Source organism: Actinokineospora lacus (assembly GCF_053813445.1).
In genome coordinates this window covers 57,672-115,342 of record NZ_JBQERA010000004.1, presented here as the reverse complement: position 1 = coordinate 115,342, position 57,671 = coordinate 57,672, and the positions used below count along the sequence as shown (strand labels likewise).

The window sequence follows — 57,671 nt, the reverse complement described above, 5'->3', positions numbered from 1 at the left end:
GGTCCAGCAGCATCCGCAGCCGCGGGTCGCTGAGGCGCGAGCCCACGCCGCGCAGCGTGCGCCACGGCGCCATGGCCATCAGGTCGCGCGGGTTGGCGGCGTGCCGCAGCAGGTCCCGCACCCCGCCGAGCGGGTGGTGCAGCACCGGTTCCCCGATCAGCGCCCAGAGCCTTTCCGCCTCGGCCATCAGCCGCCCCCACTGGGTCCCGGCCTCGGGTCCGAGCGCGGCGGTGAGGGCGTGCGGGATCTCGTCGTGGGCGTGCGGGACGTCCAGTTCGGTGCCGTCGGCGAAGCGGTAGTGGCAGGTGGGGTCGACGGGCACGATCTCGACGTCGGCGTCGAGGTCGCCGCCGGTCTCGGCGAACAGGTCGCGGTAGAGGTGCGGCAGGGTCAGCAGCGACGGCCCGGTATCGAAGGTGAACTCCCCGAGCCGGGCGACGCCGAGCTTGCCGCCGTACGTCGGCGCCGACTCGAACACCGTCACGCCGTGCCCGGCGTGGGCCAGCCGCGCGGCGGCGGCCAGCCCGCCCATGCCCGCGCCGATGACGGCGACCGCGGCCATCAGCGGCTGCCGTGCAGGGCACGGCCCTTCCACACCAGCGCGCCTTGATGGCGAGCGCGCCAGGAACTCGCCAGCAGGTGCGTCAGCGCGGCCACCGAGACCGGGTGCGCCACCGGGTCGGGCCAGGCCCGGCCGCCGGTGGCCCGTGCGGTGACCACCCGCCCCAGCACGCCCGCGGCGTAGCCGAGGAGGCCGGCGCGGGACCCGGCGAGCGCGGCCAGCGGGGGCAGCAGGAACATCCAGCCCAGCAGGACGGCCAGCCCGGCGGCGGCCGCCGGGCTGCCGGTGGCCGACCACAGCGACTTCACGTAGCCCGCGCGCACCTGCGCCCACCCCTGGTACATGCGGCAGGCGGCCACCGTGCTGCCGTCGGCGACGACGCCCCGCCCGCCCGCGGCCTTGACCGCCCGCATCAGCGCGATGTCGTCGAGCACCGCGTCGGCGACGGCGGTGAACCCGCCGCAGCGGGCCAGCATGGCCGCGTCGATGGCCAGGAACTGGCCGTTGGCGGCGGTCAGCGACGGCCGGGGCGAGCGCTCGGCCGCGCGCAGCGGCAGGAACACCAGCCACGACCACTGCAACAGGGGCTGCACCAGGCGGGTCGCGGCGTCCTCGGCGAGCTGGCGCGGGAACGGCGAGACCGCGTCCAGGTGGTGGGCGCGCATCAGCTCCACGGCGGCGGCCACCGCGTGCGGCGCCAACTCGACGTCGGCGTCGACGAACACCAGGACCCGGCCGCGGGCCTGCCGGGCGAGCAGGTCGCACGCGTGCGGCTTGCCGGGCAGGCCGGTCGGCGGGGCGCCCGCGGTGATCACCCTGACCCGGGGGTCGCCATCGGCCGTCTGGGCCACCACCTCGGCGGTGCCGTCGGTGGAGCCGTCGTCGCACACCACGATCTCCAGGTCGGGGACGCCGCGCTGGGCCAGCAGCGACCGCAGGCACGCCGCCACCTGGTGCGCCTCGTCGCGCACCGGCAGCAGCAGCGACACCGGCTCGGCGCAGTCGGCGGGGGTGGGGGAGGGGCGGCGCATCAGCCGGGCGTTGACCACCGCGTGCGCGGTCGAGGCCACCGCGGCGGCAGCGGCGGCGCGGACGAGCACGCCGCTCACCGCTGGGCCTTCCACAGCGCCCACGCGAACGGCCACGCCACCAGCCCCATGAGCAGCCCGCCGACCAGCGACACCCACGGCCGGTCGAAGAAGGCCGCGTGCGCCCAGACGGAGGAGACGTAGGTCCACAGGTACAGCACCGGCGCCGGGCCGTGCCGCAGCCGCAGGTCCCCGCGCGACCCGGTGGACGCCAGCAGCGCCCCGGTGATCAGGGTCGCCACCACCAGCCAGCCCGCGAAGTTCGTCAGCGGGATGCCGTCGACGCCGGGCAGCGCCGGGGTGGGGTCGGCCCAGGTCCAGTGCCCCGCGTCGACCATCTGCGGGTCGAGGAACACGTCCCAGGACGCCAGTGCCCAGCCCGCGACCGGCACCGCGGCCCACCCGCGGCCCAGCGCCCGGCCGACCAGCACCGCGGGCCACGCCATCATGATCCAGGCCAGGGGCACCAGGAGCGGCACCCCGAGCAGCGCGGGCCCGAGCGAATCGGCGTAGGCGTAGGAGCCGAACGGGAAGCCCGTGCGCACGCCCACCGCCTCGGCCACCAGCCCGCCGCCCCCGGCGACCGCCACCAGCGCCACCGCCGCCCGCGCCCCGCACCGGGCCGCCGCGTCGAGCACCGACGCGGCGGCGAAGGCCACCACCGACAGCGCCGTCGTCGTCAGCCGGTCCCCGGGCTCGGTCATCGAGTAGACGATCTGCGCCAGCACCACCACCGCGCCCAACACCCAGGCCGCCACCGCGACCCCCTGGACACCGGACGCGGTCCGCGCGGTGGTGAGGCGATTGGACATGGCCGAAACCCTAAGGGCCTTGGCGTGACCCGGCTCGATGACGGCCCCTCCTTTCCTCTATGGACATTCTGCTTGGTGGAGGCTGATTTCACCGGTGCGCGAGTAGCGTTGCACTCGCGTTGCGGTGATCGATTCGGGCGACGCGTCCCCGCGGCGGTTATCGGGAAACGCCGCGAGCGCGCCGCAGCGCCGCCCACCGGCCGTGGTTGGGCACCGACCACAGGTCGTGCCCGCGCAGCCCCCACCGCGCGAGCAGGGCGTTCGCGGCGAGGAAACCACTGGTCGCCGCCCGTTCCATCAACGCGACCGGCAGGTCGACCCGGACCAGGTCGCCCGCGAGGGCCATGGTCGGGTCCGGGGTGGTGACCCCTGGCCGGGTGGCGAAGGCGCCGGGGGCGAACAGCGGGCAGTCGGCCTCCAGCACGTCCTCCTGGTGCAGGACGCGCGCGCCGCGCAACTCCGGGTAGACCGAGTGCAGCTCCTCGATGAGGGTGGCCACGCAGGACTCGCGGTCGGCGTCGGCGGGCAGCGCGTAGCCGTGCAGCTCGACCACCGAGCCGCCGGTCCGCGCCCGCCACTGCCGGGCCTCGTCCTCGAACAGGTCGACCACGCTGATGTTGTCGAGCAGGCGGTAGCCGCTGGTGCCCAGGAAGGCGGGGCGGTCGCGGCGCGCGGGCCGGTCCAGCCACAGCCTGCTGACCAGGAACGGCGCGGCGGTGCGCAGGTCCGCGACCTGCCGCCGCCACCGCGGCGTGCCCAGCTCCGGGGACGCGGCCACCACCGCGCGCAGGCCGCGCACGTCGGCGGCCAGCACGATCCCGTCGACGGCGTGGTCCTCCCCGGCGCGCACGGTGTAGCCCGCGCCTCGGCGGCCGACGTGCTCGACCTCGCGGCCGGTGACGACCTCCGCGCCCAGGGACAGCAGGTAGGTGTGCAAGGGATTCCACAGCGTCCGCGGGTAGGGGTCGCGGGGCACATCGAACAGCAGGCCCTCGCTCGACCCGAGAAAGTAGATGTGGAACATGGTCACCAGCTCCGCGGCCGAGAGCGCGCTCGGGTGGGCGAAGAAGCTGCGGGAGAACACCTCGAAGGCCAGGTGCCGGGCGGTCGCGGGAAACCGCAGCTCGCGCAGGAACGTCTCGGCGTCCATGGAGTCCAGCTCCTGGTAGACGCGCGGGACGCTGACGTCGAACAGCGCGGCGGCGGCGCGGGTGTTCATGTTCGCCAGGTCGCGCAGGGAGAACGTCGAGCTGCGCAGCATGAACCCCGCCGCGTTCCACGGTGGCGTGCGCGGCAGCCCGAGGAAGCTGTCCCGCGCGCCGTCGACGTGGACCAGCGGGTAGTCCTCGATCGGGGCCAGCATGGACAGGTCCGGGTCGACCCGGTGCAACAGGGCGCGCAGGTTGTAGTACTGGCGGAAGAACGCGTGGAACCCGCGCGTCATCGTGGCGCCGTGGTCGGTGGTCCAGCCCCGCAGCCGCCCACCCAGCTCGTCGCGGCGCTCGTGCAGCCGCACCCGCACCCCGCGCTCGGCCAGCGCGACGGCCGCGGCCACGCCCGCGATACCGCCGCCGATCACCGCCACCCGCGGCGCGTCGTCGCCCGCGTCCGGCCGCCCCGCCTGCGCGGGCGTCCGGACGGCGCGCCGATCGCGCCGGGTTGTCGGCGGTGGGTTTCCGTCCAGCAGCCAGGGCATCGCGACTCGGGCCATGCCTGATGCTGACACCCGCGGCACCGTCCGGCGATTCGGCGCTCCGGGAAGCGGCCGTCACTCGACCGGTTGACGGCCAGTGCAACGGTGTCGCATCGGTCGCTGAGGAGCCCGCTCAGGCGATCGTCACTGTCCACCCGCCCGCGAGCGGGCAGTGGCCCACGGCCTGGTCGACCAGGCCGCGGCGGGCTTCGGCGCCGGCGACCTCGGGGATCTCGACGACCAGGTGCGCGTCCAGTTCGTACGCCTCGGCGCCGGACGCGCCCAGCGACACCTCGGCCCGCACCGTGCTGCCGGTGGTGTCGTGCCCGCCGGTGGAGGCGACGAGCACGAGGCTCTGGTGCAGGCACGTGGCCAGGGCCGCGGCGTAGAGCCGTTCGGGGTCCCAGCCGCCGCCGCTGCCGCCGAGTTCGACGGGCTCGGCGATCACCAGCGACCCCGGGTCGGCGCCGTCGACCTCGACGCGGTTGGTGTCCGCCCGCGACACCGCCGCGGTGCTGTAGAGCTTCGTCGCGTTCACCCTGGCTCCTTGCTCTCGTCAACGGTCCCGAGGTGGTACCCGCGAGGGGGCTCGGCCATGCCGGGACAGCGCCTGAGACGGCTGCAACGGTTTCGCATCGCTCCACTCGGCAAACCCGGCTATCGTGGACGACAGCAGGGGCGAGGGCCTGTTCGACGCCGCACCATCACCCGTTCAGGTGGGAAGCGTTGCGCGAGCGGGCTTTCGCCGACCCCGACGAGCGGGCAGGTGGCGGCGATCGGTGACCGAGACGAATGTGTCAACACCGCGACATCGGGGTAAACCGGCCAGGACCAGCGCGGCGGCGGAGGGTGAGTGATGGCGTTTCCGAGCGCGACCAAGCCCGCACCCGCGAGTGCCCGCGCCGCGAATTCGGCGGCGCGGTGGGCCGATGACCGCTACCGGCTCGCCGGTGGGATGCGCCGCCAGTTCAACAAGGTGTTCCCGACCCACTGGTCGTTCCTGCTCGGCGAGATCGCCCTGTACACCTTCATCATCCTGCTGCTCAGCGGCACCTACCTCGCCCTGTTCTTCGACCCGTCGATGCAGGAGGTCGTCTACGACGGCTCCTACGTCAACCTGCGCGGCGTGGAGATGTCGCGGGCGTACGAGAGCACCCTGGAGATCACCTTCGACGTGCGCGGCGGCCTGATCGCCCGCCAGATCCACCACTGGGCCGCGCTGCTGTTCGTCGCCGCGATGATCGTCCACATGATTCGCGTCTTCTTCACCGGCGCGTTCCGCCGTCCCCGCGAGCTGAACTGGGTGCTCGGGGTGCTGCTGCTGGTGCTGGGGATGTTCGAGGGGTTCTTCGGCTACTCCCTGCCCGACGACCTGCTCTCCGGCACCGGGATCAGGGCCACCCTCTCCGGCATCGTGCTCAGCCTCCCGGTCATCGGGACCTGGACGCACTGGCTGCTGTTCGGCTCGGAGTTCCCCGGCGTCGAGATCATCCCGAGGCTCTACACCCTGCACATCCTCGTCATCCCGGGCATCATGCTCGCCCTCATCGGCGTGCACCTGGCGCTGGTCTGGTACCAGAAGCACACCCAGTTCCCCGGCGTCCGGCGCGCCGAGACCAACGTCGTCGGGGTGCGGATCGTGCCGATCTTCGCGCTCAAGGCGGGCGCGTTCTTCGCCGTGGTCGGCGGGGTCACGGTGGTGATGTCGGGGCTGTTCCAGATCAACCCCATCTGGCACCTCGGCCCGTACAACCCCAGCCAGGTCTCGGCCGGGTCGGCGCCGGACTTCTACATGATGTGGGCCGACGGCCTGCTGCGCATCTGGCCGCCGTGGGAGGTCTACCTCGGCGACTACACCATCGGCGCGGTGTTCTTCGCGGGCGTCGGGGGTCTGGGCATCCTGATCGGCCTGCTGCTGTTCTACCCCTGGATCGAGCGCAAGCTCTCCGGCGACCGGGCCCACCACAACCTGCTGCAACGCCCCCGCGACGTCCCCGTGCGCACCGCGCTGGGCGCGATGGCCCTGTCCACCTACATGATCCTGACGCTGTCCAGCGTCAACGACGTCATCGCCTTGTTCTTCAACGTCTCCCTCAACGCCACGGTGTGGGCCGGGCGCATCGGGCTGCTGGTCGTGCCACCCCTGGCCTACTACATCGCCTACCGCGTCTGCCTGGGCCTGCAGCGCTCCGACCGGGAGGTCCTCGAACACGGCGTCGAGACCGGCATCATCCGCCGCCTCCCGTCCGGCTCCTACATCGAGGTCCACCAGCCCCTCGCAGGCGACCACAACGGCGACACCCCGGTCCTGACCTACCAGGGCGCTCCCGTGCCGAAGAAGATGAACAAGCTCGGCGCCGCTGGCCACCCGGTCCCCGGCAGCCTGCTCACCCCGGACCCGCCGGAGGAGAGCATCGCCCAGGAACGGGCCAGGCACCACGGCAGCACCGGACACTCCATCGACCCGTCACGCACCATCGGCGGCTGACATCCGTTCTCCCAAGGAGGGTCCGACGCCGTGAGCAGTGCGGTCGACGTCCAGACATCCCCATCGGCAGCCGCGTGGCGGCACCGGACCCGGGACGCCGTCGCGGCGCAGCTGCGGGCCTTCGTCCGCGACCGCTGCGCCGAGGAGCTGGCATCCCACCCGGACACCGCGGTGCTGGCGGAGGTGCTCACCGACTTCCTCGCGGGCGGCAAGTACATCCGCTCGGCGTTCCTCATGGCCGGGTGGAGCTGCGGGGCGGCCGAGTCGCCCGCGGCACTGCGGGCAGCGGCGAGCGTGGAACTGCTCCACGGCTTCGCCCTGCTGCAGGACGACGTCATGGACGAGTCCGAGACCAGGCGGGGCGCGCCGTCGGCGCACGTGCGGTTCGCCCGCTGGCACCACGCCGCGGGCCTGTCCGGCTCGGCGCGGCGGTTCGGGGAGTCCGCGGCCGTGCTCGCCGGTGACCTGTGCCTGGTGTGGGCCGACCGGCTGCTGCGCGAGAGCGGACTGGGCGAGGACCTGGTGGCCCGGGTGCGGCCCCGGTACGACGCGCTGCGCGCCGAGCTGGCCGTGGGCCAGTTCCGCGACCTGGTCAACGACGCCCGGCGCCAGCCCCGCCTCGACGACGTGCTCGCCGTCGCCCGCGCCAAGTCCGGCGACTACACCGTGCGCAGGCCCCTGGAACTGGGCGCCGAGCTGGCGGGCTGCCCACGGGCGACGGTGGCCGCCCTCGGCCGCTACGGCTCGGCGGTCGGCGAGGCGTTCCAGCTCTGCGACGACCTGCTCGGGCTGTTCGGGTCACCGCGGGCGACCGGCAAACCGGTGGGCGACGACCTGCGCGCGGGCAAGGCCACGAGCGTCGTGGTGATCGCCGAGGAGCGCGCCGACGCCGCCCAGCGCCGCGAACTGCGCACCCTGGCTCGCCAGCCCGTCCTCACCGACGACCACATCGCCCGCTACCTCGGCCTGATCACCGAGACGGGAGCCCCCGAACACGTGCGCCACCTCATCGACCGCCGCCTGGACGAGGCGACGGCCGCGATCACCGGACTGCCCCCGACCACCCGCACCCGCCTGGCCTGGCTGGCCCGCTCCTGCGTCGACCGGGACCGCTGACATGCGCACCGTCCGGGGGCGTACCGACCGCGTCGTCGTCGTGGGCGCCGGCCTGTCCGGGCTTGCCGCCGCCCTGCACCTGGCGGGCCGCGGCCGCGAGGTGACCGTGCTCGAACGGGCGGACGTGCCCGGCGGCCGGGCGGGCAGGCTGGACATCCAGGGGTACCGCATGGACACCGGGCCCACGGTGCTGACCATGCCCGACATCATCGACGCGACCTTCGCCGCCGTCGGCGACAGCCTCTCCGCCCGGCTGGACCTGGTCCCCCTCGCCCCGGCCTACCACGCGCGCTTCGCCGACGGCAGCAGCCTGCCCGTGCACACCGACGCCGAGATGATGACCGAGCAGGTGCGGGCGTTCGCCGGAGCGGCCGACGCCGCGGGCTACACGCGCCTGCGCGCCTGGCTGACCAAGCTCTACCACGCCGAGTACGACCGCTTCATCGCCGCGAACATCGACTCCCCGCTGTCCCTGCTCGGCGGCGACCTCGCGCGGCTGGTCGCCCTGCGCGGTTTCGGGCGCCTCGACAAGGGCATCGGCCGGTTCCTGCGCGACGAGCGCCTGCGCCGCGTGTTCAGCTTCCAGTCCCTCTACGCGGGCGAAGCCCCGCACCGGGCGCTCGCCCTCTACGCGGTGATCGCCTACATGGACACCGTCGCCGGGGTCTACTTCCCCCGCGGCGGCATCCGCGCCCTGCCCGACGCGCTCGCCGCCGCCGCGTCCGACGCGGGCGTCAAGATCCGCTACGGCGCCACCGTCAGCGGCCTGGACCGCCAAGGCGGGCGCGTCACCGCGGTCCGCACCGCGGAGGGCGCGGCCTACCCCTGTGACGCGGTCGTGCTCACCACCGAGCCGCACACCTCCTACCGCCTGCTCGGCGCCGCGCCCCGCCGCCCGCTGCCCCTGCGCGCCGCGCCGTCGGCGGTCGTGCTGCACGTCGGCGCCACCCGCGCCTGGGAGGACGTCCCGCACCACACCATCAGCTTCGGCGCCGCCTGGCGATCGACCTTCGACGAGATCATCGACGAGGGCGTCACCATGCGCGACCCCTCGCTGCTCATCACCCGCCCCACCGCCACCGACCCGACCCTGGCCCCGCCGGGCCGCGACGCGCTCTACATCCTCGCCCCCGTGCCCAACCTGCGCCACGGCATCGACTGGGCGGCCCGGGGCGAGGAGTACGCCGCGGAGGTCCTGGCCACCGTCGAGCGGCGGGTGCTGCCGGGGCTGGTCGGGTCCGTCCACACCATGCGGGTGATCACCCCGGCCGACTGGGCGGAGATGGGGCTGGTCGAGGGAACACCGTTCAGCTACGCCCACTCGCTCACCCAGACCGGCCCGTTCCGCCCGGGCAACTTCCCCCGCCACACCGACAACGTGGTGCTGGCCGGGTCCGGCACCGTCCCCGGCGTCGGCGTCCCCACCGCCCTGATCTCCGGGCGGCTGGCCGCCGACCGCGTCACCGGCACCCCCAGGAGTCCACAATGACCGAGCACGAACTCGACGCCGCGGGAATCCGCGACCTCCGCCTCCGCCGCGCCTATGCCCGCTGCCGGACCCTCAACGCCCGCCACGGCCGCACCTACTTTCTCGCCACCCGGCTGCTCACCCCCGCCCAGCGCCCCGCCGTGCACGCCCTCTACGGTTTCGCCCGCTACGTCGACGATCTCGTCGACGAGCCCGGCCGCGACACCACCGACGAGGTGGAAGCCCACCTCGACGCCACCGAGTACGCCCTGCGCGTCGGACTGGCCGAGGGCACCAGCTCACACCCCGTCATCGCCGCGGTGGTCGACACCATCGCCCGCTACGACATCGACCCCGGCCTGTTCGCCGCGTTCCTGCGCTCCATGCGCATGGACCTCGTCCTGCGCGACTACCCCGACCGCGCCGCCCTGAACTCCTACATGTACGGCTCCGCCGAGGTCATCGGCCTGCAGATGCTGCCCGTGCTCGGCACCGTCACCACCCGGGACGAAGCGGCCCCGGCCGCCGCCGCCCTCGGCGCCGCCTTCCAGCTGACCAACTTCCTCCGCGACGTCGCCGAAGACCTCGACCGCGGGCGCGTCTACCTGCCCGCCGATGAACTCGCCGCCTTCAACGTCGACCGCGACCGCCTCCACTGGTGCCACCGCCGCGGCCACGCCGACCCCCCGACCCGCCGCGCCATCGCCGACCAGGTCACCCGCACCCGCGCCGTCTACGCCCGGGCCAAGCCCGGCATCGCCATGCTCCACCCCACCTCCCGCCCCTGCATCGACACCGCTCTGACCCTCTACGCCGAAATCCTCGACCGCCTCACCACCCAGAACCACGACGTCTTCACCCGCCGAGCCACCGTCCCCCCAACCCGCCGAGCCCGAGTAGCCGCAGGCGCGCTGGTCCGCATCGCCCGCCTCCGCCTCGTTCCCGCCCTCGGCGGGTGAGCCCACAGCCCGTCAGCCGGTCAACGGGTCCCGGTCCGGGGTCGGCGTCTCCGTTGACGTCACATCGGGGTCGGCAGGGCGGTGGGGCTCGGAGTCTTCGGGCTCGGCGTTGGCCTCCCTGGGGTGCAGCTGATCGGCGATGTCGGGCCTGCCGTGCTTCCGCACCAGCTCGGCCAGCTGGTCCTGGAACAGCTCGCGCTGGCCGGACTCCGCTTCCGGGAACATCTCCTCGATCAACGCGAGACCGGGCGGAACCTGAGGTTCGGGGGCGGGTGCGGGATCGGGGACCGACCACAGGCCGGGGTGCCCGGGTTCTTCCCGGATGTCGATCGGAGGCTGCTCCAACACCCACTTCCGCAGCGGGCTGGGGACGCTGTCGTCATTCGCCGCCGCCGTCAACCGGGTCATGGTGTCGATCAGGTCGACGGTCTCGACGATCTTGCGGTGGTCCTGTGCGAGCCGCCAGACCACGGCGCTGCCGGTCGACTTGAGCACGTCCTTGCCGAGGTATTCCCGCTTGTTGATCTCGAAGCGCCGCTCGTGCTCCCACACGAGTACCTCCTTGCGCAGCGCGGCCAGCTTCGCCAGGCGCTCGCTGTCTTCGCTGGACAGGGTGAGGGTGATGCCTTCCGCCCAACCGAGCAGCGCGCCACCGGTGTCCAGCCTGCGCACGCTCAGGTCGGCGGCGAGCTCTTGCTGGAGCAGGACCGGGTTCCCCGGGGCGTGGGTGGCCGTGATCGCACAGATCCGATCGAGCACCATGCGCTTGACCAGGGCCGCGGGATCGCCTACCGGGTGCCTGCCGTTCTGGGTGTGGGCCCAGCGCACTTTGGCGGAGACGAGGAACTGGTAGTCGGGTTCCGAGCTCGGGACGGGGATTCCGGTAAGGGTGTCCTCCAACCGGGCTTCCTCCGGGGCCGGCTGGGGTGCGGGCATGGGCTGCCGCGCCTGGAAAGCCTCTGCCCTGCGGGCGCGTAGTTCGTCTTGCTGGGAACGCAGTGCGGTCATGAGCTTGGCCCCCGCTCCCAGCAGTCCGACCGCGGCCAGGATCATGACCAAGACCAGGACCCAGGTGGCGGGCTCGACCAGCAGGACCACCAGGAGCGGCGTCAGCACCGAGGCCCCGGCGAGCAGTCCGACGCGGATCATGTCGTTGTCGTTCATCGTTGGGTGGCCTCCGGCCGGGCTTCGGTTTCGAGGAAGTGGAGTTCCAGGGAGCGGTCCATCGCCGCCCTGAGTTCACCGATCACGAGCTTGCGCGCGTCCCGTTCGGACGGCGTCCACGCCGCTGCTGCCCACCGACGGCCGATGCCGTAGAGGGCGCCCAGCAACCTGGGGTCCCGGGCGCCCGCGTTGACGAGGATTGCGCGCAGACGCGGGTCCCCGGTGTCCAGCCACTGCCCCACCAGCTCCGGCGTCGAGTCGAGCGGGTCGGTCAGGAGCGGGTTCCACATGGATGTGAGCTGCTCGCGGATTTGTGCGCTGCCGACGAGCGTCCACGTCCGGAGCATCAGGTCCGGAGCGGCCAGTCCGGAGAAAATCGCACGGTCGGCTTCTGGTGGTTGTTCGCTGTTCCTGTTGGTGCAGAGCCGGTACAGGACTCTGCGCCAGAATCGGGGATTCGCCGAGAGCCGCAGCAGTGCGTCCATCGCCGCCGATCGCACGGACGCGTCGTTGTGCCGGGTGAGGTGGTGCAGGCGCACCAGGGCTTGGTCGGCGTGCGTCGGGGCGAGGATGTCCTTGGCCAGCGAGATCACCAAGTGGGCGAGTGGGGCGGCAGTGGAGGAGCTGGTCGCCCACTCGTAGAACTGGCGGCGAAAGAGCGGCCCGCACTGCTCGTGCGCCAAGCCAAGCTGGAGCAACGTGTCCGCGAGGGTGTTGTGGTAGGAGTTGACCGGCAGGTTCTCCCTGGTCCACTGCTGGACCAGCTCGATCAGATCGTTCACCCCGCCGACGGCGAGCGCCTGCTCGGCGAACCTTTCGACGACGTTGCGCTTGTGCAGGCCAGTCAACGCCCGGGAGTTCACGACCCGCTTCACCCACTCACGGAAGGCGGGCCGCAGGCCGGGCATCGCCCTCCAGAAGTACGTTCTCAGAGCGGCGTCGAGGCCGAGTTCGGTGAACCCCACGCATCGGTCGTCGCCCACCATGACGTCCGCGGCGGCGAGCCGCTGCGCGAAGTCCTTACCGTCGAGCGAGTGCACATCGGACTTCGGGTATCTGACCTCCGCCAGCAGGTGCTGCTCACTCTCGAAAACCTCGTCCACCAACGCGCCGTGCAGCATGGCCACCGTGAACAGCAGGGCCTTGCCCGCACCGTCGCCCGCCTTCTCCACGTGCTGCCTGGCGCTCTTGTTCTGGCCTGCCAGCGCCTTTATCGCCGCGGCCAGCCACTTCCACGGATCACCCCGGCGGTCTTCCCAGTCCCGCGCCGCGCGCACCTGTTGCGCCAGTTCGGCGAGGTCGCCCATGTGACCCGTCCGCAGGTAGTCCGCCAGCTCGGGCATCGACCACGCCTCGTTCGGCAGCTCGATCCCGTCGGCTTCGAGGTGCCGCCGAAGGGCGGACCTGCGGTTGGGGAACCCGAGTTCAAGCACCCGACCGAATTCGGCCTTCCAGAACCGTCCGTGGGCAGTGGGAAGCACGACCACGAGGTAGGCCCGTCGCTCGACCTCGGCGCGGAACGTCCCCACGACCTTCTCCGCGGCTTCGAACTCAGCGGGTCTGGCACCCGAGAGGTCCAGCAGGAGACGTTCACCCTCTTGGACTGTGCGCGCCTCGGGTTCGAGCGTCCCGTCATCGGCCAGCGCCAGTTCCTGGAAGGAGCTCGCACCGCTGCCTGAGTGGTGGAGGAGCATCAGCCCCGCCGTGTGCCGTCCGCTTCCCACTTCCCCCGAGATGGCCACGGCACCAGGCTGTGTGAGCCGCGCCCGTGCGTACTCGTAGTCCGGCCCGGTTGGGGGTTCGAACCGCCTGGCGAGCTGATTCAGCCGGTCCTCGCTCACCGGCCTCCGCCGGGGCACCTGATCAGCGAAGCGGTCGGTCATGTCCGGGCTCAGGTAGATCTGGTCACCAAAATGCACGGGCCCTTGCGGGTCCGTCACCGTGGCGTTGCCGTCACCACTGATGTTGCCCGTGCCGCCGCGCCGTTGAGACAGGTGCGGGTGTGCCGAGGTGGTGCTTGTCGGTTCTGCGGTCATCGCGAACTCCTCGGCCGCCGCTGTGTGCGGCTCCCGCCCGAGTACCGGTCGCCGATGTGCACGGACCCGGTGGCGTCGGTGAGGGTGGTGTTGTTGTTGCCGCTGATGTCCCCGGTGCCACCCTGCCTGTTGTCGGTGTAGGTGCCCGTCTGGACGACGTTGCCGTTCACATCGCGCGTGGTGTTGTGCTGCTCGGCCACCGGAGCGTCCCCTGGGGCCGCGATCGCGTCGTCCTCGGGGGTGGTGGTGCGGAAGCCTTCGGCGAGCAGACCTCCCGACGGGGCAGGCACGCGCAGGTAGGCGGTTCCCTCGTAGCTCTTCACCTCGACCGGTGCGCGGATGTACAGCTCCGGGTCCTCACCGGTGAAGCCGGGCTGGACCGCGTCGGCGAAGACCCGCGCGGAGACGATCGCGGCCACACAGGTCGCCGCGCTTGAGCGGGTCAGGAGGTCGCGTACCGGCTGGGCGTCGATGAGCCGGTACGCCTCGACGCGTGCGGCCCCGCTGCCCTCGCTGAGGGGGTTCGCGCTCGAACTCGTCATCGGGCCCACGTGCACGGTGACCCGCATCCGCAGTGGCTGGCCCTGGTCTGTCTCCGCCGCCACCTTGTTGCGGTAGAACAGTTCCTCTTGGAGCGCGGGCAGGAACGGGTTGAGCAGGAACGGCAGGACGGCGGGGCGGAACCCGACCACGTACCCGTCGCCAGTGCCGAACTCGAACTTGTTGTCGTCCCAGTGCTCCGACATACCCGCGCGGCGGAACGCCTGCCGGAGGACGCTGGGGATGGACTCGGTGACCCGGGCGTGGTCACGGCCCGGCCTGCCGCTGAAATCCATCACGTCCACGACCAGGATCGCCGTGTACGGCGGCAGTTCGACGGCCTCGCGCAGGCACAGGCCATTCTCGGATGACAAGGCGTTCTCCTTCATCTCATCGGCTTTCCGGCAGGCGAGACCTTGACCGGCACGACAAGCCTCGCCGGGGAACAGCTCGCGGTCTGTCCGGCATCGGACACTCAGAGGGTGACGCGGGCCACTCTCACGGGCGCAGACCCGCGTGCGCGGTCAACTCGGTCAGATCGGCGACGACCAGCCGAGGACCGGGGCCCAGCGCTCCGCTGTCCCGCAGCACCGCCACCTGCTCGCTGACCGTGCTGCGCACGACCCCCAGCGCCTCGGCGATCTTCTCCTGCGAGAACGGAATCCTCAGCCGGTGCGGGTCAGCGGGGTCGGTGAGCGAGACCAGTTCGAGCAGCAGGCGAGCGATGCGCCTGCGCGCGCTGAGGTGGACGAGCTGGACCTGGTAAGGCACGGTCTCGGAGAGTTTCGTGACCAGGTAGTCCCGCAAGCTCCCCTCGTGGCCGCCTGCCTCGAGGAACCTGTGGAAGTCGGGCGCGGACACCTGGACGGCGACACACTCGTCGATCGCCACCACGGTGGCCGTCCGTCCAGTTCCCGGTCGTGCCAACTCGCCCACGAGGTCCCCTGGCCCCCGGAGCGCGGTCAGCAGACCGACTCCGTCGGCGTTGCCCGCGACCACCTTCACCCGTCCCCGTGCCAGCGCGAACACGTGCGTGTCCGGGTCGCCCTGCCGAAGCAACGCCGTGTCACGGGAGAAGGCCCGCCGCACGCCGGTGCCAAGCAGGGCCTGCCACGGTCCCGCCCCCAAGAGCGCGTGGAAGCCACGCGGGGGCGGCGAAGGCACGATGATCACGAACTACCCATACCGGTACCCGTCCGCGGATCGCCGAAAATCGCAGTTGATTAACCTGAATGGCCTACTTCAACTGTCGGTGACGGGTTGGGAAGAGAAGGCGTGCGGCGGTCAGGGGATGAGGACGAGTTTGCCGAGGGCGCCCGGGGCGAGGACGCGGCGGTGGGCTTCCTGGGTGGCGGTCAGGGGGAGTTCGGTGCCGACGACGGGGTGGAGGGTGCCTGAGCGGAGTTTGGCGGCCACGGCGTGGAGGGCGGCGGCTGTCTCGGTGGGGGTGGCGTTCCACAGGGCGGTGCCGAGGATGGTGGCCTCCTTGCGCATCGCCAAGCGGGGGGTGAAGTCGAGGGCGCCCCGGCTGCCCACCACGACGATCCGGCCGCCCATGCCGACGATCTCCAGGTCGTGGGCCAGGTTGACGTCGGCGAGCATTTCGATGATCACCGTGGGGGCCAAGGCGGCCAGGGTGTCCAGGTAGTCGCCGGAGGTGTGGTCCAGGACGTGGTGGGCGCCCGCTGCCCGGACCAGCTCGGCGCCCGCGGGGGTTCCCGCCGTGCCGATCACGGTGGCGCCCGCGTCGCGGGCCAGTTGGGTGGCGGGGATGCCGACGCCGCCGCTGGCGCCGTGGATGAGCACGGTCTCGCCCGGTTGGAGCGCGGCCTTCTGGAACAGCGCGCGCCAGGCGGTGGCGCAGGGGACGCCGACGGCCGCGCCTTGGGCGTAGGACAGGGAATCCGGCAGCGGCTGCACGTCCTCCGCGGCGGCGATGGCGTACTCGGCGTAGGTGCCGGTGGCGCCCGGACGGCCCAGGGAGCTCACGAAGACGCGGTCGCCGGGGCTGGTCGAGGTGACCCCGGCGCCGACGGCGTCCACCACGCCCGCGCCGTCGAACCCGGGCGTGTAGGGCAGCGCCGGGGTGTGGAAGGCGTACTGGCCGGTGCGGATGTAGGTGTCGGCGGGGTTGACGCCAGCGGCGCGCACGCGGACGCGCACCTGCCCGGCGGCGGGGTCGGGGACGGGGAGGTCGGTGTGGTCGAGGACCTCCTCGCCGCCGAACCGGGTGACCTGGATGGCGCGCATGTCAGCTCTCGGCCTGCTCGCGGGCATGGTTGAGCAGCGAGGTGCGCGGCGGGTTGAACACGTCGATCTGGCGGCAGGTGGTGTCCTTGGTGTGCGCGCCGTGCGGCACCCACGGCGGGATCACCGCGACGTCGCCCGGGCGCATGGTGCGCGTCTCACCGTCCAGGGTGAACTCGAACTCGCCCTCGATGACGATGGTGATCTGCTCTTCCTCGTGGACGTGCAGGGGAGCGGTGGTGTTCGGCTCGAACGACACGAAGTTGGCCATCGTTTTCTGGCCGAGCACGGGCCGGAACTCCAGGCCCGCGACGAACTCGACGGGGTCGATGTCGCCGACGGTGACGTAGCGGCCGGGCGCGGTCGGGGTCCCGCCCGCCTCGGTGCTGAAGTGCTCGGTCATGGTTCCTCCGGGAGGCTGGTCAGGACGCGGTCGGCGAAGTTGTCCGGGGTGAAGGCGTAGAGCACGAGCGCGGTTTCGGTGTGGCGGATGCCGGGCAGGGCGAGCAGCCGCTCGAAGTAGACCTCGTTGAGGTGGGCCTGGTCGCGCACCCGCAGCCGGACCTGCAGGTCGAGCCCGCCGGTCACCAGGTCGACGCCCTCGACCTCGGGGATCTCCACGATCTGCTGGGCCAGCTCGCGCTGGCCGTTGCTGCGCTCGGAGGTGATGCCCACGATGACGGTCAGCGTGCGGCCGAGCAGGGCGTAGTTGAGCCGCGCCCGGTAGCCCTCGATCACCCCGAGCGCCTCCAGCCGGGCGATGCGGTCGGCGACCGCGGGCGGCGACATGCCGACCGCGCGGGCGATCGCGCGCTGGGAGAGCCGGGCGTCCTCGGCCAGGTACTTGAGGATCGCCACGTCCGTCCCGTCCAGGCGAGGCGGCTCGGGCACGAAAACTCCTTGTCAGTTGGCATGCGAATCGGCACTATATGGCTGGCAAACGTAAGCCGCAAGGCGGGTGTGAGCAGGCGATTGCAAGGAGGGGTTGTGCGCTACGCAGCTCGGATGGCCCGCGTCGGGCCCTCGGCGATCCGCGACCTGCTCCGGCACGGGGCCGACCCGGGGATCATCTCCTTCGGCGGCGGCTACCCGGACCCGGCGCTGTTCCCCATGGCCGACCTGCGCGCGGTCTACGACGAGCTGCTCGCCGGGGACCCGGCGAACCTGCAGTACTGCCCCTCCAACGGCCTGCCCTCGCTGCGCGCCCACGTCGCCGACCGCCTCGGCCGCGACGGCATCGGCTGCGACGCCGACGACGTGCTGGTCATCCAGGGCGCCCAGCAGGGCCTCGACCTCGCCGGGAAGCTCGTGCTCGACCCCGGCGACACCGTCGTCACCGAGACCCCGACGTTCCTCGGGGCGCTCATCGCGTTCAACCCGTTCGAGCCGACCTACGCCCCCGTGCGCACCGATGAGGACGGCATGGACCCGGCGGACCTGGAGCGGGTCCTGCGCGGGTCGCCGCGCGCCAAGCTCCTCTACACCGTCCCGGACTTCCAGAACCCGACCGGCGTCACGATGAGCCTGGAGCGCAGGCACCAGGTGATCGACCTGGCCAACCGGTTCGACCTGCTGGTCGTCGAGGACACCCCGTACCGCGCGCTGCGCTACGACGGCGACCAGCTGCCCACGCTGAAGAGCCTCGACACCGAGGGCCGCGTGCTGCACCTGGGCACCTTCTCCAAGATCCTCGCGCCCGGCGTGCGGCTGGGCTGGGCCGTCGCCCCCCAGGAGATGTTGGACAAGCTGACCCTGCTCAAGCTCGCCGCCGACACCCAGTGCGGCACCCTCAGCATGGCGGCCGTCTCGCTCTACCTGGACCGCTTCGACATCGACGCCCACATCGCCGCCGTGCGCGACGCGTACCGCGACAAGCGCGACCTCATGCTGACGACCCTCCGGAACACGTTCCCCGCCAGCACCGCGTTCACGGTCCCGTCCGGGGGCCTGTTCACCTGGCTGAGCTTCCCCGGGGACTTCGACACCACCGCGTTCCTGCGCGACGTGGCCCTGCCGCGAGCCCGGGTCGCCTACGTCCCCGGCGCGTCCTTCTTCCCGCTCGCCCCCGAGCACAACCACGCCCGGCTCAACTTCTCCGGCGTCCCCGACGGCAAGATCGTCGACGGGCTCACCCGGCTCGGCGCCCTCCTGCGCTGACGGCACTCAACGGGGTCAGACAGGTCAGACGGGCGTTTGCGGCGCCTGGTCCGGGTCGCCGTGCTGGCGGCGCGTCTCGCGTATCCGCATGCGGTCCAGCAGGCGGATGGATGGGGTGGCGGTGATGCCGTGGATGACGATGGAGAAGATCACCACCAGGGCGACCACGCGCCAGATCGTGTCCTGGTCGGCGAACTGCCCGTTCTGGAGCGCGTAGGCGACGTAGAACAGCGATCCGATGCCCCGCACGCCGAAGAACGAGATGACGGCTCGCTCGCGGGGTCCGGTCCCGCCCCTCATCAGGCCGATGAGGCCGGTCACGGGCCGGACCACGAGCAGGACGACCAGCGCCACCACGACTTCCCGCCAGCCGGTGCCCGCCAGCAGCCCGGTCACGGCCGCGCCACCGAGCAGGAAGATGATCAGCACGGTGAGCAGCCGCTCGGCCTGCTCGACGTACTGGTGCAGGACGCGGTGGTAGCCGTGGGACCGCTCGCCCGCCCTGATCGTGCAGGCGCAGACGAAGACGGCGATGAACCCGTAGCCCTCGGCCAGTTCGGTGAGGCCGTAGGCCAGGAAGGTCGCCGCGAGCGCGACGAAGCCCTCGGCGTGCTCCGCCAGCCGGAACTTCTCCGACGGCGCCGAGAAGAACAGCGTGCGCAGCGCCCACCCGGTGAGCAGGCCGACCAGCAGGCCGCAGGCCAGCCGCCACAGCACGTCCACCGCGAGCCAGTGCGGCAGCCAGTCCTGCGGCGCCGCGCCGACGACGCTGATGGCGATGGCGGCGTAGGTGAAGGGGAAGGCCAGCCCGTCGTTGAGCCCGGCCTCGGACGTCAGCGCGAACCGCGCCTCGTCCTCGGTGGAGCCGGGGTCGTCCGGGTCCTCCGCGGGCTCGGCGACCTGGACCTCGCTGGCGAGCACGGGGTCGGTGGGGGCCACCACCGCCGCGAGCAGCACCGAGGAGGCCAGGCCCCAGCCGAGCACGCCCCACCCCAGCGCGCCCACGGCGAGCACGGACAGGGGCATCGTGATGGCCAGCAGCCGCCACGTCGTCGCCCAGCGCCGCAGGCCGACCGGCCGGTTCAGGGCCAGGCCCGCGCCCATCAGGGAGATGATCACGCACAGCTCGGCGAGGTGCAGAGTGAAGGTGTTGTACCGGATCGGGTCCGGATCGGGCAGCCTGTCGATGAGCGTGAACGCGAGCGCGCCCGCGCCCAGGAACACCATGGGCATCGAGATCGGCGCCTTGCCCAGGACGCGCGGCAGCAGCGCGGCCATCAGGGTCGCGATGCCGATGCAGGCGTAGACCACCGCGCCCGGACCCACCACCCGGCTCCTCTCGGCTCGTCGGCGGGTCGGACGAGGTTCAGCCGCCGGTACGAGCCAGGTACCCCGCGTTGGCCTGCGCTAATCCACGGCCTTGAGCCCACCGAGTCGACCGTCGTGATGGGACCGGACCGCAGGACGTGCGCCACCTGGTGCCGCGGTGCGCCAGCCGGAGGGCCCAGTGAGCAGTCGGGAGTGGGCCTTTCGGGTGCCAGGCGTTCGAGTGATGATTGCTCGCGTAGACCCGCTCTCCGTAGAAGGGCTGCGACGAACGTGGGACAACCTGCCGGATAGACGTCGCCATTCCGGTGACGTGTGCAACGCCGGAGGCCCGCGCCGCGAACTACTTCCCGGTGTGACGAGTGCTCTTCGTCTTTTGGGAGTGGTTCAGGTGGCCGGATTCGCTGTCGATCGCCCAGTGATGGTCCGCGCACTGGCGGGGTTTGCCGTGTTGTCGCTGGCCTTCTCCGGCCTTTCCGTCACCCCCCCGGAGCCCGCCGCGGTCTTGGCGTCCACGACCCCGGTGACCGCCGCGGTCGGCGACCAGTGCTCCGAGGGTGGCACTGGAGCTGTCCAGGTCTTCAACCGCGACGCGCGCGCCGGGGCCGGGCTGCCCGCCCACCAGGTGGTGGTGCGGCCAGGCGAGGCGGGCGTGCGAACCATCGCCCACGAGGGGGCCCAGCTGCGGATCGGCCCGGAGGCCGTGCGGCTGCCCATCGGCGTGGGCATCACCCCGCTGGGGAAAGGGCACGTGCCCGAGCTGGACACCGGTATGACGAACGTGACCGGCCGCCACAAGGGCTACCGGTTCACCCCGACGCCGCACACGTTCTCCGCCGAGATCACGGTCACCATGCCGTACGACCCGGCGCTGCTCAGCGCGGACTTCACCGCCAACGACATCTTCACCTTCTTCTACGACGAGCTGGGCGCCTGCTGGAAGCCCCTGCGCCGCGTCGCCGTCGACGAGGCCAACCACCAGATCGTCTCGGCCACCGAGCACTTCACCAACATGGTCAACGCCACGGTGACCGTCCCCGAGCACGCCGAGGGCGCCTCGTTCGACCCCAACCAGCTCAAGGACATCCAGGCCGCCGACCCCGCGCAGGGCGTCGCGCTGATCGCCCCGCCAGGCCCGAACAGCCAGGGCGACAACCGGCTCAGTCATCCCATCGAGGTGCCGCCGGGCCGCGAGGGCCTGCAGCCCAAGCTGGACGTCCGCTACACCTCCGCGGGCGGCAACGGCTGGATGGGAACCGGCTGGGACCTGGCCACGCCCGCCATCGTCACCGAGACCCGCTGGGGCGTCCCGCGCTACGACGACGCCCAGGAGACCGAGACCTACCTGCTCAACGGCGAGCAGCTGACCCCGGTCGCGCACCGCGGCCCGCTCCAGGCCCGCACCGCCGACAAGGTCTTCCACGCCCGCGTCGAGGGTGGCTTCGACCGGATCGTCCGCCGCGGCGACTCCCCGTCGAGCTACCGCTGGGAGGTCACCGACAAGTCCGGCACGACCTACTTCTACGGCGCGGTCAAGGGCGCGGCGGCCCCGGAGGCGGATGCCACCCTGGCCGACGCCGAGGGCAACGTGCACCTGTGGGCTCTGCGCGAGATCCGCGACGCCAACGGCAACCTGCTGCGCTACCACCACGCCAAGGTCGAGGACGCGGGCGTGGACGGTGGCGCCGAGCCGGGCCGCAACCTCTACCCGAAGCGGATCACCTACACCGGCCACGGCGAGGCTGAGGGCCGCTACTCGGTCACCTTCGTCCGCGACCGCGAGCTGGGCGAGCCGCTGCGCGCGGACAAGACCATCGACGCCCGCGGCGGGTTCAAGCGGGTCACCGGCGACCTGCTGCGCCGGGTCGAGGTCCACTTGGACGACCAGCCGATTCGCAGCTACTCCTTCGACTACACCACCGGCGCGTTCTCCAAGACCCTGTTGAAGAAGATCAACCAGCACGACTCGGCAGGGGCGCAGTTCACCTCCCACGAGTTCGACTACTTCGACGACATCCGCGACGCCGACGGCAACTACCAGGCGTTCGACCAGCTCGCCTGGACCAGCCCCGGCGACGACCTCGGCAGCGACGCGCTCAACCTGACCCCCGACCAGGCGGGCGAGGCCAGCGCCCTCAACGCCAACACCAGCGTCGGCGGCGGCGGGCACCTCTACGTCGGCGTGGGCACCTCGCCGACCAAGTCCGGCTCCGTCGGCGTCAAGGTCGGCTTCAACCACGCCGAGGACAGCGGCCTGCTCGCGCTCATCGACGTCGACGGCGACTCATTGCCGGACAAAGTGTTCCGCGACGGCGGCCAGGTCAAGTACCGGCGCAACCTGGCGGGCCCGGCAGGTACGCCGCGGTTCTCCGACGAGACGCGCCCGCTGGCCCTGCCCGGCATCCAGAACGAGAGCAGCGACACCGTCACCCTGGGCGTCGAGGGTTACGCGGGAGCGGTCGCCGCGCAGCTGAACTACGTCAACACCTTCTCCCGCACCACGCAGTACTTCGCCGACGCCAATGGCGACGGCATCACCGACCTGGTGAACGGCACCACCGTCCTGTTCGGACGCGTCGGCGCCGGTGGCGCCCCGGTGTACGGGGTCAGCGGCGACACCCCGGTGCCGATCGGCTCCGGCCAGGTCGACACCGACGGGCTGCTCGGCGACTACGCCGCCGACCAGGAGCGGATGATCGACTCCTTCCCGCTGCTGGACAGCGTCCGCCGCTGGGTCGCCCCGTACGACGGCCAGGTGCGCCTGTCCGGGGGCGTCAGGCTGGCCCCGGAGACCGCCGCCGAGCGGGACTCCTCCACCAGCGCCGACGGCGTCCGGGTCGCGATCCAGCACGAGGGCGCCGAGCTGTGGGCGCAGCGCATCGAGGCCGAGGACGACGCCGAGTACACGCCCACCGGCGTCGACTCGATCACCGTCACCCGCGGCCAGCGGCTCTACTTCCGCGTCCAGTCGGCCTTCGACGGCGGCTTGGACGAGGTCGTCTGGAACCCGGTCGTCAGCTACGTCGGCGCCGCGGCGAGCACCGACGTCAACGGCTTGGCGCACCACACGTTCGACGCCGCGCGCGACTTCACCCTCGCGGGCCGCGCCGGCGAGGTGACCGTGCCGCTGACCGGCACCATGCGGCTCTCCGGCGACCTGCTGAAGAAGGCCGCCACCACCGACGACGTCACCGTGGTGATCACCCGCGACGGCACGGCGGTGTTCGAGCAGGGTTTGGCCGCGCACACCACGGGCACGGTCCCGGTCACCGGCGACATCGCGGTGCAGAAGGGCCAGAAGCTCAAGTGGCGCGTCCGCGTCGACTCCCCGATCGATGTCGACCAGGTCGAGTGGACCCCACGGGCGCACTACACCGCCGCGCAAGGCCTCGACCGGCTCACGGCCCCCGACGGCAGCCCCCTCGTCGTCGTGCACCCGCCGTACGACTTGGACATCTACCCCGTCGACGGGCTCACCGCGCCGCAGGCGGCCCACGTCGTCGCTGCCGACGGGCAGCTTGAGGTCGTCCCCGGGCTGACCTTCGACTTCGGCGGCGAGACCCCGACCGCCCGGGTGGCGTTCACCGTCAAGCGGCGCGGCGGGTTGGCCGCCAAGGGTTTCTTCGACATCGTCGCGGGTCAGGTCACCACGCCCGCCCCGGTCGCGGTCAACGGCGTGGCGGGCGAGGAGCTGTTCTTCGACTTCAGCACCACCAGCCCGACCCTGCGCGCCATGCTCACCGGCAGCTCGGTCACCGTCGACGGCGTGGACGCCCCGCACGCCTTCCACAGCGCGGCCGAGGAGGGCGCGTTCTCGCAGCCGTACCGCGGGTGGGCGACCATCGGCTACAACGGCAACCGCGACCGCGCGGGCCAGCCGATCGCCCAGGACGACCTGGTCATCGACGACAGCTTCGCCGACCAGCTGCCCGACTCGGTGGACCCGCAGGCGCAGAAGGACGCCTTCGCCGCCGACCCGCGCGTCACCCCGCCGAAGGTGGCCGCCTTCTCCCCGTCGCCGCTGACCAAGCGGTGGGGCGCGGGCGAGCACAACTGGATCGCCCGCGACCGGACCAGCAGCTCCCGGCTGGGAGTGGCGTCGATCAGCCTGCCCAAGCCGGAGGACTTCGCCGGTGCCACGGCGGTGCCGCGGCTGTCGCGCTCGGAGCAGGTCTCGCTGACCGGCAGCGTTGGCGGCGGGGTCGGCTCGGTCGGCGGCAGCGTCGCCACCGGCGACAGCACCGGCGAGGTGGACTACGTCGACCTCAACGGCGACCAGTTCCCCGATGTCGTGGGCGCGGGCGGCATCCAGTACACCGACATGGTCGGCGGCCTGGGCGCGACCAAGGGCGGCACGCCGGACGGCGCGGTGCGCCGCACTGAGACCGTCTCCGGCAACGCCAGTGCGGGCAGCGCGGCGCGCACCATCGGCACCGGGCGCGGCCACGCGTCCCCGCCGGGGCACGCCGCGGCCAACGGCGCCCAGTCCGGCAACGACATGCCACCGCTGGGCGTGGGCGGCAGCATCGGCGGCAGTGACGCCGACGCCGCCTTCGACCTGGTCGACATCAACGGCGACGACCTGCCCGACCGGGTCTACGAGGACGGCCGGGTGGCCCTCAACCTCGGCTACCGGTTCGGCGCGCCGGAGACCTGGCGCAACCCGGCGGCGCTCAACGACGGCGGCGGCGACAACTTCGGCGTCAACGTCGGGTTCAACACCGACTTCTACGGCTTCGCGGGCGGCGCGTCCTACTCCGAGGGCAGCAGCTCGGCGTCGGCGACGATGATGGACCTCAACGGCGACGGCCTGATGGACCGGGTGTTCGACGGCTCGCCGATCAAGGTCGCGCTCAACACCGGCAACGGTTTCGAGTCGCCCGTGCCGTTCCACGGCAGCCTCTCCGGGCTCAACGGCGACCAGAACGCCAAGCTCGGCGGCGGGGTGTACTTCACCTTCGGCATCTGCTTCACCGCCATCTGCGTGGTGATCAACCCCGGTGCGGACTTCTCGGCCGGGGCGGCCCGCACCGAGAAGTCCATCCGCGACATCGACGGCGACGGCTTCGCCGACCACCTCGCGTCCACCCAGGACGACGAACTGACGGTGGCGCGCAACAAGACCGGCCGCACCAACCTGCTGCGCTCGGTCAAGCGCCCGCTCGGCGGGTCGATGGACTTCGACTACACCCGTGACGGCAACACCTACGACCTGCCGCAGTCGCGGTGGGTGCTGAGCCGGGTCGCGGTCAACGACGGCCACCCCGGCGACGGGCAGGACGTCCAGCTCGTCACCCACGAGTACGCGGGCGGGCGGTTCGACCGGCTGGAGCGCGAGTTCCTCGGCTACGCCACGGTGACCGAGCGGCACCGTGACCCGGCTGCGGGCGACGCCGTGCACCGCACGGTGGTGCGCGCCTTCCACAACGACAGCCACTACACCCGCGGGCTGCTGCGCTCCGAGCGCACGCTCGACGCCGAGGGCAGGCCGTTCGCCGAGACCGAGAACACCTACCAGCTGCGCGATCTCTCCGGCGCCCCGGCTGCGGCGGACAGCACCACCGCCACGATCTTCCCGGCGCTGGTGCGCACCGACCGCCGCTACTTCGAGGGCGCGCCCAACCCGGGCCTGTCCACATTCGTGACCATGGACTACGACGGCGCGGGCAACATGACCCGCAGGCTGGACACCGCCGACGCAGGCCCGGCCGACGACGTCGAGACCCGGGTGGCGTTCACCGCCGAGGACGCGGCCTGCCAGGCGGGCCACATCATCGGCACGCCCAAGCGCATCGAGGTCTTCGGCGACGGCGCGCTCATGCGCTACCGTGAGTCCACCGTGGACTGCGCGACCGGCGACATCACCCAGGTGCGGGCGCGGCTGGCGGCCGGGGTCGAGGCCGTCACGGACATGGCCTACCGTGCCGACGGCAACCTGGCCTCGGTCACCAAACCGGCCAACAAGCACGGCCAGCGCTACAAGCTCGACTACGCCTACGAGCAGGTCGTCGGCGTGCACGTCGAGACCGTCACCGACAGCTTCGGCTACCAGTCTCAGGCCACCTACGACCTGCGCTTCGGCCTGGTGGAGACGACCACCGACTTCAACGGCCAGCGGGTGCGCAACACCTACGACGCCGCGGGCCGGGTGGACACCGTCACCGGGCCCTACGAGGCCGCCGAGGACCGGGTGACCATCGACTTCGAGTACCATCCCGACGCGCCGGTCCCGTACGCGGTCACCCGGCACGTCGACCGCCAGGCCGACGGCACGGTCCGCCCCGACACCATCGACACGATCACCTTCGTCGACGGCCTGCGCAGGCAGGTCCAGACGAAGAAGGACGCCACGGTCCACACCGGGCAGGACGCGCCCGCCGCCGACGTCATGACGGTCTCCGGGCACACGGTGTACGACTTCCTGGGCAGGCCGGTGGCGATATCGCACCCGGTGACCGAGCCCAAGGGCCCGGCGAACGCCGCGTTCAACCCGGCCGTCGACCCGGTGGCGCCGACCCGGGTGGCCTACGACGTGCTCGACCGCAAGACGTCCACCACCCACCCGGACGCCACGGTCGACACCACCGAGTACGGCTTCGGCCCGGACCGCTCGGGGGCGACCCGCTTCCAGATGGTCACCACCGACGCCAACGGCAAATCCAAGCGCACCTACGACAACGTGCGCCAGCTGACCACCGCCGTGAAGGAGTTCAACCCGGCGGGTGGCCAGCCGGTCATCTGGACCAGCTACGCCTTCGACCCGCTGGGCCAGATCACGACGGTGACCGATGACCGCGGCAACGCCACCACAGCCGAGTACGACAACCTCGGCAGGCGCACGGTCGCCACCAGCCCGGACTCGGGCCGCACGGTCACCGAGTTCGACCTGACGGACAACCCGGTCCGCAAGGTCACCGCCAAGCTGGCCCAGTCCGGCCACGCCATCGAGTACGACTACGAGTTCAACCGGCTCAGCAAGATCCGCTACCCGCTGTTCACCGCCAACGACGTCACCTACACCTACGGCGCGCCCGGCGCTCCGCACAACGGGGCGAGCCGCGTGGTGGCGATGACCGACGGCGCGGGCACCGTCGCCCGTGAGTACGGGCCGCTCGGCGAGGTGACCAGCGAGACCCGCACCGTGGCGATCCAGGGCGGCAAGACGCGCGACTTCACGACGGAGTACCGCTACGACACGTGGAACCGCGTGCTCGGCATGACCTACCCCGACGGGGAGGTCCTGTCCTACCGGTACAACAGCGGCGGGCTGGTCGACGGGGCCACCGGCACCAAGAACGGCTTCGACTACACCTACCTGAGCCGCTTGGACTACGACAAGTTCGAGCAGCGCGCCCTGCTCGACACCGGCAACGGCACCCGCACCACCTACCGCTACGAGGACTCCACGCGCAGGCTCACCGGCCTGCACGCCCGCCTCGACGCCGACCACGGCAACCACGTGTTCCAGGACGTTGCCTACGGCTACGACGCCGTGGGCAACGTGACCTCGATCCAGGATACCGCGCCAGTGCCCGGCGGCCCCGAGGTCGGCAGGCAGGTCGGCGGCCCGAGCACGCAGACCTTCGTCTACGACGACCTGTACCGCCTCACCCGGGCCGAGGGCACCTACCAGCCCCGCACCCCGAGGACCGACCGGTACACCGTGGACCTGGTCTACGACTCCGTCCACAACATCACCAACAAGAACCAGGTCCACGAGCTGGTCAGCGGCGGCAACGCCATCGCCCAGCACAAGACCACCTACAACCACGCCTACAACTACGGCGGTTCCAAGCCGCACGCGCCGGACCGGCTCGGGCCCTTCACCATCGCCTACGACGCCAACGGCAACCAGATCAGCCGCTCGCAGCAGCCCAAGCCCACCCGGCAGTTGATCTGGGACGAGGAGAACCGCCTCGCCTGCACGCACGAGAACGTGCAGCAGCAGGTCCTGCCGCAGGTCCCGACCTCGTGCGACAACGCGGGCGGCACCGCCAACCGCGCCCGGCACCGCTACGACGACCAGGGCAACCGGGTGGTCAAGGACGGCGCCCAGTTCCACCTCTACCCGAACCAGAACTACTCCACGCGCGGCAACCACGACTTCAAGCACGTCTACGTCGGCCAGACCAAGATGGTGACCAAGGCCGTTGAGCCCGAGCACCGCCCCGAGGACCGGCAGTACTTCTCCCACGGCGACCACCTGGGCTCCACCTCGTTCGTCACCAACGACCAAGGCGGCCTCGCCGAGCACGCCAAGTACTTCGCGGCGGGGGAGACCTGGGTCAGCGAGCACCCGTCGCAGCCGGTGCCGCACCAGTACACCGGCAAGGAGATCGACCCCGAGACCGGGCTGTACTACTTCGGGGCGCGCTACTACGACCCGCGCACCCAGCTGTGGCAGAGCCCGGACCCGGCCATGGAGTCCTACCTGGACGGTTCTCCGGCAGGCGGCGTCTACAGCTCGGTGAACCTGGCGTCCTACAGCTACGCGGGCCACAACCCGATCCGGCTCAACGATCCCAACGGCCGCTGGCTCAACGTGGTCGTCGGCGCGGGCATCGGGCTGGTGGTTGGCGCAGGCATCGAGGGCGTCCGGCAGGCCGTGACCGGCGAGTTCAACGCGGGCAGGCTGGCGGGTGCCGCCGGGGCCGGGGTGATCTCCGGCGCGGTCGCCGGGGCCACGATGGGCGCCTCCCTGGTCGTGCAGGGCACGGCGGCGGTCGGCGCGGGCGTCACCGGCGGTGTCGTCTCCCGGGCCATCTCCGGTGAGGAGCAGACCGCGGGCGCCGTCGCCACCGACGCGGTCGTCTCCGGGGTCACCTTCGGGGTGGTCAAGGGCGGCGGCGCGATCGTGCGATCGCTGCGCGGCAGCCCACCACCCCCGGCAGCGGCGCCCACGACACCCACGGTGCGACCCGCCACTCAGCAGCCGATGGGCGGTGGTGGCCAGGTCCTGCGCGACGGGCAGGGCGCCACGGCGGCCGAGATCGCGGCCAGCGCCGGCGGCCCCGGCGGCGGCTCCCGCGCGGGCCAGCAGACCGTGCGCCAAGCGCTGATCGACGAGGCCGACCAGGCGGGCGGGCCCTACACCTGCTGGCGCTGCGGCCAGACCACGACCAACCCGTCGAACGTGCACCTGGGTCACCGCAACGTGCCGACCTCGCAGGGCGGCAACCTCTCCAGACCCAACGTGTGCTTGGAAGGCGCGGCATGCAACCTCAGCGCGGGCAACCGCGGCGCGCCGAGACCGGGGATGTCCTGCGCCGAACGCGGAAGCTGCGGCGCTCCATACGGACGAACAGACTAGGATCACCCGCTGTGAGCATGGTGCGACTTCTGGTCCAGAAGGGTCCCTCCGGCAGACCGGTGCACGAGGACGTGCCCGCCGTCCCGGAGGGGTCCGGCTGGCGCCTCGTCGCCTCCCCTGGCCTGGCCTTGGGCGCGGCGGCGGGTGACCTGCTGACCGTCAAGCCGGATCACGCGTTCACCGTGGTGGAGCGCGGCGGCAACATCGCCGTGCACGTCAGCGCCCCGGCCGCGGCCCGCGCCGAGCTGGACGACCTGCGCGTCGAGGTCGAGCGCGTCGGCGGCCGCTGCGACGGCATCGGCTGGACGCGCGACCGCTCGGCCTCGCTGTCGGTATTCACCATCCCGCTCAGCGCGGGCTGGTCGGCCATCGAGGCGGCGATGAACGGATACCAGGCCAGGGTCCCCGCGGGGGAGTGGTACTACGTCAACGTCTACGACCCCGCCGACGACACGACCCCGCTGAACTGGTGGCTGTAGTCGGACCCGTTGACACCGATCGCCTGCCGGAGCCCCGAGAGGGTCCGACAGGCGAACGAGGGGGATGGACACGACCGGGGATGCCGACGTGCCGCGGCACCCCCGGTCGTCGCTGGGATTCTCAGCCGACCCTGATGGCGCCGGTGCCCGCGTCACGGACACAGCTGACCGCGCGGTTCGCGCTGGTGGCGGCGCCGGTGAGGCACTGGGCCAGGACGGCGTGGCCGCTGCTGTTGGGGTGCCAGGACTCCTGGCAGGTCTGGAAGTAGGTCACGCAGTTGTTGGCGACGCGCTGAATGGCGATCTTGTCCATTCCGGACAGGCTGGTGATGACGTTGCCCGAGGTGCCCTCGTGGAGGCGGACCGGCGTAGCCAGGGTGTTGGCGGGGCTGCCCGGGTTCTCGCACAGGCGGGCGCCGTCGAAGGCGCGCTGGACGTTGAGGTAGACCAGGTCGCGGCCGGGGTACTCCGCGGACAGGGTGGCGTGGGTGTTGCGGACCAGGGTGCCGAGGCCGGTGGAGAAGACGTGGCCCGCGGCCAGGCTCGCGCGGTGGGCGGGGCAGCCCGCGGCGTAGCGCTCGGCGCCCAGGTCGCGGAACTTGTCGCGGTCGTCGGCCCGGCCGTCCTGGGTGTGGTACTCGGCGGCGTAGTCGAAGGGCAGCGGGTTGGTGTAGTCCTGGAAGACGATGCGGTGCTGGCCGTCGGCGTCGACCTGGGCGAGGGTGTTGAGCAGGGTGCGCAGGGCGGCCGTGGTCTCCGTGCCCGCCGCGGCCAGCTCGGCCTCGGTGGCCAGGTCCGCCGCGGTGCAGGGCGTCTGCGGGACGGGGCCGCCGAGGTAGGCCCAGAACTCCCACCAGCCGGTCCAGGCGTCGGCGATGAAGCGGTTGGCGCAGATCGACGCCGCGTCGCCGAAGGTGAACTGGCTGTTGTTCGAGCCGAGTCCGACCAGGACGATGTCGATGTCGTGCGTCTGGGCGACGGCGCGCAGCTGGTCGAGCTGGGAGGCCACCGTGCGGCCCTTGGCGCGGTTGGCCGAGGCGTTGGCGATGTCGTGCGGCTGACCGCCGGAGCAGGCGAGGTTGAACCGGGCCGAGATGCCGGGCAGCGACGCCCGCAGCAGGGACGCGTTGGCGGAGCGGTGGCAGAAGTACGGGTTGCTGTTCGCCGCCGACCATCCCGGGAAGCCTTGCGGCACGCCGTTGATGTCGGCGACCGGCAGGTAGTCGCCCGCCCCTTCCCCGCTGATGAAGCTGTCGCCGAGGGCGATGGCGGCCGTGGGAAGGGCCGCCGCGGCGGTGGGGGCCGTGACGAGCCCGAGGGTGACGGGCAGGACCACGAGCGCGGCGAGGGAACGCCGGAGCAGGGACATGGTTTCTCCTCGCCAAGACGTGAAGACTTTTATGGATCTCAGCACGGCGACCCACGGCCGTCAAGATCGGCGGACGGCCGCCGCCGAATGGCCCACGCGGGAATTGGCTAGCGCGAAGGGGTGTAGAGCAGGCCGAGGAATTCGACCAGGAGCCGTTCGCGCAGCCGAGGGCTCGCGGCGGCCAGCAACGTGTTCACCGTGGCCATCCGGGTGGGCAGCACCTGCTCGCCCGAGCCCATCCCGGCCGCGGCCAGGAGTCCGGCGAACTCCTCGGGCGAGAGGGCGTCCGGGTCCAGCCCCGCGACGAACGCCACGACCTCGGGGGCGACGTCGACCGGCCCCGCCGCCCGCGCGGCCGCCACCGCGGTGTCCAGGTCGGACAGGAAGTCGGCCTCGTGCCCGGCGTTGGCCGCGGTCACCGTCGCGTGCAGGTTGGCGGGCGAGGACCCGAACGCGAACTGCGGCTGCACGTACCACCCCGCCGCCCGCATCTCGTCGGCCACCACGAACACGTCCACGTCCACCCCGGCGAACGCCACCAGCGTCGACTCCGGATCGCCGAGCACCCGAAGCCCCGGGATCTCCCTGATCCCCGCCACGATCAGCCGCGTGCTCCCCAGCGCCTGCTCGGCCAGCGATTGGTAGCCCCGCGGTCCAATGTGGCGCAGCACCGCCCACGCCGCGGCGAGCGGCCCGCCCGACCGCGTGGACTGGGTCGTGGAATTGAGCATCGTGTACCCCGGCCACGCCGCGCTGGCGAAGTACTGGGGCCGCCGCAGGTCGGCCGAGGCGTGCAGGAGAACCGAGGTCCCCTTGGGGCAGTAGGCGTACTTGTGCAGGTCGACCGACAGCGACGTCACCCCCGGCACCGACAGGTCGAACGGCCCGACCGAGGCGAACGGCAGGACCCAGCCGCCGATGCAGGCGTCCACGTGGCAGCGCACCCCGGCGGCCAGCGCCGCCGCGGCGATCTCCGCGACCGGGTCGACCACCCCGTGCGCGTAGGACGGCGCGCTGGCCACCACCAGCACCGTGCGGTCGGTGATCGCCGCGGCCATGGCGGCCGGGTCGGCCCGGAACGTCGCGGGGTCCACCGGGACGACGACCGCGCGGACGCCGAAGTAGTGCGCCGCCTTGTGGAAGGCCGCGTGCACCGTCTCCGGCAGCACCATCTCCGGGGCGGTGACGTCCGGGCGGCTGTCCCGCGCGGCCTGCACGGCCAGCAGGCAGGACTCCGTTCCCCCCGAGGTGACCGTGCCGACGGCCGCCGGACCGCCGCCCAGCAGCCGCACCGCCGTGGCGACCACGTCGTTCTCCAGCCGCAGCAGGCTGGGGAAGGCCGTCGGGTCCAGCCCGTTGACCGACGACGCCAGCGCGTGCGCCTTGGCGGCCAGCTCGTCCAGGCCGGGCAGGGCGCTGTCGTAGACGTAGGCCAGGGTCCGCCCGCCGTGGGTGGGCAGGTCGCCGTCGCGGAGCGCGGCCAGTTCCGCCAAGACGTCGGTCACGGGGTGTCCTCCCGGGGGAGCAGGGGCAGGGCGACAACGGCCAGCACGGCCGGGACGACAGTGAACCCGATCAACGCGGCCACCACCGCGCCCGGGGGCTGGGCCGCGCCGCCGCTGCTGGCCACGTACCCGCCGAGCATCAGCACCACCCCGTACAGCCCGGGTCCGAGAGCCAGCCCGAGGGTCTCCCCCGCGGTCCACACCCCCGAGAACAGCCCGGCGCGCGCGGTGCCGGTGGCCCGCTCCGCGGCGCTGATCATGTCCGGCAGCAGCGCCAGCGGGAAGACCTGCATCCCGGCGTACCCGATCCCGACCACGGCCATCAGCGCGAACACCGCCGCGGTCGGCAGCACCCGCGCCGCGCCGAGCCCGGCCGCCGCCGCCCCGAACAGCAGCGACGCCACCACCAGCCCGAACCGCTTCCCCCTGGTCCTGCCCACCCGCTGCCACAGCGGCATGACCAGCAGCGCGGGCCCGACGAACCCGGCGAACAGGGCCGCCTGGGTGCCCGGCTCCTCCAGCACGAGCCGGGCGAAGTAGTCGACCCCGGCCAGCATGGTGCCCAGCCCGACGGCCTGGACGACGAACACCGCCAGCAGCGACCGGAACGCCTTGCTCTCCCGCACGGCCCGCACCAGCTGCCGGGGCGTGGCCTCGGCCGTCGGCCTGATCGGCGCGGGCAGCCCCCGGGTGCCCGCCACGGTGACCAGGGTGCCCACGAGGATCAGCGCCCCGACGGCCAGCCCCACCGCCCAGTACTCGCCGACCGCGTCGCGCACCGCGGGCGCCCCGGCCCCGGAGACCAGGATCGCCAGCGCCAGGAACGCCATCCGCCACGTCATCAGCCGGGTGCGCTCGTGGTGGTCGTCGGTGATCTCCGCGGCCATCGCCACGTACGGGACCTGGAAGAACGCGAACGCCGTCGCGCAGCCGAGGAACACCAGCGTCACGTAGACGATGGCCGCGTCCCCGGTGAACGGCCCGGCGAACAGCGCCGCGAACAGCACGGCCAGCGCGACCCCGCCCGCCAGCAGGAACGGCGCCCTGGTGCCCGCCCGGTCGCTGATCCGCCCGGCGACCGGGTTGAACAGCACGTCCCAGGCCTTGGGCGCCAGCACCAGCAGCCCGGCCACCCCGGCGGGCACGGCCAGCGAGTCGGTCAGGTACGGCAGCATGAGCAACCCGGGAACCGTGCCGAAGGCCCCGGTGACGAAGGAGCCGGTGGCGTACGCGGCTCGGGTCTGACGGCGCATAAGTCGCGCATCCTCGCACGTCTGGACGGCGTCCGCCCATACCCGGCGCTGCTGAGGTTTGGTGCGGCGCCGGGTCTGGGCGGCCGCCTAGACTCCGCCTGTGTCCGACACCGAATTCCGCGACCGGGAACTGCCGCACGCCGAACCCGGCAGGCTTGCCGCGGTCCGCCGCTACGAGATCCGCGACGCGCCCGGCGACGGCGCGGTCCAACGGGTCGCGGAGATGGCGGCGGCGCTGTTCGCGGCCCCGATCGGCTCGGTGAGCATCGTCGACGAGGACCGGGTGTGGTTCGCGGGCAGCGCGGGACTCGACGGTGTGTGCGAGGTCGGTGTGGAGCCCGGGTTCTGCGCGTCGGTGATCCTGCGGGACGAGCCCTACGTCGTCACCGACGCCACCACGGACCCCCGGACCGCAGGCCATCCCCTCGTGCGCGGCGAATGGGGTGTGCGCTTCTACGCCGCGGCCCCGATCACCAGCCCCGACGGGCACCGGCTGGGCACGGTCAACGTGATGGACACCGAACCCCGCGAGGCGAGCCCGGACCAGGCGGGCATGCTCACGATCCTGGCCGGGATCGTCGCCGAGCACCTGGAACTGCGCCTGGCGGCCCTGCTGGCCCTGCGCGCCGAGCAGGGGCTGCCCGCCGAGACCGACGGCAAGGCCGCGCACTCGGCGACCCTCGCGGCACAACTGCGCCACGCCGCCCTGCGCCACGCCGAGACCCCCCACCCGACCACCTGCCAGCTCGGCGTGACGCAGCCCTGCTTCGCCGCCGCGGAGCTGAAGGTCGCCGACTCGTGGGGCGACTGCGCCTGGGGCTGCCTGCCCCACGTCGAGGAGGTCATCGTGTGCGTGCCGTCGGTCTTCATCGCCGACCGCGAGCGTGCCGACCTCGCGCACTACCTGACCCGCTGACCCCACTCGGGCCCGGACCCGGGTGACCTGGTCATCCCCGTTCGGTGAGGCCGCGACTGGTGTCGGCCGCTCACCGCGCTGGAAGATCGAAGGGTCTTCGTGGCGAGGAGGGCTCGGTGCTGGTGGCGCGTGGGGACCGGCTGCTCGACCCGGTCGCGGTCGGGCACAAGTTCGCGCGGCTGGAGTCCATGCGCAGGGCCGGGCTGCCGGTGCCGCCGCTGTTCTGCCTCACCGCCGACGCCTTCGACGCCGCCAAGGCGCCCGGTGGCCTGCCCGCGCCGAGCGCCGACATCCGGGCGTGGAGCGAGCGGGCCGCGGCGTCGGTCGGCGCGGTGGGTGGCCCGCTGGCCCGAGAGGTGTTGGCGGCGTTCGACGACCTGGTCGGGCCGGACGGGCTGGTGGCGGTGCGGGCGTGCGTGGTCCCCGCCCCGGGGCAGCCCGGCGAGGACGATGCCGGTGACCCGTTCGCCGGGATGAGCGAGAGCTTCCTGTACGTGCCGCGCGAGGACGTGGTCGAGCGCGTGCGGCAGTGCTGGGCGTCGGCGTACAAGGCCGAGGCGGTGCTGTACCGGCTGCGGCGGGGCGGCGACCCGGCGGCGGCGCGGGTCGCGGTCGGCGTGCAGCGCATGGTGTTGGGGGTGCGCTCGTTCGTGGCGTTCACCCGCGATCCCCGCGACGGCGTCGCGCGGCACGTGATCGCCGCGGCGTACGGCATCGGGGAAGGCGTGGTGCAGGAGAAGGCGGACGTCGACCACTTCTTCGTCGAGGACGGCGCCGTGCGGGCCGAACTGGTGACCAAGCGGCGGATGGTGGGGCCGCCTGCGGGCGGATCACCGGCCGTGCCCGGGGAACTGGCCGACGTTCCGGTGCTCGACGACGCGCTGATCGCCCGCGTCGTGGCCATCGCGGAACGCATCGAGGAGTACTTCGGGGGTCCGCAGGACATCGAGGGGACGGTGACCGAGGACGGTGCGGTGCACATCGTCCAGGCGCGGCCGATGGTGGCGGCCGCCGCCGAGAAGGCCACGGTCCCCTGGAGCAACCACAACGTCACCGAAAGCTACCCGGGTGTCTCCAGCGCGCTGACCTACACGGTGGCGCGCGACTTCTACCGGCTGATCTTCACCGACCTCTACCGCCGCGTCGGGGTCCCCGAGCACCGGCTCCGGGCGAACGCCCACCACCTCGGGCGCATGATCGGGCTGATCGACGGGCGGGTCTACTACCGGTTGGACGCCTGGCTCGCCCTGCACAGCCAGATGCGGGCATTCGAGTTCATCCGGGGCTGGTGGGAGCTGGGCATGGGCCTGGCCGAGACCCCGGCGGGCCCGCCGAGTCGGCCCGGCAGGCGGCTGCGGGCCCTGCGCGCCGCGCCACGGCTCGTAGCGGGCTTCCTCGCGCATCCGGGGCAGGTGCGGGATTTCCTGCGGTGGTGGGACCGCACGGCGGCGGCGGCGCGGGTCGACGAGCGCGGTCCCGACGAGCTGGTGCGGTTCTACCGGGAGTTGTGGGGGCAGGTCGGCACCCGGTGGGGGATCACCCTCACCAACAGCATCCACACCATCCTGGTCACCCGGGCGCTGGACGCCTTGCTGCGGCGGTGGGCGGGCCAGGAGGACCACGCGCTGATGCTCGGGCTGCTCTCCGGCGGGCCCGAGAACCGGTCCCTGGCGTCGCTGCGCTCGGCCATCGCGCTGGCCGAGCTGGTGGGCCGGGACCGCGGACTGCGCGAGCGGGTGCTCAGCGCCGACGCGGATCTGCTGTGGACGGAGGTGGTCGAGGGCCGCCACGGGCCGCGGGTGGCCGCCGCGGCCGCGGAGCACCTGCGCCGCTTCGGTGACCGGGCCGCGGGCGACCTCAAGCTGGAGCAGCCGACCCCACGGCAGCGGCCGGGGCTGGTGGTGGACATGATCCGGCCGTTCGTCCGCCAGGGGCAGACGGTGCGGGCCAGTCGCGCGGGGGAGCGCCGGGCCCGGCGCGAGACCGAGGCGGCGTTGCGCGCCGCCTGTCCTGGCAGGACCAAGCGGGCGGTGCTGGGCGGGCTGGCCGCGGTGCTGCGCCTTCTCGTGAAGGCCAGGGAGGACACCAGGTTCTGCCGCACGGAGCTGTACGGCCTGTCCCGGAGGGTGTTCCTGCGCCTGGGCGCGCACCTGACCGACGCGGGCCACCTCGATCGGCCCGAGGACGTCGTGGACCTGACGGTGGAGGAGGTGCTGGGGGCGTTCGAGGGCACGCTGCCGGGCTCGGACCTGCGCGGCCTGGTGGCCATCAGGCGCGCCGACCGCGACCGCTACACGACGCTGCCCGAGCCGCCCGCCCAGCAGGTGACCACTGTGGACACACCGTTGGCCGAGCCCCGGCCGCTGGCGGTGGCGGCCGGGCCGGACGAGGACGTGCTCAGGGGGCTGGCGTCGTGCGCCGGGGTGGTCCGGGCGCGGGCCAAGGTCGTGCTGCACCCGTCCGTGCCGCCCGAGGAGTGCCGCGACCGCGTCCTCATCGCCCGCGAGACCGACCCGGGCTGGCTGTTCCTGATGACCGTCGCCAAGGGGCTGGTGGTCGAGCGGGGCACGCTGCTCTCGCACACGGCCATCACCGGCAGGCTGCTCGGCGTGCCGACCGTCGTCGCGGTGCGCGAGGCGACCACCCGGATTCCCGACGGGGCGTGGGTCGAGCTGGACGGGGCGGCGGGGACGGTCCGGCTGATCGAGGTCGAAGTCGAGAGGCGGGAGGCGGCATGACCGACATCGGGGTCATGCTGCCCTCGACCAGCGCGGCCAACGCCGGGCGGTACGGGATCGCGGAATCGGCCGTGCGGGCGGAGGAACTGGGGTTCGACTCGGTGTGGACGGTCGACCACCTGGCCTTCCACACCGGCATCGTCGAGCCGGTGGTCGCGCTGTCGGCCGCGGCGGCGGTCACCAGCAGGGTCCGGCTCGCGTTCGGGGTGCTGCTGGCCGCGCTGCGCCACCCCGCGCTGATCGCCAAGCAGATCAGTTCGCTGCAAGCGCTGTCGCACGACCGGGTCGTGCTGGGGATCGGTGTCGGCGGGGAGAACCCGCGGGAGTGGACGGCGGCGGGCGTGCCGGTCGGCGAGCGGGGCGCGCGGACGGACGCGTTCCTCGACGCGCTGCCCCGGCTGGTGAGCGGGCAGCCGGGCAGGCTGCCCAAGCCGTGGGACGTCGAGGTGCCCGCGCTCTGTCCACACGGGAGCGTGCCGCCGGTGTGGGTCGGCGGGCGCGGGGCCGCGGCGATGGCCAGGACCGTGCGCCACGGTGAGGGCTGGCTGGGCCTGTTCGTCCACCCCGACGGCGTCGTCCGCCGCCGGGCGCAGCTGGCCGGGTTGGCGATGCGGCTGGAGCGGCCCATGCCCCGGGCCGGTGTCATGGTCTTCGCCAACGCCGACGACAGCGACCCGGAATCGGCCAGGCGGGAGGCCACGGGGTTCCTGCGGGCCCAGTACGGGCTCGCGCCCGAGCAGGCGGCGCGGCACGTGGTGGCGGGCACCGAGGACGAGGTGGCGGCCGGGCTGCGGGCGTTCGCCGACGCCGGGGCGGACCGCCTCGTGCTGTTCCCGGCCGCCGCCGACTACCCGGCCCAGTACGAGCGGCTGGCGCGCTGCGCCGCCGGGCTAGGCCGTGCTCCACATCCGAAACCCGGCCTAGACGCAGGGGAGGACCGCCGTGCCCATCGGAGTGATCGGCCTCGGCTCGCACGTGCCCTCGCGGGTGATCACCAACCGGCAGATCAGCGCGTGGACGGGCGTGACCGAGGACTGGGTGTGGGAGCGCACCGGCATCCGTGAGCGCCGCTACGCCGAACCGGGCACGGCGACGTCGGACCTGGCCTGGCACGCCGCCCGGCAGGCGCTCGACGCCCACCCGGACGCCCGCGGCAGGCTGGCGCTGCTGATCGTGGCCACCTGCACCCCGGACGTCCCGCAGCCCGCCACCGCGGCGATCCTGCAGCACAAGCTGGGCGTCAGGTCGATCCCCGCCTTCGACGTCAACTCCGTGTGCACCGGGTTCCTGTTCGCCGTGGACGTCGCGATCAGCATGCTGCGGACGTCGTACCGGGGCGGGTACGGGCTGGTCGTGGGCGCCGACATGTTCTCGGTCCTGATGGACCGCGGCGACCGCCGCACGGTGAGCCTGTTCGGCGACGGCGCGGGCGCGGTGCTGCTCGGCGAGGTGCCCGCCGGGTACGGCTTCCAGGCCACCGCGATCGTGACCGACGGCGACGGGCACCGGGTCGTCGGCGTCGACGCGGGCGGCACCAGGACCCCGCTGGACGCGCGCGCCATCGCCGCGGGCGAGCACCACTTCCACATGGACGGCCGGGCGGCCAAGGACTACGTGTTCACCACCATGCCCAAGCTCATCGACGGCGTGCTGGCCGACTCCCGCATCGATCCCTCCGATGTGGACCGCTACATCGTCCACCAGGCCAACGGCCGGATGCTGGCGGCGCTGGCCCGGCAGATGGGCGTGCCCGCCGAGCGGGTGGAGATCACCGCCACCCACTACGGCAACACCGCGGCGGCCTCGATCCCGCTGACCCTGCACGCCTCCCACCGCCGCCGCCCCATCCAGCGCGGCGAGCGGCTGGTGCTCGCGGGCGCGGGCGGCGGGCTCTCCGCGGGCGCGGCCACCCTGGTCTGGCACTGAGACGGCGCGAGGTCTCAGGTCTCAGGTCGGGTCTCAGGGCGAGGGCAGGCGGTCCATGGCCGCGGTGACCGTCGCGGCGTCGGCGTCGGGCAGGAGGAACAGGCAGCGGTCGACACCCGCCTCGGCGTACTGGGGCACGAGTTCGGGGTTCGCGGCGAACAGGGTGACCGGGACCGGGGGACGGCCCGCGTCGGCGGCGCGGCGCTGGAGGTCGGCGACGCGGGTGGTGAAGGCGGGCAGGGTGGGGCGGTCCACGCTCTGGGCCAGCCAGCCGTCGCCCCAGGCCAGGACGCGGGACTCCACGGTCGGGCCCATGCCGCCGACCAGGACCGGCGGGCCCGCGGGCCGCGTCGGCTTGGGCCAGCTCCAGATCGGGTCGAAGTCGACGAACTCGCCGTGGAACTCGGCCTCGTCGTGGGCCCAGATCTGGCGCATGGCGCGCACGCGTTCGCCGAGCAGGCGCATGCGGGTGGTGGGGTCGGTGCCGTGGTTGGCCATCTCCTCGCGGTTCCAGCCCGCGCCGACGCCGAAGTCCAAGCGGCCGCCGGACAGCCGGTCGAGGGAGGCCACGGCTTTGGCCGTGGTGATCGGGTCGCGCTGGACGAGCAGGCACACCCCGCTGCCGACGCGCAGGGTGCTCGTCGCCATCGCGGCGGCGGTCAGGGCGACGAACAGGTCGTGGGAGCGGCGGTACATCTCCGGCAGGTCGCCACCGCGGGGGAACGGGGTCCGCCTGCTGACCGGGATGTGGGTGTGCTCGCAGAAGAACAGCGATTCGAAGCCCCGCTCCTCCGCGGCCTCGGCGACGTCGCCGGGCCCCATTCCGTAGTCGGTGGGGAAGTAGCACAGGCCCAGTTTCACGTCCGGCCCCCCAGAGCGGCGCTCAGCCGCGCGGTGAGCGCGTCGACCGGCTGGTGGGCGTCCACGACCAGCCAGCCGTGCCGCCCGGCCCAGTCGTCGAGCACGGAACCGATGACACCCTGGTGGGCGAGGAAACTCTCCCGGGAGCAGGTGAAGTCCATCCCGCACTCGTACGGCAGCGCCCCGCCCTCCTTGCGCCGCCACGCCTCCTCGGGGGCGACCCGCAGGTAGCACACGAGATCCGCTTCCGGCAGCCCGGAGGCCACCGCGTGCACCCACTCCGGGTCCGCGCCGTAGGCGATCTCGCTGGCGGCGTGCTTCATCCAGTACCCGTCGAGCAGCACCACGCCGTCCTCCGGCTCGCCCGCGCGGTCGGTCAGCGCCAGGGTGCTCGCCCACAGCAGGAACAGCAGCCGGGGCGTGCTCGACATCCGCGCCGCGCACGAGCGGGCCGCCGGGACCGACGGGCCGAGGCACGCCGCGGTGGGGTAGAGCGGGCTGTCGACGATGTCCCACCGGTCGCCGCGCCGCGCGGGCACGCCCGCGGCGGCCAGGCGGTCGGCGAGCAGGGCGGTGACCGTGGACTTGCCCGCCCCGTCGGCGCCGACCACCGCGACGACCGGCCCGCTCACGCCGTCCCGCCCGTCGCCGCGGGCTCGGCGCGGGGGTGGATCGTGAACCGCGGGGCCCAGCGCAGCCGCAGGCCCTCGGGCAGCTCGGCGTCCGGCGGGTGCGGCGTGCCCGGCAGGGGCGGGTTCGTGCCGAGCGCGCCGACGGCCGCCAGCGCCGCCACCTCCGGCCCGGTGTCCCGTTCCGTGAGGTCGAACCACCGCCGGACCAGCGCCTCGGTCACCTCGTAGGCGTGCTCGGGGCCCATCAGCGCCCACCCGTCGGCGAACCGGACCGGCGCGAAGTAGGGGCTGCGCGGCGGGGTCGCGTCGGTCGGGGCGGGCAGGTCCGCCAGGGGACGGTCCCAGCCGTGCAGCGCGCAGGCCGAGACCAGCAGGTTCGCGGCGTACAGGCGGCGTTCGGCGACCCGGCGCACCTCGGCCTCGTCCGGGTGCGGCGTCGAGAACGCGTGGTTGAGCAGCCGCCACACCACCGGCGCCCACGCCGCGGTCGCCGGGGTCCTGGACAGGCGGCGCACCAGGAACTTCGGACCGAAGTAGAGGTCGTCGGCACTGGCCAGCGCCACCTCCCCGGCCGTCTCCAGGGCCAGCGCGGAGGTGCTGGTCGCGGTGAGCAGGTCGCCGCTGGCCAGCGAGCCCGCGACGTCCTCGGCGTAGGCGACGAACATGTTGGTGTTGCGGGCCATGAAGATCTTGCGGACCGTGTCCCGCCGCAGCGTGTCCAGAATGGCCGTCCACTCCGGAGTGATCAGCACGGGCAGGCCGGTGGTCAGGCGCACCAGCGCCAGCAGGCTCTTCTGGTCCAGGTAGATCTGGTCGCGCACCAGGCCGGTGGCCCGGTAGTCGGCGGTCAGCTCGACGAGCCCGCGCACCGAGTCCGCGCGCAAGGCCGAGACGTGGACGGTGACGCCGCCGGACTCGTACACCCGGTCCTGGAAAGGCAGGTCGCCGACGGCGTAGAGGTCGACGTCGGAGGCGGCGTGGCCGAGGCCGACGGCCAGGCTGCCGCCCAGGTACGCCAGCCCGACGGCGTCCGGCCCGCCGAGGTCGCGGTGCACGACCACGTCCACGGCAGCGCGCTGCTCGGCGGAGAAGTACACGTCCGGCACGCTCACCATCATCAGCCCTCCCAGCACACCGGCAGGTTCCACAGCCCGCTGACCTGCATACCCCGCCGCCAGCGCGCTTCGGCGCCGGTCAGCCGCAGCCCCGGCAGCTCCCGCAGCAGCGTGCCGATGCCCACCCGCAGCTCGACCCTGGCCAGCTCGGCGCCGAGGCACCGGTGCCTGCCGTGCCCGAAGGCCACGTGCGGGTTGTCCGCGCGGTCCAGGTCCAGGGTGTCCGGGTCGGCGAACACCGCGGGGTCGCGGTCGGCGGTCTGGGTCACCGGCACGACGACCTCCCCGGCGCGGACCACGCCGCCGGACAGCGCGATGTCGGCGGTGGCCACGTGCGCGACGCCGCCGGTGGTGGTGACCGACGTCCACCGCAGCATCTCCTCGATCGCGGTGTCGAGGCACTCCGGGTGGGCGAGCAGGCGCTCCCAGCGCTCCCGCTCGCGCAGCAGGAGGTACACGAAGGCCGCCAGCTGGTTCGCCGTCGACTCGTAGCCCGCCACGAGCAGGCCGAGGGACATCACGATCGTCTCGTCCCGGCTGAGCGCCCGCGCGGCCTCCGGCACCCGGCCGAGATCGGCGATCAGCCCTTGGGCCGTGCCGTCCCGCCAGGTCTCGTCGACCAGGTCGGCGAAGTAGGCGTGCGTCTTGGCGTGCGCGTCGGCGACCTCGTCCGCGGTGTGCCCCGAACTCGACATCATCACGTTGACCCACGGCCGGAAGCGCCACCGGTCCGCGGCGGGCACGCCGATCAGGTCGGTCATCACCGTCAGGGTCAGCGGCACGGCGTAGTCCTCGACCAGGTCGGCGACCGGCCCCGCGGCCCGCATGTCGTCCACCAGCCGCGCGGCCAGCGCGGTCAGCTCGGGCGCCACGCGGTGCGCGGCCCGCGCGGTGAAGTAGCCCGCGACCGCGCTCCGGCGCCGGGTGTGCACCGGGGCGTCGGTCTGCATCAGCGCCAGCGACTCGGGCTCGCGGGAGAACAGCGACCCGCTGGCGAAGGCCGCGCGGCTGAAGCGCTGGTCCCCCAGCACCGCCCGCACGTCCTGGTGGCGGCAGGCCAGCAGCGCGGTCTCGCCGCCGGGCAGCCGCACCCTCCGCGGCTCGGTCCGCTCGTGCACACCGTCGTACTCGGCGGGCGGCCGCAGTTCGGGTCCCTCGGGGAAGGGGAACGCGGGCAGGGGCACGGCTACCACACCGCCGGGATCAGCCGCGGCTTTCCCGCGCTGTACTGGCTGTAGCCGGGCACCATGTCGAGCATCGCCTCCTCGGCCTTGATCCGCCAGGCGATGGCCGCGACCAGCAGCGCGAACGCCGTCACGCTGAGGACCCCGGCGAAGAACACCACGAACCCCGCGTTCGCCACGACCATGCCGGTGTACGCGGGGTGGCGCACCCAGGCGTACGGGCCCGTCGTCACGACCCCGTGCTCGGCCTGGCGCACGACGAGGTGGGAGTAGAAGCGGCCGAGCACCTGGATCGCCCACAGCCGCAGCGCCATCCCGCCGAGGAACACCACCGCGGGCAGCGCCATCCACCAGGCCCACCCGGTCCACGGGGCCGGGCCGAACACCGCCGCGGTGATCACCGCCAGCCGGGCCAGCCCGTACGGCGCCACCGTCGGGTCCGGCGCGCTGCCGCCGCCGCGGCTGAAGGTGACCCGGGCCTCGGCCAGCATCCACGCCAGGTACGCCAGCGTGAAGCCGCCCGCCATCCACCGCGCCCCGACGACGTGCCACACCAGCCCCGCCGCCAGCACGACGACGGCGAGGGTGAACAGCACCTGCGGCACCTGCTTCGACATCAGCGGCGCGCTCATGCCGCTGACCGGGCCCTGAACCGCTGGTACGCCACCGCGCTCACCGCGACCGCGTGGTACTCGAAGGAGCCCAGCACCGCGCCGGACCCGGTGGCGACGAGGTCGAAGGCCACCGTGATCCGGGTGCCCCTGTGCCCGACCCGCCGCCAGCGCAGGGACAGCGCGTCCTCGGTGGTGGGGGAGCAGGGCAGGTCCGCGCCCAGGCGCATCCAGAACGTCGTGGTGCCCATCGGCTTGTCCGCGGCCCGGTGCAGCAGGACGGTGAAGAACTGCCTGCTCGCCTCGATCAGCCCGCGCACCGAGTAGCGGGCGCCGCCGAACCCGTCGAGGTAGTGGCCCCGGGGCGGGGCCAGCAGCGGCGCGGTGATGCCCTCGGCGGTCTCGACCGGGGCGCCCAGCATGACGTTCTCGACCCGGTGCCGGTGCACCAGCTCCGGCGGGCACAGCTCGGTCCCCCCGGCCGGGGTCGGACCGGTGCGCGGCACGATCCCGTCGACCAGGCGCACCGAGCCGTCGCAGGTGCTCGCCCCGCCTTGTTCGGTCCGCACGAGGTAGCGGTCGTCCGCCTCGCTGACCAGGACCTCGCTGGGGCGCTCCAGGTCGGAGATCCCGCGGAAGGTGAGGTCCACCAGCATCCGCCGGTCCCCGCGCTCGATGGGGTCGCCCGCCAGCGCCGTCACCACGTCCAGCATCCCGCAGATGGTCAGCATCCCGGAGACGTGGTCGAGCGGGTGGTCGAAGAAGAACGGGTGGTCCTCGGGAATCCACAGCGGTGCCGACCAACCCTCGGCTGTCGCCGTCATCGGGCCGACCACGGAGTCGGGTGCCGCGGGGGTGGTCTCTCGTGCGGGCTGGCTCACGATTCCTCCAGTGAATAGAGGTGTGCCGCCCTGCGACTATGCTCGGGGTGCCCGGTCCCGATCATCTTCGTGAGTGCGCTATCGACCCCTTTCTGTCCTGAGTGGATGGTGGGAAAGCCGGGCACGGCAACTGGTCACGGTGTCGCCGTGAATTGATCATGTGTTACTCGCCGCGCATGGACCGGCGGATCTGCTCCAGTCGGTCGCGGCCCGCCTCGTCGCGCTCGGCCATCCGCTTGTCCAGCTCCGCGGCGTCCGGGGTCTCCTTGGCGAGCTCGTCGGCCCCGGCCGCGGTGGCGGCGCGGTTCTCGACGCGGTCGCGCACGTAGTCGAAGCTGGGCACGCCCGTCTCGTCGTAGTCGCCCGTCGGCGCGGTGCCCTGCTCGTCATGTCCTGTCATGTGCTGCCTTCCCTCCGAGTGCCCCGGGTCAGAACCGCCCGCCGCCGTGGCGCCGGGTGCCGCGGGAGCCGCCGAACGAGGACGGCCGGTAGCCGCCGCGCCCGGGTCCGCCGCCGCCCAGGATGCTGCCGATCAGGATGCCGCCGAGCACCGCGCCCGTGTCGCCGCCCGCGCGGGGCGCCCGCGCGCTCTCCCACCGCCGCACGTCCGACTCCGCCGCCGCGGCGGCCTGCTGCCCCAGGGTGACGGCGTGCTGGGCGTGCTCCAGGGCGGCGGCCGGGTCGGTCGTGCTCAGCGCCCCCGCCGCGTCGAGGTGCCGCCTGGCCTCGGCGAGCCGGGTGCGGGCCTGCGCGCCGACCGCGCCGCGGCGGGTGCCGACGAAGTCCTCCGCCGCCGAGATCTGCGCGCTGGCCGCGCCCAGCGCCTGCTCCAGCAGCGCCGCCCGCTGCCTGCGCTCGGTCGCCGCGGCGACCGCGTTGTCCAGGTCGGTGTCGGCGGCGGTGACCTCCGCGTAGGCGCCCAGGGGGTTGTCGCTTCCCGGTGCCTTCTCCAGCGCGGAACGGGCCGCGGCGACGGCGCTGGTGAGGTCGGGACCGCCCGCCCCGGTCAGCCGCTCGGCCGCGGCGAGGTCCGCGCGCAGGCCGTCGAGCGCGGCGGGCAGCCCGGCGACGGCGCCGCGGATGTTGGTCTCGGCGTTGTCCACGGCGTCGAGCAGCGTGCTCGCCTGCCCGACGGCGCCCTCGGCGCCGCGGATCGCCGCGACGGCGGCGCCCTGCTCGCCGACCGGCCGGGCCACGGCCGCGCGGCCATCGGCGATGGCCCGTTCGGCGAAGGTCAGCCGCTCCTGGGCCATGGCGAGGTTGTCGCGCACCGGGGCGAGGGCGGGGGCGGGGAACTCGCCGGTCAGCCGCGTCCAGGTGGCCGTGGACTCGGGCAGCCGGACGCTGATGCCGACCACCTTCTGGGTCAGCGCGTCGAGCCTGCCCGGGGCGTCGAGCAGCAGGTCGCGCAGCTCGTCGAACTCCGCGACCCGGGCGTCGAGCTCCCGGTCGGCGCGGCCGAGGCGGCTGATCAGCTCGACCAGCAGGTCCCCGCGCTGCGCCCGCGTCTCGGGGACGTCGTCGTCGAGGCGCTGGCGCAGGGCGAACGCGGCGGCCATGGCGTCCTTGGCCCCGGTGAACGCCGAGGTGAACGGCTGGGTCCTGGTCTCGCCGAACTCCCCGCGGGCCAGCTCCAGCTCCTCGGCGCTGGCGCGCAGCGCGTTGTCCATCTCGACCAGCAGCTCCCGGGACCGCTCGTCGAGCACCTCGACCGGCAGCGCGGCGAGCGCGGCGGTGTCCTCCGGGTCGATGCCGCGGGCCTTCGCCAGCCCGGTGGTCAACCGCCGGCCGCGCTTGCGGCGGGAGTAGAGCCACACCCCGGCCCCGCCGACGGCGACAGCCGCGCCGACGGCGAGCAGCGCGCCCATGCCCTGCGGCGCGGCCGCCCCGGCCAGGCCGTCCGCGGCCTCGACCGAGGCCAGCGCCCAGTCGCCCTCGCGCAGCGCGGGCTCGATCCGCTCGACCCGCACCTCGGTGAACTCCGCGTCGCTGACCTGCGCGGGCAGGCCGGGGGAGTACAGCCGGTACTCCCGGTCCTCGGTGGCCACGGCCAGCAGCACGTCCTGGTCGCCGAGTCCGCTGAGCGCGGCCGTCCGCTCGACCCAGCTGTCGGCGTCACGCCCGTCGAACCCGGCGACGTAGACCACCCACAGCCGCATCCGGTGCTCGTCGTAGAGGGAGTCCAGCGCGTCCCGCACGCGCGCCTGCCCACCCGGGTCGAGCGCGGCGACGCGGTCGGTGACCTGCCCGGCCAGCCGCTCCGGCGGCTCGGCCCCCGCGGGCGCGGCCTGCAGGACGAGCCAGGCCACCCCCGCGATGCCCAGCGACCAGCGACGCCACCTGAAGTGCGGACCGGACATCATGCGGGCAATCTAACCGAGCCCGACGGTCACGACCGGTCGCACGAGTATCACCCGTTCGTGGTGTCGAATGCCGGTGATCCCGTTCGCCGTGGTTGTGAGGGGCGCCAGTGCCCCGGAGCGAAGGAGATGACATGCGCAAGCTGACGGTGACCGCGTTCGTGTCCCTTGACGGTGTCGTGCAGGCGCCCGGCGCCCGTGACGAGGACACCGAGGGCGGGTTCGACCACGGTGGATGGGCCGTGCCGCACTTCGACGACCAGGTGCTCGAGATGATGGGGAAACTGGCAGGCCGGGCGGACGCGCTGCTGCTCGGCCGCAAGACCTACGACCTCTTCGCCGCGAGCTGGCCGCAGGCCGAATCCGACGACCCGGTCGGCGTGGTGCTGAACCGCGTGCCCAAGCACGTCGTCTCGCGGACCCTGGACACCCTGTCGTGGCAGAACTCGTCCCTGGTCACCGGCGACGTCGCCGAGGCCGTCGGCGCGCTGAAGCGGGGCGAGGGCGGCGAGATCCAGGTCCACGGCAGCGGCGGCCTGATCCAGACGCTGATCGCGCACGACCTCGTCGACGAGTTCCACCTGCTGGTGTTCCCGGTGGTCGTCGGCTCCGGCAAGCGGCTGTTCGGGTCGGGCGCGATTCCGGCGGGCCTGAAGCTGGTCGAGACGACGACGTCGAGCACCGGTGTCCTGATCTGCTCCTACGTCCGCGCCGGTGAGCTGGAGTACGGCGACATGGCTCCGTGACGCCAGGCGGGACGGCAGTCCCGGGCAGGTGAGGACCGCACGCGACGCCGGGCACCGGACCGTCCACTTCGACAGCTCGGCGCCCGGCGGCGGCGCGGGAGTTCGCCGCTGCCGGGCATTTCCGGCGACGTGGTCCGCGCACCGGGAAGTGTGAGCGCATTGGTCTGTACCTTTGCCTGGTCGGCGGGCAGGATCGGGAGGATGCGCGAGACCACCGTATTGCCGGGCACGCCATGCCGCGCACCGCGGGACGGCGTGCTGCCGATGCACCGCCTCGAGGTGCCGATGCCCAACGCGCTGCCCTTCGCCATGGGCACCTTCGACACCATCGGACCGATGTCGCGGGCGTCCTTCCCGCACCGGCACACCTTCTACGAGATCGTCCACGTCACCGGCGGCACGGGCGCCCACGTCGTGGACCTCGCCCGGTGGGCGCTGCGCCCGCCGCACCTGTGCGTGATCTCCCCGGGGCAGGTGCACCACTGGGAGGGCGCCGAGGGGCTGCAGGGGCACGTCGTGCTGTTCACCGACGACTTCCTGCTCGACCACCCCGCCGACCGGGCACTGCTGCGGCGGCTGAGCGAGCGCCCGTGGCTGGACCTCGACGGCCCCACCCACGCCAGGACCGCCCGGCTGATCGCCGAGCTGGACGAGGAGTACCGCGGCGGGCGCGACGGGGTCGAGTCGGTCCTGCGCGCCCTGCTCCACGTGCTCGTCGTGCGGGCCGCCCGGGTGCCGGAGGCCGCGCAGGCCGCGCCGCCGACGCGGGCCGGGGCGGTGGCCGAGGAGTTCGTCCGCCTCAACGGGCGCGCCGACCTGGGCCTGTGGTCGGTGGGGGCGTGCGCCGAGCGCATCGGGGTGACGACCGGGTACCTCACCGAGGCGGTCAAGGCGGCCACCGGGCGGACGCCGTCGCAGCTGGTCCGGGAGGCGCGGGCGCACGAGGCCAAGCGGCTCCTGGTCCGCACCGACCTGACGGTCCGCCAGGTCGCCGGGCGGCTGGGGTTCGCCGACCCGGCCTACTTCTGCCGGTTCTTCCGCAGGGAGACGGGGGTGACGCCGGGCGGGTTCCGCCGCGACGGCGACGCCTCGGTGGCAACCACTGGCAACAGCGCCCACGGGATACACCACGTTGACCGGATCGAGTCCATCGCCGCCGCCCCGGCGCGTCCGTAATTTCATGACCACACCCCCGCACAAGGAGTTGAGTCATGGACGCACCGCACGACGGCGACCCGACCCCCACCCTCAGCCGCAAGACGGTGCTGCGCGCCGCGCTCGCCGCGGGTGTCGCGGTCCCCGCCGCGTTCGTCGCCGCGCCCGCGCTGGCCAGGACCCGCACCGGCCCCGGCGCCGCCCCCGCCCTCACCCCCGAGTGCGACGACGGCGACGACCCCACGCCGCCGCAGATGGAGGGCCCCTACTTCAAGCCCAACTCCCCGCGCCGCACCTCGCTGGTGGACGCCGGGACGCCGGGCACGAGGCTGACCGTCACCGGCTACGTCTTCGGCCTGGCCTGCCTGCCGATCGGCAACGTCCTGCTCGACTTCTGGCAGGCCGACAACAACGGCGCCTACGACAACACCGGCTTCCGCTTCCGCGGCCACCAGTTCACCGACGCGCGGGGCGCCTTCACCCTGACCACCATCGTCCCCGGCCTCTACCCCGGCCGCACCCGGCACATCCACGTCAAGGCGCAGGCGCCGGGCAGGCCCGTGCTCACCACCCAGCTGTACTTCCCCAACGAGCCGCGCAACAACACCGACTCGCTCTACGACCCGCGCCTGCTGATGACCGTGCGCAGCGTCGGCGGCGGGCGGGAGGCCGCCTTCGACTTCGTCCTCAACGTGCCGCAGAACCCGGGCACGACGACCACCAGGCCGACGACCTCCAACCCGACGACGACCACCCAGCCCGGTGGCGGGACCTGGCGGGCGGGCACGGCGTACGCGGCGGGCGCCCAGGTGACCTACGGCGGCCGCGGCTACGCCTGCCTGCAGGCCCACGTGGCGCAGCCGGGCTGGGAGCCGCCGAACGTGCCCGCCCTGTGGCGCGCGGCGTGAGCCGCTGACCCCGGTGTCGACGTCCTGCTCACCCAGCTCCGCCACAAGCCGCGGACCCCGTCCATGATCCACACCGTGCGGGGTGTCGGCTACCGGGTGATGCCCGGGTAGGGTGCAACGGTTCCGCATCGCTTCGGGGGCGCGCGTGCGCTAGCGTGGGGGCTGATGACCGGTCGAGCGACGGGGTGACTGTGGCGGAGCTTCCAGCAGGGATGCGCGTGGACGTGGAGTCCGTGGACACCCACGTGACCGTCCGCGTCCGCGGCGAGGTGGACATGGGCACGACGGAGGAGCTGTGCGCCGCGCTCATCGACGCCGACGCGCGGTGCGGTGACCGGGCACTGGTCGTCGACCTGAGCGGGGTGTCCTTTATCGGTTCCGCGGGGTTGGCGGCCCTGCTCGACGCCCGGACCAGGCGGCCCGACCTGACGCTGCTGATCGGCTCGGACCTCGTGCGGCGGGTGTTCGCCCTGGCGGGCCTGACCGGCTTCTTCCACGTCGAGTCCACGGAGATCGCCGTCGAGGACGCCCATTCCAAGCAGCGCTGACAGGGAGGTCGACGTGGTCGCGCGTTCCCAGCTCCGCCCGGTGGCGGGTTTGGCGGTGTTCGGCGCCGCGGTCGCGGTGACCGCGGTCGTCGGGTCGCTGGCGGCGGTGTCGGCCTCGGCCGACTACCAGGCCCTGCGGCTGCCCGCGTGGGCGCCGCCGCCCTGGCTGTTCGGTCCGGTGTGGACGATCCTGTACGCCATGATCGCGGTGTCGGGCTGGCTGGTCTGGCGCCAGTACGGCGTGCACGGTGCGCGCCGGGAGCTGGTGCTGTTCGGGGCGCAGCTGGTGGTGAACGCGGCGTGGACGCCGCTGTTCTTCGCGGCGCGCCGGTTCGACCTCGCGCTGGTCGACATCTCGGTCCTGCTGGTGATGATCGCGGTGCTGATCGTCCTGTTCCTCCGCAAGCACCGCGTCGCCGGGCTGCTGCTGGTGCCGTACCTGGTGTGGGTGGGATTCGCCACAGCCCTGACCATCGGCATCCTCGTGCTCAACCCCTGACCGCCCAGCCCCTGACCGCCCAGTCCCTGACCGCCCAGTCCCTTACTGGTCAGGCCCTGACCGCCGCCCGGGTTTTCGCCGCCCGCCCGCGGGCTGGGCGGAGTTGACGGCCACCGCGCGGTACAACTCGCTCTCGTGCGCCAGCCGGGCATACCCGTGGTCATGGCTGGGGAAACCCGGTGCCAGCCCACCAGGCGGGTACTGTTTCGCCGGTGGAGATCCTGAGGTACACCGCCTTCAGTGACGTCGCCGCCCTGCTGAGCGCGCTGCGGTGGTCCCCGGCGGACCTCGACCCCGCGCTGCCGGTGCGCGCCGCGTACGCCGGGGCGTGGCACCCGGTCGTCGCCGCGGCCACCCGCGCCCGCCTCGCCGACCTGGACTACGACATGGCGGCCCTGTCCGCCCTGATGTCCACCATGAACTGGACGACCATCGATCTGGTGTGGCGCGAGTCGCCGACGGTGTACCACTGCCGCAACCCGTTCCCGCCCGGTGGCGTGGTGGAGGACCCGGCCACCGGCGCCGCGGCCGCCGCGTTCGGCGGCTACCTGCGGGAACTGGCCCTGGTGCCGACCCCGGCGACCCTCACCGTCCACCAGGGCGCGGACCTGGGCAGGCCGGGGGTGATCACGGTGTCGGTCCCCGCCGAGCCGGGCACCGGCATCGCCGTCTCCGGCACCGCGGTCGAGATGCCCGCCGGCTGACTCCCCGCTGGCAGACGTCCCGTTTGACCTCAGGTCACGGGGACGATCCTGGCCTCGACCAGGGCGCCGTCGGTGATCCGCCAGAGGCCGATGGTGCCGTGCGGCTGGCGCCTGCGGTCGGTGGGGGAGCCGGGGTTGAAGATCCGGACGCCGCCCGTGTCGACGTCCATCGGGATGTGCGAGTGCCCGAACACCACGACGTCGGCGTCGGGGAAGCGCCTGCGCATGCGCGCGGCCCGGCCCGCTGCCTGGCCGCTGTCGTGGATCATGCCCACCCGCAGGCCGTCCAGGGTGAGGTCCAGGGTCTCCGGGGCGCCCCAGGCGGCGACGTCGGGGCCGTCGTTGTTGCCGAGCACGACGTGGACCGGGGCGTAGGCGGCCAGCTCGTCGAGCACGGCGGCGGCGCAGACATCGCCCGCGTGCAGGATCAGGTCGGCGTCGGCGAGGTGCCCGGCCACCGCGGGCGGGCAGCCACGCCACCGGCGAGGACCGTGGGTGTCGGACAGGACGGCGACGCGCATCGCTCCATCATCGCTGGTTTCGACCGACGGCGACGGGGAAACCGGGAGCGCCGGGAGAAAAGGGTGCTCCCGCGTTCACGTCCGGGAGCGGCTGCGCGCGGGAAAGGCGACCCACGGCTGAGCCAATGGGGTGTCGGGGTGTTTGAACCAGGCGCTTCAGGGGACTCGTGGGGGACGCGCCCACCAAGACCGAAGGACCGACCGGAGAGGTACCGATGTCGTTCAACCCTCTGGAACACCGAGGAATCCCGCTGGACCGCCAGCTGCGGAACTGGCGCGAACTCAACGTGGACCCCATCGACCCCGACCACGCTGACCCCTACACCCGGTGCCGGATCATCACGATGAACGGCATCGAGGTCGAGGCGCTGATGTTCAGCCACCACTTCGCGCGCCAGTGCCCGGACATGGAGGTGAAGCGGCAGCTCGCCGAGATCCGCTACCTGGAGCAGCAACAGCAGAAGGTCGTCAACTGGCTGCTGCCGGGCACGGCGTCGCCGCTGGAGACCACGATCGCCTACGAGCAGGTCGCGGTGGACCTGACCGCCTGGGTCGCGCGCATGGAGCCCGACCCGTACCTGAAGCAGGCGTACCAGTTCGGCGTGCTGGAGGACTTCGACCACCTCTACCGCTACGCCAACCTCTACGAGATGGTGCAGCACCGCAAGGCGGAGAAGATCGTCGACGGGCTGACCGAGGTGATCCCGGGCAGGCCGACCAAGTACCACCACCGCCACGCGGTCGACAACGTGCGCATCCCGTACGACCGCGCCAACACCGCGCCGATCTCCAAGCTGCACGCGCTCACGGTGATGTCCGCCGAGCAGCAGACCATGAACTTCTACATGAACGTCGGCCCGCAGTACATGGAGCCGATCGCCCGCCAGCTCTACCAGGAGATCGGGCTGATCGAGGAGGCGCACGTCACCCACTACGAGTCCCTTGTGGACCCGGGCGAGACGTGGTGGGAGCGCTTGGTGCTGCACGAGTACAACGAGTGCTACCTCTACTACTCGTTCATGCAGACCGAGTCCGACCGCCGGGTGAAGGCGATCTGGGAGCTGCACCTGAACATGGAGCTGGAGCACCTGCACGCCGCGTGCGAGCTGATGCGGGCCAACGACGGCCGCGAGCCCGAGGAGGTGCTCGGCCCGGAGCTGCCGGAGCCGCTGACCTTCGAGCCGAACAAGGAGTACGTGCGGGAGCTGCTCGACACCCAGATCGACCTGACCACCCTGGGCGAGGGCTACGTCCGCGAGGCGCACGAGCGCTTCGAGAAGATGCAGGAGGCGCTCCACGGCGGCGAGGACCCGCCCAGCGAGCAGATCATCGACCTGCACCGGGAGCAGTTCGGCACCGACTACCGCCTCGCCACCGAGGGTGAGCACCCGGTTGCCGAACTCCGCCAGCAGAGCGTCCGTTGAGGAGCAGGCGATGACCGACATGAAGACGGCCGACGTCGTCGAGCTGCTGATCGGCCAGCACATGCAGATCCGCGACCTGTTCGACGCCGTCGCGACGGCGTCCGGGAAGGCCCGCGAGGAGAGGTTCGCCGAACTGGTGCGGATGCTCGCCGTGCACGAGACCGCCGAGGAATTGGTCGTGCACCCGGAGGCGCGGCGGGCGCTGGAAGGCGGCGACGGCGTCGTCGAGGACCGGTTGGTGGAGGAGCGCCAGGCCAAGGAGATCCTGCAGCGCCTGGACTCCATGGGCACCGGCTCCCCGGAGTTCCCCGGCCTGCTCGAGGAACTGCGCGTCGCGGTGCTGGACCACGCCTCCTACGAGGAGCGCTACGAGTTCCGCTACCTGCGCCGGGCCCTCGACCCCGAGCGGCTGGCGCGGATGGCCGACGCCGTCCGGCTGGCCGAGAGCATGGCGCCCACCCATCCGCACCCGGGCACGGAGTCGGCGAAGGCCAACCTCGCCGCGGGCCCGATCCTCGGCCTGTACGACCGGACGAAGGACGCCGTGCGCGAGATGCTGTCCCGGCGGGACTGACCCAAGGCGGTGGCGGTGCGCGGGCGCCGCCACCACCTTCGGGTCGTCTACCGGGCGGGCGCCTTGACGTCGGCGGACATGATCACCAGCGCCGCGGTGAGCAGGACGAGGTTCTTGACGACGAACTCACCGGTCATGGTCAGCAGCAGCGGGTTCCCGGTCTGGAAGGCGACCGCGGGCTGCATCACCAGGGTCAGGAAAGTGCCGCACAGGTGCGCGGCGACCAGTAGCGCCACCCAGGTGAGCTGCCGCCCGATGACCAGCGCGGCCCCGAGGACCACCTCGATCAGCCCCAGCCCCAGCACAAACGTGTCCCGCTCCAGCCACGGCACCGTCCCGGCCACCAGGTCCGCCACCGGCGTCATCCCGGTGATCTTCAGCGCGCCGAACCACAGGAAGACCACCCCGAGCGAGACGCGCAACAGGGGCACGCTGCGGGCGCGGAGCAGGAGCAGGACGCTCGCCATCCAAATCACATCCTTCAGGGCGGTCGCACGTGCGGTGCGGGTCCGCCCACGGTCTGGGATAAGTTGGGAGCGCTCCCAGAAGCGTAATGGCGCGGATACCCGGTGTAAAGGCGCTGTTCACGGAGCGAGATTCGGCGAGGCTATGCAGCGCGCGGCCTGGTGGGCGCCCGCGGACAGCGCCGACGCGACGTCGGCGCCGCCGAGGTGGGCCATCAGGAAACCCGCGAAGAACGCGTCGCCCGCGCCGTTGGTGTCCACGATGCGGGAGACCGGGACGGCGGGGACGTGGTGAACGCCGTCGGCCGTGGCGGCCATCGCGCCGTCGGCCCCCAGGGTGGCCACGGCGGTCTCGGCACCCGCCACCACCCGCCCGGTCAGGAAGGCCCGGAGGGCGGCGCGGTCCCGGATGCCGTCGTCGTTGAGGAAGACGTGGGTGGCGGCGGCGAGGAAGTCGTGGCGGTAGGGGTTGGCGCCGTCGTAGTCGTGCAGGTCGCACCAGACGGGGACGGTGGCGGCGCCCAGGAGGGGGCGGACGTGGTCGGCGAGGTCGAGCACGGCGGCGTCGGCGGCCCGCAGGGCGGGGAGGGGTCGTGCCGAGCCGCGCCCCGCTGCGCCATGCGCCGCCATACCGCCCGCCCGCGGCTTGGTCGAAGGCCGCTGCCCCGGGCTGGTCTCGCTGGTCATGTCGACGCGCGCGGTCTACCGGTGATCGAGGGAGGTGAATGGCGCAAAGCCGTGACGGCGGCGCTGGTGGGGGCGCAGAATGGCGGCGTGAACCGCACCATTCGGATGGCTGTCGCCGCCGTGCTGCTGACCAGCGGGCTCGTCGGCTGCCAGGGCGCCGACCCCGTGCCGCCCGCGTCCTTGTCCGCCGACGAGACGGCCACGCTGGCGAGCCTGCGCAAGGTCGACGACCACCCGCTGTGGACCATGACCTACCACGGCGACTACGACCCGCTCAGGGGAGTCGGCCCCACCCTGACCCCCACCACCTTCGGCTGCTCGCTGTTCGCCGCGCGCGGCAACCCCGCCGACCCGGTGTTCGGCCGCAACTTCGACTTCGACCACCAGCCCGCGCTGCTGCTGTTCACCAGCGCGCCGGGCAAGCACGCCTCGGTGTCCATGGTGGACGTCTCCTACCTCGACGTGCGCTCCGGGGCGGACTTCGAGACCGAGGCGGGCAAGCGCAAGCTGCTCAACGCCCCGTTGCTGCCCTTCGACGGGATGAACGACAAGGGCCTGGTGGTCGGCATGGCGACCGTGCCGGAGGCCGTGCCCACGGCCGCGCCCGGCAGGCCGGTGGTGGGCAGCGTCCGCGTCATGCGGATGCTCCTGGACCGCGCCGCCACCGTCGACGAGGCCATCGCGGTGTTCAACGAGTACACAGTGGACTTCACCGACAGCCCGCCCCTGCACTACATGGTCGCCGACCCCACCGGCTCGGCGATCCTGGAGTTCGTCGACGGGAAGCTGGAGGTCACCCGGGAAACGGGCCCCTGGCAGGCAATGGTCAACTACCGCTGGTTCGGCTCCACCGAGCAGTCCCGCCAAGCCGACCCCCGCTACCGCACCGCCTCCGACACCCTCACCGCCGCGAAAGGCGCCCTGGACCCCAGCGCCGCGATGTCCCTGCTGGCCGACGTCCGCCAAGGCCACACCCAGTGGTCCGTCGTCTACGGCCAGCGCACCGGAAAAGTCACCCTCACCACCGGCAAGCGCTACGACACCGTCCACGAGTTCGCCCTGCCGATGACCCCGTAGTCCCGGCGCTCAGAGGAAGAAGTCCATGGCTGAGGCGGCTGGCCGGGTGCCCGCGAGCTTGTAGTAGAGGGCGTAGCACTGACCGTCAGTGAGGGTGCACAAGTAATCGAGAATGCAGCGGTTGGCGTCGCCCCGGTTGAGGAATCCGCGGTCGCCACGGGCTTTGCGAAGGTTGTGGTAGGCCTTCTTGCAGTCCGACCGGCCGTTTCCGCCCTCGGAGATGATGATTTCCTCGCGAAGTCTGCGCGGCAGCCTCTTGAAGTCGCTCTTGGAGTCCTTCCACTCCAGCATGTACTGGACCAGCTCTCGGAGGATTCGCTGCTGACCGCGTTGCAGGACCGCGATGTCCGGCCGTTTGATCACGAAGTTCTTCGTGATCTCCTTGAGCAGTTGGACTTCATGCCACGCTGGTGCATTGAGGGCTACGTATGGGCCATGTGCCCAAAAAAGGGCATCGCTGATATCAACGCTGTTGATGTACTTGCCGATGAGCATCGACCCGGCCGCCCGCGCCCGCCCGACTGTCACCAGACCGCCGTCGTACTTCGTGGCGAACGATGACTCCAATTCCCGGCGGACGACCTGTTCCGCTCGCTTGAACAGATCCTTGCGGTAGTAATCCGGGTAATCGATCTTGAGGCGGGCGCGCAGCTTGTGCAGCAGGCCGTCCTGCTCGTCTTTCTGAAGTTCGTCGAGCACGGCCCGGACATCCAGGATTCCGGCGAGGTAGAAATCCTCCAGGTCGTGGATCGCGTAGGTGATGTCGTCGGCGACGTCCATGATCGAGGCTTCCAATGACTGTGTCTCGTCATGGAAGGAGTCAATGCGGTGCAGGAAGGCGCGTGCTTTCGCGAAAGCGGGCTTGTCGGGTCGGTACACGCTGAACTTGCGCCATCGCCTGCGGTACTCGGTGTCCGTCTTCAACCGCGTGTCGTGGTCGTCCTTCAACGTCGACTGCCTGGCCCACGGGTACTTGGCGATCGCCATGAGTGTGGCAAAGGTGAGGTTGAGTCCGTCGTACTTCTCGTGACGGGTCTCGCCCAACAGCACTGCGCGGAAAGTCTGCGCGTTCCCCTCGAATCCGTCAGGCAGCTTCAAGCTGGTGCGTGCCGCCTTGTCCAGCGTGATCTCGCCGATGTGGCCGAACGGCGGATGGCCGAGGTCGTGGGCCAGCGCCGCGGCCTCGACCACATCCACGTCGATGCCCCCGAGGTGCCGGATGAGCTTGTGCGCTTTCTGCTGGTGCAGCAGGCGTTCGCCAATGCTCCGAGCGACTTGCGCGACCTTTTCCGAGTGCGTCAGCCGGTTGTGCATCAACGCCATGTCCTCGAACGGTGTGACGACTTGGGTGACGCCACCGAGCCGCCGCCATGCGACCGAGTACAGGATTCGGTCACGGTCGCGGCGGGCGTCCGACCGGGTATCGGCGGAGTCGCGGGGGCGCGGCGGCTTGATGAGACGGGAATCGCGCAGCTTCTTGGCGCGCACCACTCGTGCGATTTGGTGCTCTGATCGGGTATTCGCCATCGCCGTTCCACCGTTTCCGACAAACCGCCACCCCCGCGAGG

At 72.5% G+C, this 57,671-nt stretch carries 48 protein-coding genes (1 of these 48 only partly in view); 20 read left to right on the top strand and 28 right to left on the bottom strand.

Annotated elements, in window-relative coordinates:
- The 5 genes from ACTG9Q_RS12205 to ACTG9Q_RS12185 all read right to left on the bottom strand — a co-directional run.
- Positions 1–562 carry the 5' portion of a phytoene desaturase family protein gene (locus ACTG9Q_RS12205; protein ID WP_455572828.1) on the bottom strand. 908 nt of this gene lie to the left of the window's left edge, so the window shows 562 of its 1,470 coding nt (coding positions 1–562); the start codon lies at positions 560–562; its stop codon lies beyond the left edge, outside the window.
- Positions 562–1,671, bottom strand: coding sequence for a glycosyltransferase (locus ACTG9Q_RS12200; RefSeq protein WP_455572827.1), 1,110 nt, complete (start codon positions 1,669–1,671; stop codon positions 562–564). Before ACTG9Q_RS12200 ends, ACTG9Q_RS12205 begins: the two co-directional genes overlap by 1 nt.
- Positions 1,668–2,462, bottom strand: coding sequence for a carotenoid biosynthesis protein (locus ACTG9Q_RS12195; protein ID WP_455572826.1), 795 nt, complete (start codon positions 2,460–2,462; stop codon positions 1,668–1,670). The genes ACTG9Q_RS12200 and ACTG9Q_RS12195 overlap by 4 nt, the downstream gene beginning before the upstream one ends.
- Positions 2,463–2,619: 157 nt before the next feature.
- On the bottom strand, positions 2,620–4,173 hold the full coding sequence (locus tag ACTG9Q_RS12190) for an FAD-dependent oxidoreductase (RefSeq protein WP_455572825.1): 1,554 nt from the start codon (positions 4,171–4,173) through the stop codon (positions 2,620–2,622).
- A 115-nt stretch (positions 4,174–4,288) separates the two neighbouring features.
- Complete coding sequence (locus ACTG9Q_RS12185) at positions 4,289–4,693, bottom strand: OsmC family protein (RefSeq protein WP_455572824.1); 405 nt, start codon at positions 4,691–4,693, stop codon at positions 4,289–4,291.
- 318 nt (positions 4,694–5,011) lie between these two features.
- Between ACTG9Q_RS12185 and qcrB the strand changes: the two genes are divergently transcribed.
- Genes qcrB through ACTG9Q_RS12165 form a run of 4 tightly spaced genes read left to right on the top strand, consistent with a single transcriptional unit; the run spans position 5,012 to position 10,186 of the window.
- Entirely contained in the window at positions 5,012–6,643 is a 1,632-nt protein-coding gene (qcrB, locus tag ACTG9Q_RS12180) for a cytochrome bc1 complex cytochrome b subunit (RefSeq protein WP_455572823.1), read from the top strand.
- Between the two features lie 30 nt (positions 6,644–6,673).
- Positions 6,674–7,759, top strand: a complete 1,086-nt coding sequence (locus tag ACTG9Q_RS12175; RefSeq protein WP_455572822.1) for a polyprenyl synthetase family protein — start codon at positions 6,674–6,676, stop codon at positions 7,757–7,759.
- A 1-nt stretch (position 7,760) separates the two neighbouring features.
- Positions 7,761–9,248, top strand: coding sequence for a phytoene desaturase family protein (gene crtI, locus ACTG9Q_RS12170; RefSeq protein ID WP_455572821.1), 1,488 nt, complete (start codon positions 7,761–7,763; stop codon positions 9,246–9,248).
- Positions 9,245–10,186 carry a phytoene/squalene synthase family protein gene (locus ACTG9Q_RS12165; RefSeq protein WP_455572820.1) on the top strand — a complete coding sequence of 314 codons (942 nt, stop codon included), beginning with the start codon at positions 9,245–9,247 and terminating at the stop codon, positions 10,184–10,186. The genes crtI and ACTG9Q_RS12165 overlap by 4 nt, the downstream gene beginning before the upstream one ends.
- A gap of 12 nt (positions 10,187–10,198) precedes the next feature.
- Here the strand turns inward: ACTG9Q_RS12165 and ACTG9Q_RS12160 are convergent, their stop codons facing one another.
- From ACTG9Q_RS12160 to ACTG9Q_RS12130, 7 genes are all read right to left on the bottom strand, one after another.
- Complete coding sequence (locus ACTG9Q_RS12160; RefSeq protein ID WP_455572819.1) at positions 10,199–11,350, bottom strand: hypothetical protein; 1,152 nt, start codon at positions 11,348–11,350, stop codon at positions 10,199–10,201.
- A complete protein-coding gene (locus ACTG9Q_RS12155) occupies positions 11,347–13,386 on the bottom strand; it encodes a hypothetical protein (protein ID WP_455572818.1) in 2,040 nt (679 codons plus the stop codon). The genes ACTG9Q_RS12160 and ACTG9Q_RS12155 overlap by 4 nt, the downstream gene beginning before the upstream one ends.
- Positions 13,383–14,300 (bottom strand): hypothetical protein, encoded by a 918-nt coding sequence (locus ACTG9Q_RS12150; RefSeq protein WP_455572817.1) that lies wholly within the window; start codon positions 14,298–14,300, stop codon positions 13,383–13,385. Before ACTG9Q_RS12150 ends, ACTG9Q_RS12155 begins: the two co-directional genes overlap by 4 nt.
- 124 nt (positions 14,301–14,424) lie before the next feature.
- On the bottom strand, positions 14,425–15,099 hold the full coding sequence (locus ACTG9Q_RS12145; protein ID WP_455572816.1) for a Crp/Fnr family transcriptional regulator: 675 nt from the start codon (positions 15,097–15,099) through the stop codon (positions 14,425–14,427).
- Between the two features lie 111 nt (positions 15,100–15,210).
- Positions 15,211–16,176 carry an NADPH:quinone reductase gene (locus tag ACTG9Q_RS12140; protein ID WP_455572815.1) on the bottom strand — a complete coding sequence of 322 codons (966 nt, stop codon included), beginning with the start codon at positions 16,174–16,176 and terminating at the stop codon, positions 15,211–15,213.
- A 1-nt stretch (position 16,177) separates the two neighbouring features.
- Positions 16,178–16,576 (bottom strand): cupin domain-containing protein, encoded by a 399-nt coding sequence (locus ACTG9Q_RS12135; RefSeq protein WP_455572814.1) that lies wholly within the window; start codon positions 16,574–16,576, stop codon positions 16,178–16,180.
- Positions 16,573–17,064 (bottom strand): Lrp/AsnC family transcriptional regulator, encoded by a 492-nt coding sequence (locus tag ACTG9Q_RS12130; RefSeq protein ID WP_455572813.1) that lies wholly within the window; start codon positions 17,062–17,064, stop codon positions 16,573–16,575. The genes ACTG9Q_RS12135 and ACTG9Q_RS12130 overlap by 4 nt, the downstream gene beginning before the upstream one ends.
- Positions 17,065–17,160: 96 nt before the next feature.
- Here ACTG9Q_RS12130 and ACTG9Q_RS12125 point away from each other — a divergent pair, with 96 nt between their 5' ends.
- Positions 17,161–18,330, top strand: coding sequence for an aminotransferase-like domain-containing protein (locus ACTG9Q_RS12125; protein ID WP_455572812.1), 1,170 nt, complete (start codon positions 17,161–17,163; stop codon positions 18,328–18,330).
- A 24-nt stretch (positions 18,331–18,354) separates the two neighbouring features.
- Here the strand turns inward: ACTG9Q_RS12125 and ACTG9Q_RS12120 are convergent, their stop codons facing one another.
- Positions 18,355–19,656 carry a cation:proton antiporter gene (locus ACTG9Q_RS12120; protein WP_455572811.1) on the bottom strand — a complete coding sequence of 434 codons (1,302 nt, stop codon included), beginning with the start codon at positions 19,654–19,656 and terminating at the stop codon, positions 18,355–18,357.
- 421 nt (positions 19,657–20,077) lie between these two features.
- On the opposite strand from ACTG9Q_RS12120, the gene ACTG9Q_RS12115 reads away from it, so the two are divergent.
- Together ACTG9Q_RS12115 and ACTG9Q_RS12110 are read left to right on the top strand one after the other, a co-directional pair.
- A complete protein-coding gene (locus tag ACTG9Q_RS12115; RefSeq protein WP_455572810.1) occupies positions 20,078–28,966 on the top strand; it encodes a SpvB/TcaC N-terminal domain-containing protein in 8,889 nt (2,962 codons plus the stop codon).
- Between the two features lie 17 nt (positions 28,967–28,983).
- Positions 28,984–29,445: a DUF4265 domain-containing protein gene (locus tag ACTG9Q_RS12110; RefSeq protein WP_455572809.1), complete on the top strand. Its 462-nt coding sequence runs from the start codon at positions 28,984–28,986 to the stop codon at positions 29,443–29,445.
- A gap of 121 nt (positions 29,446–29,566) precedes the next feature.
- Here the strand turns inward: ACTG9Q_RS12110 and ACTG9Q_RS12105 are convergent, their stop codons facing one another.
- The 3 genes from ACTG9Q_RS12105 to ACTG9Q_RS12095 all read right to left on the bottom strand — a co-directional run bounded on the left by ACTG9Q_RS12105 (position 29,567) and on the right by ACTG9Q_RS12095 (position 33,572).
- Positions 29,567–30,814, bottom strand: a complete 1,248-nt coding sequence (locus ACTG9Q_RS12105; RefSeq protein WP_455572808.1) for a hypothetical protein — start codon at positions 30,812–30,814, stop codon at positions 29,567–29,569.
- 107 nt (positions 30,815–30,921) lie between these two features.
- Positions 30,922–32,319 (bottom strand): pyridoxal phosphate-dependent decarboxylase family protein, encoded by a 1,398-nt coding sequence (locus tag ACTG9Q_RS12100; protein WP_455572807.1) that lies wholly within the window; start codon positions 32,317–32,319, stop codon positions 30,922–30,924.
- Complete coding sequence (locus ACTG9Q_RS12095) at positions 32,316–33,572, bottom strand: MFS transporter (protein WP_455572806.1); 1,257 nt, start codon at positions 33,570–33,572, stop codon at positions 32,316–32,318. The genes ACTG9Q_RS12100 and ACTG9Q_RS12095 overlap by 4 nt, the downstream gene beginning before the upstream one ends.
- A gap of 100 nt (positions 33,573–33,672) precedes the next feature.
- Between ACTG9Q_RS12095 and ACTG9Q_RS12090 the strand changes: the two genes are divergently transcribed.
- From ACTG9Q_RS12090 to ACTG9Q_RS12075, 4 genes are all read left to right on the top strand, one after another.
- Positions 33,673–34,488 (top strand): GAF domain-containing protein, encoded by an 816-nt coding sequence (locus tag ACTG9Q_RS12090; RefSeq protein WP_455572805.1) that lies wholly within the window; start codon positions 33,673–33,675, stop codon positions 34,486–34,488.
- Between the two features lie 116 nt (positions 34,489–34,604).
- The gene (locus ACTG9Q_RS12085) at positions 34,605–37,226 is read left to right on the top strand and encodes a PEP/pyruvate-binding domain-containing protein (RefSeq protein WP_455572804.1); all 2,622 of its coding nucleotides are present in this window, start codon (positions 34,605–34,607) and stop codon (positions 37,224–37,226) included.
- Positions 37,223–38,290: an LLM class flavin-dependent oxidoreductase gene (locus tag ACTG9Q_RS12080; protein ID WP_455572803.1), complete on the top strand. Its 1,068-nt coding sequence runs from the start codon at positions 37,223–37,225 to the stop codon at positions 38,288–38,290. Before ACTG9Q_RS12085 ends, ACTG9Q_RS12080 begins: the two co-directional genes overlap by 4 nt.
- On the top strand, positions 38,175–39,152 hold the full coding sequence (locus ACTG9Q_RS12075) for a 3-oxoacyl-ACP synthase III family protein (protein ID WP_455573080.1): 978 nt from the start codon (positions 38,175–38,177) through the stop codon (positions 39,150–39,152). Before ACTG9Q_RS12080 ends, ACTG9Q_RS12075 begins: the two co-directional genes overlap by 116 nt.
- 33 nt (positions 39,153–39,185) lie before the next feature.
- On the opposite strand, the gene ACTG9Q_RS12070 is transcribed toward ACTG9Q_RS12075, so the two are convergent.
- From ACTG9Q_RS12070 to ACTG9Q_RS12035, 8 genes are all read right to left on the bottom strand, one after another.
- On the bottom strand, positions 39,186–40,013 hold the full coding sequence (locus tag ACTG9Q_RS12070; protein ID WP_455572802.1) for an LLM class F420-dependent oxidoreductase: 828 nt from the start codon (positions 40,011–40,013) through the stop codon (positions 39,186–39,188).
- Entirely contained in the window at positions 40,010–40,645 is a 636-nt protein-coding gene (locus tag ACTG9Q_RS12065) for a thymidylate kinase (protein WP_455572801.1), read from the bottom strand. The genes ACTG9Q_RS12070 and ACTG9Q_RS12065 overlap by 4 nt, the downstream gene beginning before the upstream one ends.
- Positions 40,642–41,763 carry a hypothetical protein gene (locus ACTG9Q_RS12060; protein WP_455572800.1) on the bottom strand — a complete coding sequence of 374 codons (1,122 nt, stop codon included), beginning with the start codon at positions 41,761–41,763 and terminating at the stop codon, positions 40,642–40,644. The genes ACTG9Q_RS12065 and ACTG9Q_RS12060 overlap by 4 nt, the downstream gene beginning before the upstream one ends.
- Entirely contained in the window at positions 41,763–42,953 is a 1,191-nt protein-coding gene (locus tag ACTG9Q_RS12055; protein WP_455572799.1) for a cytochrome P450, read from the bottom strand. The genes ACTG9Q_RS12060 and ACTG9Q_RS12055 overlap by 1 nt, the downstream gene beginning before the upstream one ends.
- The gene (locus ACTG9Q_RS12050) at positions 42,947–43,576 is read right to left on the bottom strand and encodes a methyltransferase family protein (protein WP_455572798.1); all 630 of its coding nucleotides are present in this window, start codon (positions 43,574–43,576) and stop codon (positions 42,947–42,949) included. The genes ACTG9Q_RS12055 and ACTG9Q_RS12050 overlap by 7 nt, the downstream gene beginning before the upstream one ends.
- Positions 43,573–44,436, bottom strand: a complete 864-nt coding sequence (locus ACTG9Q_RS12045; protein ID WP_455572797.1) for an AfsA-related hotdog domain-containing protein — start codon at positions 44,434–44,436, stop codon at positions 43,573–43,575. The genes ACTG9Q_RS12050 and ACTG9Q_RS12045 overlap by 4 nt, the downstream gene beginning before the upstream one ends.
- Before the next feature lie 163 nt (positions 44,437–44,599).
- The gene (locus tag ACTG9Q_RS12040) at positions 44,600–44,836 is read right to left on the bottom strand and encodes a hypothetical protein (RefSeq protein ID WP_455572796.1); all 237 of its coding nucleotides are present in this window, start codon (positions 44,834–44,836) and stop codon (positions 44,600–44,602) included.
- A 28-nt stretch (positions 44,837–44,864) separates the two neighbouring features.
- Complete coding sequence (locus ACTG9Q_RS12035) at positions 44,865–46,799, bottom strand: TPM domain-containing protein (RefSeq protein ID WP_455572795.1); 1,935 nt, start codon at positions 46,797–46,799, stop codon at positions 44,865–44,867.
- A gap of 131 nt (positions 46,800–46,930) precedes the next feature.
- Between ACTG9Q_RS12035 and ACTG9Q_RS12030 the strand changes: the two genes are divergently transcribed.
- From ACTG9Q_RS12030 to ACTG9Q_RS12005, 6 genes are all read left to right on the top strand, one after another.
- Positions 46,931–47,542 carry a dihydrofolate reductase family protein gene (locus ACTG9Q_RS12030; RefSeq protein ID WP_455572794.1) on the top strand — a complete coding sequence of 204 codons (612 nt, stop codon included), beginning with the start codon at positions 46,931–46,933 and terminating at the stop codon, positions 47,540–47,542.
- Between the two features lie 201 nt (positions 47,543–47,743).
- On the top strand, positions 47,744–48,718 hold the full coding sequence (locus ACTG9Q_RS12025) for a helix-turn-helix domain-containing protein (protein WP_455572793.1): 975 nt from the start codon (positions 47,744–47,746) through the stop codon (positions 48,716–48,718).
- 35 nt (positions 48,719–48,753) lie between these two features.
- Positions 48,754–49,605: a dioxygenase family protein gene (locus ACTG9Q_RS12020; RefSeq protein ID WP_455572792.1), complete on the top strand. Its 852-nt coding sequence runs from the start codon at positions 48,754–48,756 to the stop codon at positions 49,603–49,605.
- A 218-nt stretch (positions 49,606–49,823) separates the two neighbouring features.
- On the top strand, positions 49,824–50,153 hold the full coding sequence (locus ACTG9Q_RS12015; protein WP_455572791.1) for an STAS domain-containing protein: 330 nt from the start codon (positions 49,824–49,826) through the stop codon (positions 50,151–50,153).
- A gap of 13 nt (positions 50,154–50,166) precedes the next feature.
- Positions 50,167–50,652 carry a TspO/MBR family protein gene (locus ACTG9Q_RS12010; protein ID WP_455572790.1) on the top strand — a complete coding sequence of 162 codons (486 nt, stop codon included), beginning with the start codon at positions 50,167–50,169 and terminating at the stop codon, positions 50,650–50,652.
- A gap of 212 nt (positions 50,653–50,864) precedes the next feature.
- The gene (locus ACTG9Q_RS12005) at positions 50,865–51,356 is read left to right on the top strand and encodes a PhzF family phenazine biosynthesis protein (RefSeq protein WP_455572789.1); all 492 of its coding nucleotides are present in this window, start codon (positions 50,865–50,867) and stop codon (positions 51,354–51,356) included.
- A 29-nt stretch (positions 51,357–51,385) separates the two neighbouring features.
- Here the strand turns inward: ACTG9Q_RS12005 and ACTG9Q_RS12000 are convergent, their stop codons facing one another.
- Entirely contained in the window at positions 51,386–51,877 is a 492-nt protein-coding gene (locus ACTG9Q_RS12000; RefSeq protein ID WP_455572788.1) for a metallophosphoesterase family protein, read from the bottom strand.
- Between the two features lie 215 nt (positions 51,878–52,092).
- Here ACTG9Q_RS12000 and ACTG9Q_RS11995 point away from each other — a divergent pair, with 215 nt between their 5' ends.
- Entirely contained in the window at positions 52,093–53,301 is a 1,209-nt protein-coding gene (locus tag ACTG9Q_RS11995; protein WP_455572787.1) for a hypothetical protein, read from the top strand.
- A 10-nt stretch (positions 53,302–53,311) separates the two neighbouring features.
- On the top strand, positions 53,312–53,875 hold the full coding sequence (locus ACTG9Q_RS11990) for a hemerythrin domain-containing protein (RefSeq protein WP_455572786.1): 564 nt from the start codon (positions 53,312–53,314) through the stop codon (positions 53,873–53,875).
- Between the two features lie 47 nt (positions 53,876–53,922).
- Here ACTG9Q_RS11990 and ACTG9Q_RS11985 read toward each other — a convergent pair whose 3' ends face one another.
- Both ACTG9Q_RS11985 and ACTG9Q_RS11980 read right to left on the bottom strand, forming a co-directional pair.
- Entirely contained in the window at positions 53,923–54,342 is a 420-nt protein-coding gene (locus ACTG9Q_RS11985; RefSeq protein ID WP_455572785.1) for a DoxX family membrane protein, read from the bottom strand.
- 117 nt (positions 54,343–54,459) lie between these two features.
- Positions 54,460–55,026 carry a PfkB family carbohydrate kinase gene (locus ACTG9Q_RS11980; protein ID WP_455572784.1) on the bottom strand — a complete coding sequence of 189 codons (567 nt, stop codon included), beginning with the start codon at positions 55,024–55,026 and terminating at the stop codon, positions 54,460–54,462.
- A gap of 87 nt (positions 55,027–55,113) precedes the next feature.
- Here ACTG9Q_RS11980 and ACTG9Q_RS11975 point away from each other — a divergent pair, with 87 nt between their 5' ends.
- On the top strand, positions 55,114–56,103 hold the full coding sequence (locus ACTG9Q_RS11975; RefSeq protein WP_455572783.1) for a linear amide C-N hydrolase: 990 nt from the start codon (positions 55,114–55,116) through the stop codon (positions 56,101–56,103).
- 9 nt (positions 56,104–56,112) lie between these two features.
- Here the strand turns inward: ACTG9Q_RS11975 and ACTG9Q_RS11970 are convergent, their stop codons facing one another.
- Positions 56,113–57,591, bottom strand: coding sequence for a deoxyguanosinetriphosphate triphosphohydrolase family protein (locus tag ACTG9Q_RS11970; RefSeq protein WP_455572782.1), 1,479 nt, complete (start codon positions 57,589–57,591; stop codon positions 56,113–56,115).
- Between the last annotated feature and the right edge of the window lie 80 nt (positions 57,592–57,671).

What these genes read in the sequence shown, in the direction of transcription:
- ACTG9Q_RS12195 (WP_455572826.1), bottom strand. Translation starts at nt 2,462, where the DNA reads ATGTCCAATCGCCTCACCACCGCGCGGACCGCGTCCGGTGTCCAGGGG.
- ACTG9Q_RS12190 (WP_455572825.1), bottom strand. Translation starts at nt 4,173, where the DNA reads ATGGCCCGAGTCGCGATGCCCTGGCTGCTGGACGGAAACCCACCGCCG.
- qcrB (WP_455572823.1), top strand. Translation starts at nt 5,012, where the DNA reads ATGGCGTTTCCGAGCGCGACCAAGCCCGCACCCGCGAGTGCCCGCGCC.
- crtI (WP_455572821.1), top strand. Translation starts at nt 7,761, where the DNA reads ATGCGCACCGTCCGGGGGCGTACCGACCGCGTCGTCGTCGTGGGCGCC.
- ACTG9Q_RS12165 (WP_455572820.1), top strand. Translation starts at nt 9,245, where the DNA reads ATGACCGAGCACGAACTCGACGCCGCGGGAATCCGCGACCTCCGCCTC.
- ACTG9Q_RS12160 (WP_455572819.1), bottom strand. Translation starts at nt 11,350, where the DNA reads ATGAACGACAACGACATGATCCGCGTCGGACTGCTCGCCGGGGCCTCG.
- ACTG9Q_RS12155 (WP_455572818.1), bottom strand. Translation starts at nt 13,386, where the DNA reads ATGACCGCAGAACCGACAAGCACCACCTCGGCACACCCGCACCTGTCT.
- ACTG9Q_RS12140 (WP_455572815.1), bottom strand. Translation starts at nt 16,176, where the DNA reads ATGCGCGCCATCCAGGTCACCCGGTTCGGCGGCGAGGAGGTCCTCGAC.
- ACTG9Q_RS12135 (WP_455572814.1), bottom strand. Translation starts at nt 16,576, where the DNA reads ATGACCGAGCACTTCAGCACCGAGGCGGGCGGGACCCCGACCGCGCCC.
- ACTG9Q_RS12115 (WP_455572810.1), top strand. Translation starts at nt 20,078, where the DNA reads ATGGTCCGCGCACTGGCGGGGTTTGCCGTGTTGTCGCTGGCCTTCTCC.
- ACTG9Q_RS12110 (WP_455572809.1), top strand. Translation starts at nt 28,984, where the DNA reads ATGGTGCGACTTCTGGTCCAGAAGGGTCCCTCCGGCAGACCGGTGCAC.
- ACTG9Q_RS12105 (WP_455572808.1), bottom strand. Translation starts at nt 30,814, where the DNA reads ATGTCCCTGCTCCGGCGTTCCCTCGCCGCGCTCGTGGTCCTGCCCGTC.
- ACTG9Q_RS12095 (WP_455572806.1), bottom strand. Translation starts at nt 33,572, where the DNA reads ATGCGCCGTCAGACCCGAGCCGCGTACGCCACCGGCTCCTTCGTCACC.
- ACTG9Q_RS12080 (WP_455572803.1), top strand. Translation starts at nt 37,223, where the DNA reads ATGACCGACATCGGGGTCATGCTGCCCTCGACCAGCGCGGCCAACGCC.
- ACTG9Q_RS12060 (WP_455572800.1), bottom strand. Translation starts at nt 41,763, where the DNA reads ATGATGGTGAGCGTGCCGGACGTGTACTTCTCCGCCGAGCAGCGCGCT.
- ACTG9Q_RS12050 (WP_455572798.1), bottom strand. Translation starts at nt 43,576, where the DNA reads ATGAGCGCGCCGCTGATGTCGAAGCAGGTGCCGCAGGTGCTGTTCACC.
- ACTG9Q_RS12040 (WP_455572796.1), bottom strand. Translation starts at nt 44,836, where the DNA reads ATGACAGGACATGACGAGCAGGGCACCGCGCCGACGGGCGACTACGAC.
- ACTG9Q_RS12035 (WP_455572795.1), bottom strand. Translation starts at nt 46,799, where the DNA reads ATGATGTCCGGTCCGCACTTCAGGTGGCGTCGCTGGTCGCTGGGCATC.
- ACTG9Q_RS12030 (WP_455572794.1), top strand. Translation starts at nt 46,931, where the DNA reads ATGCGCAAGCTGACGGTGACCGCGTTCGTGTCCCTTGACGGTGTCGTG.
- ACTG9Q_RS12025 (WP_455572793.1), top strand. Translation starts at nt 47,744, where the DNA reads ATGCGCGAGACCACCGTATTGCCGGGCACGCCATGCCGCGCACCGCGG.
- ACTG9Q_RS12020 (WP_455572792.1), top strand. Translation starts at nt 48,754, where the DNA reads ATGGACGCACCGCACGACGGCGACCCGACCCCCACCCTCAGCCGCAAG.
- ACTG9Q_RS12000 (WP_455572788.1), bottom strand. Translation starts at nt 51,877, where the DNA reads ATGCGCGTCGCCGTCCTGTCCGACACCCACGGTCCTCGCCGGTGGCGT.
- ACTG9Q_RS11995 (WP_455572787.1), top strand. Translation starts at nt 52,093, where the DNA reads ATGTCGTTCAACCCTCTGGAACACCGAGGAATCCCGCTGGACCGCCAG.
- ACTG9Q_RS11990 (WP_455572786.1), top strand. Translation starts at nt 53,312, where the DNA reads ATGACCGACATGAAGACGGCCGACGTCGTCGAGCTGCTGATCGGCCAG.
- ACTG9Q_RS11985 (WP_455572785.1), bottom strand. Translation starts at nt 54,342, where the DNA reads ATGGCGAGCGTCCTGCTCCTGCTCCGCGCCCGCAGCGTGCCCCTGTTG.
- ACTG9Q_RS11980 (WP_455572784.1), bottom strand. Translation starts at nt 55,026, where the DNA reads ATGACCAGCGAGACCAGCCCGGGGCAGCGGCCTTCGACCAAGCCGCGG.